This is a genomic window from Cardinium endosymbiont of Culicoides punctatus, from assembly GCF_004354815.1.
GTDB lineage: Bacteria > Bacteroidota > Bacteroidia > Cytophagales > Amoebophilaceae > Cardinium.
The window spans coordinates 57,672-115,342 of the sequence record NZ_QWJI01000001.1; the positions used below are offsets into that span (position 1 = coordinate 57,672).

The following is a 57,671-nucleotide window of genomic DNA, read 5'->3' on the forward strand; positions in this document are numbered from 1 at the left end:
GCTAGATTTTTATGTAATGACTCCCTAACTTCTTGATTAGGGAATGTTAATATATATTGATCTTTTTGGGAATTATAACTATCTATTGTTAAATAACCTGTTTGATACATAAGAGGGATTAGATCTATGTCTTCGTTGTCTTCTGTTGACATGAGCTCATTTGTAGTCGCTTTAAATATCAATTTATCCCACTCCACATTAGTAAATCTGTCAATATCTTTTTGTATTTGCTTTAATAGTAAAGTAGGATCTCCAGTTTTATACCAATAATTCCGAAATGCCCCTTCTTCTTTAAAAAAATATAATATAGAGGTCGGATTAAATAGCCGGATACCAGATTGAGAAAATTGGTATCCATCATAATAATCCTTTAAGTCATTTATAACGGTATCTATAGATTGCTCTTCTGTAGTTTCCTTATCTCTTACTTTGTTTTTTTCCTTAGCAATATACTCTAGCTCATATGCAAATAACCTTCTTACATCTTCTTCTGTATACCCAGCAACACTTGAAGCATCTCTGCTTAGAGATATATCTACAATATTATTTGGCCCTGATTCTAAATCAGATAAACTAAAATTGGTTACACCCGTGAGAAATATCAATTTGCAATCTTTTGCACAGCTTTTAACTATTTTATAAAAAGAAGCCAATATTTCTTTACGCGCATTATACGCTTTAGAATCAAATTTAAACTTAATCATAGGACTATCGTATTCGTCTATTAAGACAATTACTTTAGGTTCGTAGTCATGCTTTAGCGTTATGAGCTTGTTTAAAAGTTTTCTATATTTGGCTTGATATGACTTTCCTTCTATTACTATATTATAACGTGAAGCAATCTCATCCAGTACCTCCATGATATCTTGTTCTAGTCCGTCTGGTGTTTTATTATTTAGTTGAGAAAAATCCAATCTAATTACTGGGTATTTTTTCCAGTCGTATGTTTTTTTTTCTATAACATTAAGCCTTGGATTATAATACTTAAATTTGCCACTATGAATATAACATCCCTCAAATAACGTTTTACTTATTTCCCCTTCTGCTATTGTAGCAATGGTAGATATTAGTGCAGACTTGCCAAATCTACGAGGACGTATTAAAACTTTTGATTTGCCTGTTGTTGTCATTAAGAGCGATCCAATAAATTTTGTTTTATCGGCATAGAACCCAGAATCTAAAATATTCTGGATAGAAGCATCTCCAATAGGGATAAGATTGCTTCTACTCCTTACACAACGCTCCAATTCAATATCATCTACTGTCCTCTTCACGCCCTTTGCTTCCAAACTATTTTTAGTGTTACATGCAAAGACAGACAGTATAAGGCATGCCAATAAGCATGTATGAATGCCTTTATTTTTTTTATTACTAATCATTATTGCTCATGAAGACAGATCATACTATACATTTTGATTCACCACACAAATATACAAAAATGTTTCCCCAAATATATCCAAAACTAAAAGAGAGATAACTCAATATAGATTAATATGTTATATTTACATTTGTTATAAGCTTCTTTCTCTGAAGTTCTTGTACGCATTAGGTAGTCCATCTAGCATAGATATACAAAAATATTTCTCTAAAAAATGTACAGCCAGGTTAAAAGCTTATCAGAAGTTCCTAGATTAGTAGAGATTACTTCAGATCTGTCTATTCAACAGTTGAATGAATCTCATGCAGCGGAATTATTTTCTTTGACCGATAAAAATAGGGTCTATTTGAAAAAATGGTTGCCATGGTTAGATACCTGTACTCAGGAAAGCGATACCTTAAATTTTATTATGCGCACAAAAGATGCTGTTGTTGAAAACAGTGGACTTACATTTGGTATATTTTACAAGCGTAAAATAGCTGGAACAATAAGTTTGAACCAGATTGACTGGTCAGATCGTAAAACAGATATCGGTTATTGGATTGGAGAAACATTTCAAGGCTTAGGTTTAGCTACATTAGCTTGTGCCAAACTTGTCGATATTGGGTTTCAACAATGCAATCTAAAAAAAATCTCTATTAGCTGTGCATTAGAAAATTATAAAAGTCAGCGTATACCTATACGATTGGGATTTAAAGAAACTGAAAATGTATCCAAAAAAGAAAACTTGCATGGAACTTATGTAGATCATATTGTTTATACAATAGATAGAGATGAAATACATTATAGCCTTACATAGCTTATAGGACACATCGAACAGTATCTATATATCCGTTCATATGCCTAATTATGGTAGACTCGTTTTACTCGTTGACTTATTTGTGTAAGTAATTCATAAGAAATCGTCCCAATCCGCTTCGCTAGTTCATCTATGGAGTATTCTTTGCCAAAAATAATGACCTCATCTCCTCTTTGAGCTTTGATACCACTTACATCAATCATAGCCATATCCATACATACATTGCCCACAACAGGGCAATATTTTCCATGAACAACTACATGTCCTCTTTCACAACCAAATACCCTGCTAAATCCATCTGCATAGCCTATTGGTATGGTTGCAATGGTCATATCTTGTGTGGCTATAGTTTTTCGATTGTATCCTATGCTGTCCCCTTTTTTTAGGTATTTAATTTGAGATATTGTTGTTACAAGTTTACTCACTGGTGTTAGATCATGTTGTATTTCTTTGCTTATACCCACGCCATATAGACCGATACCTAACCGAACCATATCAAATTGAAACTGAGGAAACCGTAAAATACCATTTGTATTTAACAGATGCCTTAAAGGCTTGTTTCCCAATTTACTTTCTATAGCATTAGCCATACGTATAAATCTTTCTGCCTGTGAAAGTGTATAAGCATCATCAGCTTTAGACTCAGAGCCTACTAGATGACTAAAAATACTTGCTACATGTGGGTAAACGGTTCTTAAATGAGTGATGAATGGATCAATGAGTGCTTCTTCGATACCCAAACGGTGCATGCCTGTTTCTAGCTTAATATGAATAGGTATACTTGATTTTTCTGTTAAAAAACTACATAATTCTTGCAAAAGTTCAAGGCTATATATCACTGGTTCTAACTGGTAGGCTACCATTGCATTAAACCCATCACTAGTTGGGCTCATAACCATAATAGGTAAAGTAATGCCTTGTTGTCGCAAGCGAATGCCTTCATCCATATAGGCAACACCTAAATAATCTATACCATGGCGTTGCAGCGTTGAAACAAGCTCAAAATCATCACTACCACTACCATAGGCTGATGCTTTAACCATGGCCATGATTTTGGTCCGTTCATGCAATTTGGTTCTAAACCAAGTGAGATTGTCTCTAAGAGCCCCTAAATCTGTTTCTAGAATAGTACCATGCGTATTTTTTTCTATGGCCTGAACTACCCGTTCTAGTTGAAAAGTGCGTGCTCCTTTTACCAAGATAATTTCATCTTTAAAAGATGGCTTGTGTTGGAGAAATGCTTCTGTAGTATGAAAAAAAATACTTTGTTGTTCGCAAAAGAGTGATGCATGGTAACTAATAACAGGGCCAATACCAATCAACCGATTGACTTTATGCATTGCTAACAATGTAGCCAACTCCTGATAAAGTATTTTATCCACTGTTTGAGACTGCAAAATGTCAGATATAATAACAGTTTTATTTAGCTGATCTAGCTTTTGCTGTTGGTCCATGAAATCTAATGCAACGCTCGTACTGGTTAGATCATTGGTATATGAGTCATCTATAATTTTACATCCATGTATACCTGCTTTGAGTGTAGTACGCATTGCTATGGGTTTAAGTTGTAGTAGTATGGGTTGAATTTGCTCCTCCTTAAAACCATTGTCCAATAAGTAGGCCAAGCAATGTACGATGTTTTCTATAGAAGCTATATCTCTAAAATGGGTTAGAAATGTAGCTTTTTTTCGCAATGTGGAAATCTGTAATGATACTTTATTGCTATCTGGTAATTCGTAACGCATCAAAAAATAGTCCGTATCATAACTGTGGCGAGACCAGGTTCTTAATCTTTTAGACCTGCCATATAACCGTTGTAGTGTCTCATGGATAAGTTGATGATCTCTGCAATAGTAAATGGTATCACAATCCTTAAAGAGCTGTGCCTTTTCTTCTACTTTTTGCTGTTGATCTTGAAATCCTTTGCTATGTGCAGGGCCAATATTGGTAAATAATCCATGTGTTGGCTGGATGATTTTAGCCAACTTTTCCATTTCACCTACTTTGGAGATACCAGATTCAAATATTGCATACTCATGGGTTGTACGCAATAAGCTTACAGCAAGCGGCACGCCAACTTGTGAATTGTAACTATATGGTGAACCAAGCGTTTTGTATTTTGTAGACAAAAATTCATGCATCCATTCTTTAACAATAGTTTTGCCATTACTGCCTGTAATACCTAATACGCATAAAACATATTTAGATCGGTAAAATGCTACAAATTGTTGCAATGCTTCTAGTGTATTGGTGACCCATAGCATATTTACATCACTATAATGTTCTGTAATAGCAAGGTTATAGCTGTGGTCTACAACAAACTGACGTATTCCTTTTTTATAAGCTTCTTCTATATAGTCATGTCCATTATGATTTATTCCAACAATGGCGAAGAAAAGAGGATATGGTGTGGTTATCTTATTGCGGCTATCTATAATAAGTTCAGTTATAGGTAGGTTATCTATTTTTATGGCAGTTAATCCATTTGTAATAGATGCCAGGTCGTTAAAATAAGCTAGTGGCATAAAATTGTATTATTAAATCCCTATATATCTATTATTCAACACGAATGCCTATGCGTAGACGGGCGCTACGGGCACGTTTATTTTGGCTTAATTCTTTTTCGGATGGTATAAGGGGCTTCTTTTGCAGAGGTGAAAATGGACGTAATATGTTGCCATACCCATCTTGTTGGATTTGACCTAAAATATTTCCAGTGTTTAAAAAGTTTTTCACCAGTCGGTCTTCTAAAGAATGATAGGAAATAATGGCCATACGTCCACCAGGTTTTATAATTTGAGCACTCTGATTGAGCAGAGATTCTAGTTCTGCCAATTCATTATTCACCTCGATTCGAAATGCTTGAAAGATTTTTGATACATATTGGTTTTCTTTAGATTTTGGTGCAAATGGCACAACAAGATCTTTTAGTTGGCCAGTAGTTTCAATAGGCCTATGGGTACGTGCCTTTATAATTGCCTTGGCAACAGATAGTGCATTAGCAATTTCCCCATAATAATGCAGTACTTCAGCAAGCTGTGTTACATTATACCTATTAATAATGGTCTGTGCGGTACGAGGAGAATGTATATCCATTCTCATGTCTAATATGCCATCAAATCTTGTAGAAAAGCCACGTTCTGGAGTATCTATTTGGTGAGAAGAAACACCAAGGTCTGCCAAGAGGCCATTTACCTGGCCTGCCCCGTAGAAATAAAGAAACTCTTTTGCAAATCTAAATGGTGCCCTGGTAAACGTTAAATAATGACTCGGAAAAGAACAGGCTATTTCGGCTGTATCTGCGTCTCTATCAAAAGCAAATAAATGTCCTGTAGAAAGCATATCAACTATTTTTTTTGCATGCCCCCCACCTCCAAATGTAAGGTCTACATATTTACCTGTTGGTACAATACGAATTCCTTGAATGACTTCATCCAACATTACTGGTATATGGTAGCTTTTTGAAATAGTTGTAGGCATGGATAGTAGTCTATTAAGGTGACAAATTAGTATTTTTACTATTTTTTAAAAAAAATCTGACATGGGTACAATGCTATCAAAAATACAATTTTGACAGAAATTTATTACTTGTTTCGCTTATAATTATTTCAAATAAAAATAATTATAAATTATATTTTGCCCAACTTTGGGATTATACTATCCCAATTTTAATGGTAAACTTATATAGGCTGGACTTCGTTTTACCTATCTTTGACCATTGGGTTATGAAGAATAATTAGTATTTTAATTTATATTTTCGAAGGGTACTATTCTTTTAGAGAATGGGATAGTAAAATTTGTAATTTTTCCTCGATTCGTTTTCTTTCTATTACCTACATAAATAATGTACAGTTATGTTAATGCATGTTAATGATCAGTCGGACTCTGATAATAATAAATCATGTAAATCGGCCGTTCTTGTAGCTTTGGTTATCGATCGTCAGCCTTTGAAAAAAACGGAAGAATATCTAACTGAACTATCCTTTCTTGCATATACTTGGGGTATGAAGATTATGCATAAGTTTATACAAAGATTAGATCATCCATGTCGTGATACTTTTGTGGGAAAAGGGAAAATAACAGAAATAGCTGCATTTATCAAGGCAGAAAATATTTCTTTTGCTATTTTTGACGATGAACTTTCTCCGTCACAGGTTCGAAATTTAGAAAAAGCATTGTCGTGTCAGATATTAGATAGAAATCTGTTGATTCTAAATATTTTTGCAATGCGTGCAAGTACGCAACAAGCAAAAACACAGGTAGAACTAGCACAGTATCAATATATATTGCCAAGGCTTACTAGAATGTGGACCCATCTTTCAAGTCAAAAGGGGGGTAGTGCAGGTATGCGTGGACCCGGTGAAAAAGAATTAGAAACAGATAAAAGGATTATTCAAGATAAGATCACCACGTTGCGCAAGCGATTAGCAAAAATAGAAAATCAATCTATAACGAGAAGCAAGTCTCGGATTAACTTTGTGCGTGTTGCATTGGTAGGTTACACTAATGTAGGTAAGTCCACACTAATGAAACTGCTTACTAAATCAGATGTTTTAGCTGAAAACAAGCTCTTTGCTACAGTAGATGCTACTGTACGTAAGGTTGTCTTAAATGGGGCTCCTTTTTTACTTACAGATACTGTTGGTTTTATTCGTAAATTACCCCATACCTTAGTAGAGTGCTTTAAATATACACTTAGAGAAATAAAAGAAGCCGATTTGCTTTTGCACGTTATTGATGCCTCTCATACCAGCTTCCACGAACAAATAGGTATTGTAAATCAGACATTGATAGAGATAGGGGCAGAGCATATTCCAAGAATTTTGATTTTTAATAAAATGGACGCTATGGAACAAATAAGAGAAAAATCAGATGCTACAATCCAAGAATTAGAGACTCAGATGGATGGTGCTTTAAAGGAATTGGAAGGATATGCTAGTAAACATGCTACTGAATATCCGACAGTATGCATTTCTCTAAAAGAGGGGTTAAATATAGAAATCTTGAAAGAAGTAATTGTAAAAAATGTAGAAAATATTCGATCAAGTCGATATACAACGGTGGATTATTAAAAAGAGAGTCCACTGTTGACCAGGTTAGATGGATAAGCGCAAGCTTAAGCCAAATTTACCGAATGCTAGGACCAAAGGTAAAGTGAAATTCGATAGGGTTCACACGACTACTAATACCTTTTACAGCGTCAAGCCTATAGGCAATATCTAACCCTAACATGGGTATCATAGGAATAGGTAAAATAACGCGAACTCCACCTCCTACAGATTTCTTCATACTTAATGGATTATAGTTACTGTATGCTAACCAGCTGTCTCCCATCTCTATAAATCCAAGTAAATAAATGCATGTAGGGGTGCGTATAATAGGATAACGCAATTCTGAAACGAATTTGTTAAATAAAACACCCCCGTTGGTATTCTTTTTATAATGCCTTGGTGTAAGGCTATCATCTGGATAGCCACGTAAAGGAATAAAATTGCCCCCTAGTAAGGCACTGGTATCTGAAATGCTTGATGTGCCACCTAAACGGAATCGTTCAAAAATACCTATCTCTTTTTTAGAAAGACTAGTCAAAAAACCAGCATGTCCACGCAGATTTAATATAAAATCACCTGGTAATCTATAAAAAGAAGAAAAATCTACCATAAGTTTCGCAAATTCTTTAAAACAAGGAATAGTTGCTTTTTTTGTTTGGTTATAACCAAGTAAACTATAAGGGGGTGTTAATGTTAAAAAATTAGCTAGTGACCATCCTCTAGTAGGGAAATTTACGTCATTTACATTATTATGGACCAATGAAAAATCAAGACTAAAGTCATGTAATCTACCTGATCTTTTTTTATTATCTTCCAAAAGTTCGTAATGCTGATAGGCATGGTAATGATAATCTATGCCCATGTGACTTTCCCAATAGCCGTGCAATTTTTTTCCTAGAGAAATTTTTCCTCCTTTGGAACTGATAAAGCTCTTGCCATATCCTAGTTCTGCATATGGAAATAGCTTTGTATTTGTTAAAAGATCTAGTTGAGAAGGTATATAATCTTCCTTATTTTTGGTTCTATGGGAATCATTTACACTCAATGAAAACAAATATCTACTATCTCCTAACCATAGCCAAGGTTCTTGAAAAGAGAAACTTAAATTTCTATAATTTTTACCATTGAACGATATGGTAAGATGAAAATGTTGTGCAGCACCTAATGGAAGTTTTCCAGTAAAAAGGTTTCCTAAAGAAATATTGTTAGAGCCTAATACAAGTTCAAATACAATACCTTCACTATAATTCGCTTTTAGATTAACATCAAACTTAGGTTTTTCTACTACTGAGTAGGTAATATCTACAGTTTCTCGTACTTCATCGGGCTCTATTTCTGGAATTAATTTCTCAGGCTTAAAAAGATCTAGCATAACCAGATTTCTTAAGGACCCCATTATATATCTTCTGCTGAATTTTTCTCCTGGTAATGTCAATAATTCACGACGAATAACATAATCATGCGTAATGGTATTCCCAACAATATGTATTTGATTAATAGTAGCTTGTCTACCTTCATGGATCCTAATTTCTAAATCTACCTGATTGTCTTCTATTCCTACTTCAACAGCTTCTGCACGGAAAAATAAATATCCATTATCCGTATACAGATCATTAATGGTTTTATCTGTAACTCCAGGGTTTAATCTACTATTTATATATACGGGATCATATACTTTCCCATTTTGCAAATGGAGCAATTGATCTAGCTCTTGGTCACTATGCAGATAGTTTCCAACCCACTTAACACTACGAACAGTATATTGTTTACCCTCTTGTATTTTTATATGTATATTCAATTTATTAGGACTAATATGCGATAACTGCTCTTCTACAATGCGTACATCTCTAAAGCCTTTTGATTGATAAAAAAGAATGAGGTTCTCTTTCGCTTCTAAGTATTTTTCTTGTGTAAATACAGATGAAGAAAATGAAACATGGGTTGAAAAGTAACGCATTACCTCATCCATGGTTTTTGGTAGTTCTAATAGAATGCCTCTTTTACGAATAGGTGCTAATGTGATGATGTTCTTGAGCACATCTTTAACAAGCGTAAAACGGGGAGCTTCCTTGATCTTTTTCATGTTATATATCAGAAGACTCGTATCTATATGTTCATTGCCCTCAAAGATAATTTTGTTAATAGTGATTTTAGGTCCCTTATTGATATGTATTTTCAATGTAGCTTTGCCTTCTATTTCTTTTTTGGAAATCAAATCCATAGATACTTGTACATTGCCAAATCCTTCTTCTAAAAAGTTTTGTTTAATTTTAGTGGCTGTTTCATGGAGAAATAAAGGAGAAAGCGCAACCTCGTTATTTATAGTAATTTTCTCCAGGAGTGTTTTTTGTTCTTTTTTTTTCAATCCCTCTATAATATAATTACTTAGTACTGGATATTCTTCAACATGAATAATAAAAGTTGCCAATCCAGTTGTATCATCGATATCAGATAAATGAATTTCAACAGATTTAACTCCATTATGTTTGGCTATTTTACGAATAGCATTACTTATTTGTCCAGAAGATGGGTGGATGGTTATTCCCTCCTGTAGTCCAGAAAGGGAAATAAGTATATCCTTATCTATAAAAGTATTGCCTACCACTTGGACATTTCGTACTATATAGCTGGTTGCTCCAATAACTGGAGAAGAAAATCCTACCATATATAGGAACAATAACACTAAAAGTCTTTTAACTTTTCCGATGCTTTTATCTATCATTATAACAAAGAATAAATTTTTAATTCTAGTGGCATCTCACACAAAAAGATGGTTAGCCCTAACATAAATAACCCACGAAAAAAGATTATTTAAATAATCTAACTGACATTCTGACATTACACAATATAAATTAGATTTATTAGTAATGTATACATATTTATAAACTAATATTCGTTATATAATTAACATAGAGTCCCCATATAAGAAGAATCTATAATTTTCTTTTATAGCTTCAGCATAAGCTGCTAAAATTAATTCTTCTCCTCCAAAGGAAGCGACATTAATCAAAGATATAGAAGATGGAAGATGAAACGTCGTCAGCAATGCATTACAAATTTTAAAATGGCAAGATGGTAAAATAAACTTATTGGTCCAATTACTATTTGCATTTAATTGCCAGGATACAGCAACTGAAGACTCAATGGCCCTTAGAACCGAAGTTCCAACTGCACATATTTTTTTTTGGTTGACAATACTATTATTTACTGTGGTTGCTGTTCCTTCTGGAATGGTAAAATACTCAGAAGCTGCTCTAACCTTGGTTAAGTCTTCCATGTCAAGTATCTTTAATTCACCTAGTCCAATATGCAGAGTAACGGGCACTACAGCAATATTCTGTAGCTCTAAATATTTCAACAAGTAAGGGGTAAAATGCAATCCAGCAGCTGGCAATACAATACTTCCTACATTTTTAGCAAATATTGTCTGATAATGGGTTCGGTCTTCTAGTTCAGCAGGACGACCCATATGACTAGGAATAGGCATATAACCAATTTCATTTATAAGTTCATAGAGTTCCTCTGATGTCCCTTCAAATGATAATTTGAGTGTACGACCTCTAGAGGTCGTATTATCTATTATTTCAGCTACCAGTTCACCATTACCAAAATAGATCTTGTTACCCACACGAATTTTACGTGCTGGTTCTACAATAGTGTCCCATAAATCATCTTCTTGACTTAACCTTCTTAGCAATAACACTTCTACTTGAGCATTGGTTTTTTCTTTATAACCATAAAGCTTGCAAGGTAAAACCCTGGAATCATTAACGACAATACTATCCCCTTCATTAAAGTAGGAGGGAAGATCTTTAAAAGTTTTGTGTTCTATTTGTCCACTATTTTTGTGCACAACCATTAAACGGGCATTTTGTTTTTCAGCTATTGGATATTTTGCTATACTACCCTCTGGTAGGTCAAATTTAAAATTTGATAATTTCATAAATTATTTCTCTTTCAGTAAAAATATGCTTTTTATGGTTATTGTTTAGGTGCGCACTTATAAAGATACAAATAACAATAAACCTGTTTAAATTTTATGTAAAGTAACTTCACAATTTTATTGTTATCACGGAATCGTATCCACTATATCGGTCTAACTAGCAAGTACACTTATGGTATTCCATCTCTACATTACATTCATTATTCTATTTTTTTTCTTGGCTACATTTTAAAATTGTATTTAGTATTCATAATTAAAATAAAATAGAAATATCTATGCACAAAAAATTATTGTGGCAATGCACTGAACCACTCTTTGGATCATTCTTGTACATAATACCTGGCGCATCCCAATAATAACTTAAGCCCACACAGAGGCTGTTGGTTAAACTAAAATCATATTTTGCCCCGATCCCTAGGAGAATTAAAAGGCCGAATGGCCGAATGGTTACGAAAGGAACTTGTCCAGCTTTTAATGTAGATGTAGGTCTACTAGGAAGATGTATGGATGGAACTATGCCTACTTTAAAGTAGACACTAGTGTCAATCCTCACTTCGCTTGTATAAAATTTTAACTCAATAGGCAGCCAAATTGACTTTAATAAATATTGCTCATCTATATCAAGATCAGCGGTATCTGCAGTACGTACAAGGCTGATGTGGCCAAATGAGAAACTAAGACCTGTCGTAAGGTCGCAATGCTCTTGAAGGAAAAAGTTGTATGCCGCACCAAAGTGTATTCTTGGAGCACTTCCTTTACTCTGGATGACAGGTTCTCTTTGGGAATAAACTGTATTTATAGATATAGCGGGAGAGCAGTGGGCACTAAAACGACCCGATGATGCCATAGCTGCGGGACTCTTAGCAAGCAAATACAAGATTAAAAATAAGACTTTTTTCATAGAAAGCTAATTTAAAACTATTTTATGGTAAAAAATAAATTTGTTGTAATTTTTTGCATAAAAGTTGCTATAATAGACCTGTTACGTAAGTTGGCCTGGCAAAAATTCAGGTTTCTATATATTAGGACTTGAACACAAACGACCAAAAATAAAGACAAAATGGTATATTGTTTGTCATTTTATCATAAAAAATGGATTTTTGAGTAGATTTTAATTTACTTCAGTGGGCCGAGGATTTACGTAACAAGTCTACTCTAAAAGAAATGCCTGGCTTTGATCGAGAAAGTTTTTGAACAAATCATAGTAAAAATTTGTCTTTTATTGAAAATAAAATCATATTATGATATTTTAGGATTGATTATTTAAGTTGTTTTCGTTAACAATAGATATAATTTCTTCTTTAGAAAGCGTAGTAACATCTGAGATAGTATTTATATCCATGTTTAACTGTAGCATCTTTAAGGCAGTAGCATAACGCCCTTTCTCTATTCCAAGTTTTTCCCCTTTTTCTATTCCAAGCTTTTCTCCTTCTATCTTTCCTTTTTCTATTCCAAGTTTTTTCCCTTTCTCTAAACCAAGCTTCTCTCCCTCTTCAAAACCTTTTGCTTCTGCAGAGACTAGATAATCATGTTCTTTTATTACAGTATGCATATAAGCATTATATCCTTCCAGTTCTTCATCTGACATCTTTAATACATTAAGTCGTTCTGCTACTTTTTGCATGTAAGGAGATTTAAAGTCTTCTTTTACTTTAGAATGCTTCATTACATATAGCCACTCATCAAGTTCTTGTTTTATAACATCATCAAAAAGGGGTATAGATATCACAAAGTACTCAGGGAAAATATTATAGGCATCAAAGGTGCACATGCCTCTATCCATGAAATGCATGTCTATGGGATGATCCCTGTCTATTTTATGAAATAATACTTTACCATGATGAAGTGGTGCCTTGATTTCTTTGAATGAAAAATATAGTAGATTGATATGGAAAACCTTCTTTATTTCTAAGAATTTTTGATTTGCTCCAAGATGATCCACAATAAGTCTTGAAGTATTAAAACAAGCCTTATGCAGAAATGATTTGGTATAGGAGCGATCAATTTCTACAATATAATTGTTGCCTTGGTCATCTTCTACAATAACATCTGCAATACTTCGTTTTAAGAGTTTACTTTCTTTATTGTTTTCACTTTCAAGCAGGGACTTGATTTTAATGGGTTTATACCCTTGGGAACCAAGCAGAGCGGAAATAAAGCCCTCGACGATTTCATAGTCCCCTTTATCTTTAAGAAGGTATTTGATCGCATAATCAAAACTTATAATTTCTTTCATAGGGATTATCTATTATGTATATATGTATAGCTATACTAAGATTGCATGTTTTTTTATTACAAAACAAAATTAGTCTATTTTTAACTATTAATGACTTAATTATTAGAACTTTTCTACGTTCTATAAATATCTGGATGAACTAGGCTTTACAAAACTAATGGAAAAGATTTAGAATAAGAAGGTCAATCTTATTGTGCCAGCCGATGATTTTGGCTGTTGAGATGCAGATGTAAAATAGCCTATAAAAGGAGGGTAATCTGATTGTGCTTGTCTTTGCTATTTACATAAACACCATATTTAATAAATGATAGGTTTTTAGATATTTTATATTGTTTTACGAATAAAAAATACTTTTTTGTTGAAAAAATGTGTATATAGGAACTATTCCTAGTTGCTGCAAATAGGTTGCAAGCGATGTTAGGAGTATTTTCTAAATTTCTACGAGTTATGAAAGGTTTACAAAATTTCAATCCACTACAAGGCCAAGAAATGGAATGGGTAGTGGGAGGAGGAGCCAGCTGCAGTAGGGAAAAAACTGAGCTAGAAAAGTTCGACGCAAGAGAATTCGAGCGAAAAAGGGTATTCGGGCCTCCCCTAACGAAAGCAGGGCATGCTTTGGAGGCCGAAAGAGTAGCAGAGCGAGAAAGACTCAGGAACAGACTGGACGTAGAAGAGGGAAATAAATGGCTCAGGCAAGTGGCGCCTGAATGTCGGGTTTATTATACCGACTAATTATAAGCAATCTACTTTACCTACCTGTCCGAATTTTCGGACAGGTAGGTAAAATTAAACTATTGCAACCCAATACCCATTTTTATATGGAAACCCCTATTCTAGAAAATGAGCCTTCTAACCGGTTGTTTAAACTATTCGGTTTTTGGTTATTATGGATACTCATGTATATTATACTTAATATTATGATACAAGATACTAGTCTACATAGTACAACTACTGCAAAAACGTTGAGTCTTATCTTGGCAAGCATGATATTTATGGGTAGTGCATGGATGTACTTAAAACAAGTAGACCCAAAACTATTCCAAGGAATTCGTCAGGGTTATAGGCCTAGATGGACAACAACGCTGCTGGCCACCGGATTTGCTATATTGGAGTTTTTATTTTTGATATGCAGTATGTATTTGATCGAACTATACTTCCCTAATTTTGTAGCAAATTTTCGGTTAGAGGCAGCTGAACAAAAGGAATGGTTGATTTTTACCTATAAAGACCTATCTTTCCCCGCCTTTTTCTTATGCTCTATTATAGGTACTGCATTGGTACCAGCCATTAGTGAAGAACTTTTTTTTCGTGGTGCATTGCAATCCATTTTATTGAAGAAAATCAGACGGGTTTGGATTGCTATTGGAATTACTGCGTTGATGTTTTCTTTCATGCATGGGGTATTTTCAGGTATTGTATTGTTTCCTTTAGCGGTGTTGTATGGGACCCTTTATTATCGAACAAAAAATCTATTTATAACTATCGTTATGCACTTGGTTCATAATAGCATAGTGGGATGGGTAAGATATACTTCTCAAAACGATACGAATACACTTATAGATGATTGGCTTTCAGCACCTTCATGCTGCGTGGGTTTGGTTGTAAGTGTTGCTTTAGGCTATTTTTGTTTTAAAATGCTTATTAAGCAATCTGTTCATTATTCCACAACTTGACATTATATACTTAAACGGCTGCCTAAAAATAAATGATTGATTTATAAATGTTTTATATTGTTTCACGAATAAAAAATATTTTTTTAAACAAAAATTACTTTTTTGCTGAAAAAATGTGTATATAGTAACTATTCCTATTCCTAACTTTAGGTAAAGTGATTATTGTTTTATAGTTCGACTATTTATTTTGGCCTTTTTTATAAAACTGTTTATTAAATCTACAATCAATTAAACTGATATTCATTATGAAATCCACTTGTTTTATCTATCTATTATGCGCTTGTTTTGTGCATACAATGCATGCGTCTGAAAACCTCGACCAAGAAAAACACGAGGTAAAAGCTATGCGATGCGAAATAGCTAATTTGCATCTTGCTGTAAAAAACAATAACGTAGTTATGGTCAAGCAACTACTAAAAAGACCCATCATGAGGGATCAAATAAATAAAGTAGATAAAAAAGGGAGAACGCCCATTCATTTGGCTTCCCAGTATGGATATTCCAAGGTGCTCCCACTACTGTTAGCAGTAGACAATATGGTGGTTGACCAACAAGATGCAAATGGCAAAACGTCATTGCATTACGCTGCTGAATATGGGCATATGAAAGCGGTACTACTACTTATGGCAGCTGGAGCAAATGCATCTATGCAAGATAGTCATGGCTATTTACCCATTCATTACGCTGCACAAAGAGATTGTGTGGCTATTGTAAGTTATTTGCTAAAATGTATGGGGGGAGAAGTGCATTATATTCCTGAGCATGGTGGAACCATATTGCATTATGCCATGCAACCTTATTGGAGTTGTTATTCGGAAGGTAAAGTAGCCACTTACTTACTACAGTATGAGCACATACGCTCACTACTTAATATCCAGAATGCTGGAGGCTGTACACCATTGCATTATGCTATGTGGGGACCATCTCTTTTAAAAATTTTGCAACCTTACTCAACACTTATCAACGCAGATGTATCCTCCGATAATGGTAAAACTCCATTACTAGAGGCAATTTGCTATAGGAGATATAAATTCATCAAAACTTTATTAAAGCACTTTTCTGTTGATGTGAATAAGCCTGATGCAGATGGGAATACACCGTTGCATGGTATTGTTAATGTGTTAACAAGAGATGATTTAAAGCCGGATGATCTATCCAAACTAGAAATAATCGTAGAGCTTTTACTTCAGAAAAAAGGGATCAAAGTAAGCAGTAAAAACAAAGTAGGAAAAACACCTTTGGCATTGGCTAAAGAAGCAAAAAGTCCAAATATGAAAAAAATAATTACCTTGCTTCGTAAACATGGTGCCAAGTAAATTGGCCCACAAAAATAGTGTTAAATTGACGTTTCTACGCTCTTTCTTCAAGATTGCCTAGATTCCATATATTAGTAGATGGTTGTATCTATATCATATTTTCTTTATATCTTGCTCAAGATGTTTAAAATTGGATATATAGGAACGATTCCTTATTGTATATCTACAAAGAAATTATACATTTATGTCCCATTTTCCTTTTTACAAACAACCCGATGCAATGGACTGTGGTCCTACCTGTCTGCGGATGATTGCCAAACACTATGGCCGTACGGTGTCGCTGCAAAAATTGCGTATGCTCTCGGAAACTACCAGAGCAGGAAGTTCAATACTTTACCTAAGTAAGACAGCAGAACAACTAGGCTTTCGCACAGTAGGTATCAAAACAACTTTTCAAAAACTAGCAGCAGAAGCTCCCCTGCCTGCTATTGTATATTGGCAACAAAATCATTTTGTAATCGTCTATAAAATCAAAAAAGAAAAGGTATGGGTGGCAGATCCAGCTCATGGACTGATCACCTATTCTTTGCCAGAATTTTTAGCAGGTTGGATTGGCCCCAACGCTACACCAACCACCGAAGCCGGTATTGGCTTGCTTCTAGAACCCACTCCTAAGCTTATGGAAGAGGAGGAAGATGATCTACCACCTAAACGGGGATTGGGCTTTCTCTTTCAATATATTTTTCGCTATAAGCGGTTTATGGCACAACTCTTTATAGGATTGTTGGTTACCAGCTTACTGCAATTAATACATCCCTTTTTAGCCCAAAGTGTCATGGACATTGGGATTAAAAATGGCAATTTGCATTTTATTTATTTAATGCTGGTAGCACAAATCTTGCTCTTCCTGGGTCGTAGCAGTATCCAAATCATACGTAGTTGGTTGTTGCTCCACATCAGTACACGGGTCAATATTACCCTTATTTCCGATTTTTTCCTTAAACTGATGCGGTTGCCTATTTCTTTTTTTGACGTTAAGATGACAGGTGACCTTATGCAACGCATTAACGACCATGATCGCATTCGAAAATTATTAACTACAACTACGTTAAACACACTGTTTTCGTTTGTACAGCTCTTTATCTTTATACCACTGCTTATCTGGTACCACATACAGTTTTTCTTTATCTATTGTATAGGAGGATTCTTGCATATACTTTGGATTATGCTCTTCTTAAGTAAACGGAAAACATTAGACTACAAACAATTTGCGCAATCCAGTAAAGGAAATAGTAAGATTATGGAGCTGCTGCATGGTATGCAAGAAATCAAACTGCATAATGCCGAGACACAAAAACGATGGGAGTGGGAATATCTCCAAGCTGCGTTATTTAAACTCCATGTACGGCAGTTGTCGCTCGAGCAAATTGAATCAATAGGCGCTAATATTTTACACGAAATCCAAAATATCTTGGTTTCCATCTTATCAGCCACTTTGGTCATTCATGGTCAGATTACTATTGGCATGATGATGGCTATTTCCTACGTAATGGGTCAGCTGAATAGCCCTATTGAACAGCTCATCAACTTGATTTATACCATTCAAGATACCCTTATCGCATTGGAGCGTCTTTCGGAAATCCACCAAAAACCGGACGAACAAATGGAACCGTTGGGAGAAATGCTTCCTTTGCCACGTACCCATCCAGATCTTATATTAGAAAGTGTTTCATTTCGTTATACAGGAAAAACCACTCCCACATTACAAAATATCACTTTAACCATCCCTGCACAGAAGTTAACGGCTATTGTAGGTATGAGTGGTAGCGGTAAAACCACACTTATGAAGTTACTGCTTAAATTTTATGAAACCAGTGAAGGAAGCATTCGTGTAGGCAATATACCATTAAGTAGGATTGCACATGCTACTTGGCGCCATCATTGCGGAGTTGTTATGCAAGAAGGCTTTCTATTTAATGACACCATTGCACATAATATTGCCGTGGGGCAAGAGACCGTTGATATAGAAAAGCTGCTTTATGCAGCCGAAATAGCCAGCTTGACTTCATTTATAGAAAGTCTCCCCTTGGGATACAATACGCGTGTAGGTGTAGATGGTGTAAGCATTAGTACAGGCGAAAAGCAACGGATTTTAATTGCACGTGCTGTATATAAAAATCCCCAGTGCATTTTCTTTGACGAAGCTACTAGTTCCTTGGATGCCAACAATGAACACCATATTATGGATGGATTAGCGCAATTTTTTAAAAATAGGACTGCTGTAGTCATTGCCCATCGACTGAGCACTGTACGTAATGCCCATCAAATTATTGTTTTAGATCATGGTAAAGTAGTTGAACAGGGTACACACCAAGAACTTTTAGATGCACAAGGGGCTTACTATGCGTTGGTGAAAAACCAATTGAACTGCTAAATAAACATAAAACAGCATGAAGCCAAAAGAATTGGAATTACGCAGTACAATTGTCCAGGAAATCCTGGGTTACATTCCCCACTGGATGATTCGTTGGGGAATTACTTTGTTTGCCATACTTTTAGTTATGGGACTCTTTATTGCCTGGCTGATTAAATACCCAGATGTTTTAGCAGGAAAGGGACGCTTAACCAGTGCTGTGCCACCTATTGTCCTTCAGACTACACAACCAGGAACGATAAGCCGACTTTACGTATCAGACAATGTAATTGTAGATGCACATGCGCCTTTAGCAGAAATCCAGAGTGGGCTAAGTGGATCAGCGATTGCTTATTTAAAAAAATGGATTCCATTGGTAGAGCAAGAACTTGCCAAACATTGCTTCTCTATACAACAACATGATCCAATCCATACCTATACCGGCACATTGGGTCCTGCGCAAGAGGCTTATAATCATATTCAAACTGAAATACATCGGTACATCAGCACCTTTCAAAATGACCACCACCAAACACAATACCAATACATTACAGAAAAAATGGCCCATACCAAATCTCTACTCGCTATCACAAAAAAGCAACTAACATATACCCAGCGAATTGTAATGCAAGAAAAAGCAAAATTCCATGCTAAACAAAAACTCTATCAAAAAAAAATGCTCTCCCAAGTAGATTTTTTTGAACAGGAAGCTAGTTTGCTACGTAAATTAGAGCAAGTGGCTAACATAGAAAAAGATATTGTCGGTCACCAAATGACCTTGGGAGAACAGCAAAAAACACTGAAAGAGCTACAATTTACCCACCGACAAAATCGAACATTATTGGAATCAACCATTCGTGGTATTTTACAAAGTCTGCAAAAAGAGGTTGCACTTTGGAAACAAAATTACCAGTTAGTAGCACCTTTTGCAGGTAGGATTTGTCATTTAGACCGTTGGATAACGGACCAACAAGTTTCATCTGGGCAGGCGCTTTTTGCTGTAGTACCTACCGATGAACATTATATAGTAGAGTTGCATTTGCCTTCTACTGGTTATGGCAAAATAACTAAGGGTCAGTTAGCCCGCATTCAGCTGCCAGCATATCCTGAGCAAGAATATGGCTACCTTCAAGGCATTGTAGCATCCATCGCATTGGTGCCCCATGCCGATACCTATCGCGTTACATTGACTTTGCCCAAAGGTTTAACCACCAATTACAATAAAAAAATTGCATTTAAACCCAATATGGAATGTTCCGCTGAAATTATAACGGAAGATATGCGACTTTTAACGCGTATGTTCTATAAACTATTACGTTTGAAAAACGATTAACAATAGACTCAACCGAAAAAATCAGACAAAAAAAGAGGTATTTTGTTTCCTCATGGAGGAATAATTTTACAATTATTTTAAGTATAAATCTATCGCTGCTTGAACATTGGAATTAGTAGGTACTTTTTTTAATTGTATAAGTTTATTATGTTTACGTTTTTATATAAAAACAGAAAAAACATTTACAAAATTTTTAAAAAAACACGACAAAACCAGTCCATTATATACTATATACATATTTTTCACTTTTTTTGTAAAAAAGTTTTTTTTATAATTGTGTTGTATTGTGTATTCCAGTAATTTTTCATTTCTCTTGTAATCTATTCAAGCCAGAAATATAAAATTAACTTTTTCACCATTCGTATTACTTATAAAGTGATCGTAATGGTATGTTCTAGGTTGGTTCATACATATAATTGTTAATTAGTATTTTTAAATTTTTATAAAAATGGATATAAAGAATATAAATAAGTTTAAAGATTCAGCGCTATCTATAGAGGCTCAAGAACAGGTTAGAGGAGGAACATGTTGGGTTGCTATCGCAGTTGTAGGTACTTACATGCTCATTAAGAGTACTGAAAATGATGATCATGAGTGTGGTGAGGGATGTGACTGTGACGCAGATTGTGGTTGAAGTTGTTCATAAATGCAGATAAAGAAAAAAGTATTATCTGTTGATTTAATGAGGCTTTTGAAAAGCCTCATTTTAAGAACTCAATAGATAGTGCTTTTTTTCACATAAACAAAGGCACCTAGAAAGTGAATTACAAACATTCAAATGTACAAATATAATGACTTTTTTCAATGAAAATTCGAAATATCACGATATACGATATAGGTTATTAAAATTTTTAGGGATTTTTTTAACATCTTTAATTAGCTTATTTTTTCTAGTTAATACATTTCCAAACTTTTTTATAAAATTACTTAGGCTTCCTATTGGCACAATTGTATTATCTACTTTTTTTATCTTTTTACCTCCTTCTTTAATATATTTAAGCTATGTTGATAGACCTCTATGCTCCCATATTTTTTCAAACCGTTTTCGTCTATTCTTTTCTGTCTATCATATTTTAATTCTCTTAGGAATAGCCCTATGTATGCTTTTTATAGAAGCTTTGATTATGGAAAGTCAATTGGTCCTATGGCCACTATCACTTGAAACCATTAGATCATGGGCTATAGATATAGAAAAGACCTATTATTATTCATTATTTAAAGAGTTGCTTACTTTTTCTAACCCTATTGATTTTATTTGGAAAGGGTTATGCGTATTGTCATTATTTCCAGCCATAATAGAGGAGATTTTTTTTAGGGGTATATTACAAAATCTTCTTGTAAAGAAGATAAAAAAACCATTTATAGGTATAGTAATAACCTCGATGTTATTTTCTCTATTACACATGCGTCCTTACGGGAGTATTCTTTTATTTGGAATGGGATTACTATTGGGATACATATACTTTATATCTGGTCATATAATAGTACCTATATTCATCCACTTTATACATAATAGTATAATTTGCTATGCTGCTTTTTTTCAAGAGGGAAATTGTTTAGACATAAATCGTTTATTAGTAAAAAGTATATTTCCTTTTATTATTAACAGGACTTTCGCACTTTTAGTTAAAAACACTGTTTATAGACTAGTCTATAAAATAGAGAAATGTTAATATTATTGATTATCAATACTATAAAACATGTCCATGTCTAAAAATGCAAACACAATTATCTGTTTTGCGAAAGTCCTGATTAATATTATATCACCATATGAATGGGCATGCTTGTTTTTTATTGGCATAAGTTTACTCTATCTTCTGTTTAAGACATACAAAAAAAATTATGCATAGTAACCAACACATACGAAACTTTTCTATATCAACCATATACATATTATTAAGTATAATAGGGATGATAGGCTGCCAAACAACTTATCGACATCAAGGAATACAGTCTTCTATTTTTAAACAGACATTATCTGATGGTGGAATATTAGAAACTTCCTTACAAGGAAAGACATCACAAGGGTTGCAATGGAGATTGAATAATGTATCTAGTAGTGATCCTACTATGTATGAATTTATGACAAAATGTGTGCTTAAAAATAGCACATCTGATGCAGATGTAACTAATATAACCCATGAAAATCTACATAAAACTATTTCCCAACTTGGAGATTCCTATTTTCCAATGGAAAAACCACATGGATTATATAGATTAACCCTAATGCAAAATGAACAAGAATATCTCTCTGTGGGTCATGCAGAAAATAGTCTATTTGACACTTTAACTGGAGAAACTCATCTTGGATATTCGATAAATGATCAATTCCGTTGTAAGGGACTTGCTACAAGTATGGTAGATGCCATAGTTACTCGTTGGGCTCCAGAAGTTAAACGTATTGGAGAAGGAATAGGATTAAATCCAGAAAAAGACAACAAATTGATAAAACAATTTCGTTGTTTTGGAGATCGTTCTTTAACCAGGATAGTGACATCTTGCTTGCCAGATAATAAAGCCTCTATACGTGTACTAGAGAAAACAGGATTTATATCTGGAGATTTGACCTTTTATGAAGAAGATAATCCTGATTTTGATTTTACTACACATGATATGGATCTAGAGAACTGTAAAGTTCAGGAGATTATTCATAATGAAAAATTATTGGATGTAGTGAAGTTTCTAAAATCAAATCCTGATCATTCCTATAGATATATAGATAAACATGGTGTTCCTAGGACAATAAATTATAATAGCAAACTAGATGCTATTCATTATAAATTTAAATACGATATATAAACAGGACTTTCGCATTTTTAGTTAAACGTTGTGTATAAGCCAAGTGACAAAACTCTTGAATATTTATTTTTAATTGATTATCAAAATTATTAAACATAAACGTATCTTGAAGTACTAAGTATTACTGCCTATTGTGAGAAAGTCCTGATGAATATTATTTGTTGATTGTATAAATGAGGCACATTAGAAATCTGTAAATATCTTTGTACCTTTGTGAAGTAACTAAAAATTTATAACCTGATCTGTCTTCATGGGAGTATGATACACCTGTTACAGGTATCATTCATGTAGTCTTCTCTATTATTGCCTACATAGCTCATTAAGACATATCGAGAAATAAGAATTAATCTTTAAAAAAATGTTTTGTCAAAAAAACACAAGTATTGATACGGTATTACTGTATCTTATACTATCTTTATTTTCATGTAAGGCTAATAAATATGCTATGGATGTGGAAAAATTAGAAGACAATCTAGAAATAGGACATGATGCTAAAAGACAAAAATTAGCCTACACAGGCGTTTTACCTATTTGTCAATCTGATATTAGAGATGTAATTCATTCAGGATATTACGCAGATAAAACAGAATATGTTTGGCGTTTAATAAAAAGAAATGGTCCTGTGTTCTTGGTACGTCCACGTAGATTTGGTAAAACTTTACTGATAGACACGATAGATAAAATTGCACAAGGAGAGGAATATAGATATTTGTTTTCAGATTGTTTTATAGAGACCGGTGCAATCAAATTAAATCCAGATGATCCAAATGAAATACCTCAAAAATATGTTCCGCTAGGTGGAAAATGGCCAAAATATCCAGTCATTAGGTTGGATTTTTCAGAACTAGATAACAAGACACCAGAGAAATTAGAAAAATCGCTTATAGATAGGCTAGACGATGTTGCTGCACATTATAATAAAAAAATAGAGGGAGATTCATTCCAAACCAAATATATAAGACTTATTAATGCTCTGGTAGAGCTAAAGCATGACTACGAACCTAAAGTCATTGTCTTAATAGATGAATATGATAGTTCCATAGCAAAGCTTAAGTCTCATCTTGATAAGCTGTATCAAGAATATAAAATTAAAGAAGATAGTAAATCAAAGCCTCAAGTTATTACTGATGCAGAGACTTTATACAAAAAAAACAAAGATATTCTTGAAGATTTTTTATCTGTAGTAAAAAGCTGTTCCGGTTCTTGTCAATTAATACTTTTAACAGGGGTATATAAATTTAGTCTTAGTGAATTAGGTTCCGGTGCTAATATATTTCATCCAGGAAATGTATCTCTTCATACACAATATGCAGGTGTTGTTGGGTATACAAAAAAACATATTGAAGCAGTCTTTACAAGATATCCATTTATAAAAAATAGGATTGAAAATTGTTACAAAAAGACTAATGCTTCATCTAATAATGGTTACGTTATGGATCGTATGCAAGCATATTACAATGGTTATAAGTTCCATCCTTATGGTGAACCCATGTATAACCCTTCTTCTGTACTCTCTTGTTTTGAGTTTGGAGAGATAAAAGGTTATTGGAAAGACACTGCAGATACTACGATATTAACAGATCAAATAGAAGCTAATATAGAAAGATTTTCAGTAAAAAACATTAAAGAAAGTTTATTACAAACAGAGAGTGATCTGCTTTCTACCAAAGATCTTAAAAAACTAGATATTATTCCATTAATGTATCAAACGGGCTATTTGACAATAAAGTCGTATGATGTTGAAAATCAAAAATATACTTTAGACTTTCCTAATCAAGAAGTAAAGCAAGCTTTATATGAGCATTTTGAAAAATACCTTACTAATCAAGAAAGAACATATGGCATAGCAGAAAGTTTGAATGTGCAATCAGCTTTTAAAGAAGAAGATTGGAAACGACTTTTTTCTATATTTAGAAGTAATTGTTACGCTCAAGCCAGTTATGAACTAACAGAAAAATCTGAAAAGAGTTTTCATGCATTACTCTATAGTTTTTTAAATGGCGTGTTTTTAGGTGATGAAAATGTAGAAATTTCAGCAGAAATGGGATCAAACATAGGTCAAACGGATATTGTCATAAAGGATAAATCCAATCATACCATTTATATACTTGAGTTAAAATTAAATAAAGATGCTTGTATGGGATTAAAACAAATACTAAATAGAGATTATTATGGTCAGTATATTAATACATATAAAAAGATCGTATGTATAAGCTTAAATATTAGATTTAATGACAACAATAAAAACGATCCAGATCCTAGCCATCGCAATATCGATGAATGTTCTGTGCTAATCCAACGTAGAGATCTTAACAACAATTGGGAAAATAAAACATAAAAAAGCCTATAGACGAGAACATCTTATCTTAGATAAAGAGACTTGTGAACATGATCTTGAAGATTTATCTTGGGTGTTTATAGAGATACCTAAATTTGACAAAAGAATTGACAATCTGCAGAATAATGAAGAGAGGTGGTGTGCATTTTTAAGAGGTGATGTTCAGACAGAAGAAGATTCTGAAAAAGTAAGTGGTCATGATATATATATAGAAAAAGCAATAGATCAATTAAAGAGCTGTAATTATACTGAAGAACAGATGGATGAATATCGACGTGATCTTATCCAGATTGCAAATCAAAATGTTACTGAAATTCAAAAACAGGAACTTTGGAAAAAAGAAGGAAAAGAGGAAGCAAAAAAAGAGTTTGATCAGAAAAATAAGGAAAGAAAGAGACGAAAGATTAGTAACAGAATTGCAGATGGTTTAGATCCTGATAATATAAAAAAAATATTTTGTGATGATAGTGACTATGATGAAACTGAAATTGACAATATGATAAATGAAGCAAGTGAGGATAATAGAACTAAAAAACCTCTTATAGAACAACCAGAAGAATAAATGTTTAGACATAGCGTGGCAGCATATGTACTTATGTGTTAAGATGGATATAAATATTTTTATTTAACAATCAATGATATATTCAAAATATAAAAAAGGCACCTGGGTAGTTGCTTTTTATCTAATATTGTCTTCTTTTGGAACAACTCGGCCTAATACTAAATTTACTATTTTAACTACTACAGGGATTCTAGCAGATGCAATTAAAAATATTGTAAAAGAAGATGCAAATGTAGTTAGTCTTATGGGGCCTGGCATAGATCCCCATATCTATCAAACCACTCAAAATGATGTTCAAAAGCTTATGAATGCGGATATCATCGTTTATAATGGACTCTACCTAGAAGGAAAGATGAGTGATTTGCTAGAAAAATTGTCTCAGACAAAAAAAGTATATGCCGCTAGTGATGCATTAGACAAAAAACAGTTAATATATGAAGATGTTTCTCTTATAGATATAGACCCTCACATTTGGTTTGACGTAAACCTCTGGAAGCAAGTAGTTGGCTTTATAAGTCAGAAACTACAAGAAGAAAAACCGGAATCAGCTGCCTATTATAAAGACAATACGGTTGCATATTTAGATAAATTGGAGCTCCTGAATCAGGAAATTACAAGTAAAATTCAGTCTATTCCAGAAAAACAACGTGTATTAATTACGGCACATGATGCATTTGGCTACTTTGGGAGAGCATATAACATTGAAGTGGTTGGATTACAAGGCATTTCTACTGCATCCGAATGTGGATTAAAAGATATCCAACGCGTTATACAACTTATTATAGAAAGAAATATCAAAGCAGTTTTTTTTGAAACTTCTGTTTCAGATAAATCCATGCGTGCTGTATTGGAAGGTTGTGCCGGTTATAAAAGAGAAGTAGCAATAGGAGGATATCTTTATTCGGATGCACTAGGAGCACCTAATACCCCAGAAGGAACTTATTGTGGCATGATTAGAGCCAATATGATAACTATTGTTAATGCACTAAAATAACGTTCGTTCAGGATTTATTTGGTTGATAGCCATATCCCGAACTTACTTTGCATAGCATCAGATCGGATTACTCCTTTTTCGTCTTGACATATTAAACTACCACCATTTTTTTTAATATTTCTACTATACTTAGAACAGCCTCTCCTATATCCCCCGCACCAATAGACACTATAATACATTGGTTATTAGTGAAAAATAATTCTGAATTAGAAAGTAATTCGTGTATAGTTACTAACGCTTTCTTATTACATGTAAGCTTATCCAGAATAAGTTTTGATGTTACATGAGGAATTGGGGCTTCCCTTGCTGGATAAATAGGCAACAAAAAAACCTCATCTGCAATACTTAAACTGGCAGCAAATTCTTTATAAAAACGCTGTGTACGTGAAAAGAGATGTGGCTGAAAAATAGCAGTAATAAGCCTATTGGGATAGATTTTTTTTATAGAAGTTAGCAATGCAGCAACTTCTACAGGGTGATGGGCATAATCATCTATAAGTATATATTTTTTACTCTTAAAAAGATAAGCAAACCGCCTTTTTATGCCTGGAAAGGATGCTATAGATGATTGAATCTGGGTAGGAGAAATCCCTACTTTAAGACAAATAGTAATTGCAGCTAATGCATTTTCTATATTATATAAGCCAGGTATAGGTAATGTGATATTGGAAATTTTTTCGTCATAACCTATATAATCGAATGTACTTTGATGCGTTTCAAGATATAGGTTCCTTGCTGAAATATCCCCTTTACTTAATCCATAAGTAAGATATGGAATATTACAAGCATGGGAAATTTGTAATTTTATTGCAGCATCATGTTGAATAACCAAAGTTTGTTTTATTTGTTGTATAAATTGTACAAAACTTTCCTGCATAAGTTGCAGATTGTGATAAGTTTCTGGGTGATCTGGATCTACAGATGTAATAACGCTATGCGTTGGTGAAAGATGTAGAAACGATCTATTAAACTCATCCGCTTCTGCTACAATCAACTTAACTTGATCCAATGGGCAATTGTGTATTAAATTTGTTTCGTATAGGTCAACAATACCACCTACAAAAGCAAGCATGGGCCATTGACTACTATGTAATATGTGGGCAACCATGGCTGTGGTAGTTGTTTTGCCATGTGTACCAGCTACTGCTATACTTGAAAATAGTTTAGAAATTTCTCCTAATATTTCTGCACGTGATTGTATCTTATAACCACCAACTTTAAAATAATTTAATATCGGACTATTAGAAGGGATAGCTGGTGTATAAATAACTAATGTTTTCGTATTATTTTTACAAATAATTTTTGGAATATTTTCCGTCGAATCTTCACAAGATACTGGTATCCCCTCTTTTCTAAGTTGCATGATTAAAGAAGAGTCTGTCCTATCATACCCAAAAACTTTGTAATGTTGTGCATGCAGTAATCGTGCTAAAGCACTCATACCAATACCTCCAATACCTAAAAAGTATATAAAGTCATAATGAAAATTTTGTAGCATAGTTAATAGATCTGTTGCGAAAGTCCCCTGAATTAGCTTCTTAAGTAAGAAATTAAAAATAAGGGAAAATAAATTATTGTAAACTATAGCCCCCTATGGCACTAACATATAAAAAATTATCGAAAAATTCCGTTTCTTTAGGTCATTTTCAAATGACAAATGTCATAATTTTAGGTTGTTTTTAAGGAGCCAAAGACCTTTCTGTCTATACATTACTTTTTACAACTTTTACATAAATAGTTTTGTTTTTTGACTTTATTAAAACCATTTTTTACTAGATTTATATTAGCTAAGCATGTATACTTAAATTTTTGGATGATAATGTCCACATGTACAGGTAACTAGCATGTTGCACAAAAGAGTAATTTTACTATAGTATAAGTATATAAGTATAAATGAATATATGGCAATAGAAAAGGGACGAATTCTTGCCATAGATTATGGTCTCAAGCGTGTTGGGATTGCTGTAACAGATCCTATGCAGATTATTGCAACGCCTTTAATTACTATACACAGCAATCGACTATTCATTTTTTTGCAAGAGTATATACAGAAAGAAAGGGTTGTTGCTTTTGTTATTGGTATGCCCATGAAGTTAAATGGGAGTTCATCTGAAATGAGTAGTGTAGTTGAAGATATAAGCAAAGAAATAAGCAAAAAATTCTTTAACCAAAATCTTTATTATCAAGATGAACGATTTAGTTCTAAACTGGCAGCACAAGGACTATATCAAGCTGGTTTCAGTAAAAAAGATAGAAAAGATAAGATGAATATAGATAAAACTAGTGCAACTATTATATTACAATCTTTCTTGTATAGTAAAAACTACAGTGGTGGTTAAACCAATATTGAGCTATTCCCCCGCCAATCAAAAAACGAACCAATGCTTTTAGGTACGCGTGAAGCAAGTGATTTAGTGTTTCAGGCTACCACTCACTATACCTTACACAGAATCAATCCAAACTATTCTTTTTCTACCACCAATTGAACCATCCTTTATTTTCAGGAGCTGATAATGTTTCTTCCACGGATAGTGGATTGTGTTCACTGAATACAATGTTCCCATCAGCATACTGAATCCAGTAAATAATTGACAATTGATTTTGATTTTTTTGCATCCATGTAGTTTTAGGATACAGATCTTTAATATATGTGCTTATAGAATCAGATGCTGATTTTTTAAATACCAAATATTCCTCTTCATGTATTGAGTCATTATTATTTTTAAGGAATTTAGAAATTAGTTGTTTATTCCTATCAATGTTTGATAATGGTTCATTTTGAGCCATTATAAACCCTTCACAATTTACTCCACTACTATTAAATACTGAAACTTCTGGACAGGTGAAAATTAGTTTTTGCAGCGTACCATCTTGATTTTTTTCTATATAAAGCTGTCCTGGTGTCTTTATGCCTATTTTTATATCTATTGGCTTCTGTACAGATGTTGGTACGGTCTTTTCTTCTAATATGGGTATTGGTTTTTCAACTTTCACTTCTTCTATTTTGATATTTGCTTCTTGTCTTTCTGTATAAAAAATAAGTCTTTTGTCTTTTTTGGAAAAAAGACAAATAAAACATTCATAATCAAAATTTTTACGAAAAAAGTTACTACAAACTGGTGTTAATTGCTTACAACCATTGGCTACAAGACATAACGAAGCATCATCGGACATATTGGAACATGTGTGAACAAGGCCCTTATATAGATTTTCAATTTTATTTGTTCTCCAAATAGATCCTTTTTGTAAAAAAAGCAAACATACTTCTACATCAGTAGGCAAACTGGTTGTTTCGTTGTTTACGAAACATTGAATTTTAAAGTCAGAAAGATTTACTACTGGAGGAGACGCTGATACTAATTTGAGATAGATAATCAAATCCGATAGTGCTAAATGATATGTTTCTCCCGTAAATGTTATTTCAGGAGGAGGGCACGCTGTATGAGCAGTATTCGTGTTAGCATCAGTATACACGTATTCCATTTGGCTAATATAGTAGTAGCAATCATACATGAGGTAACAAAATATTTTAAACTTGCCTTTTTTTATTGGTAATTGTTCACTGAGTAAGTGACCTTCTATAATATGATCAACTGCTCTTAAATTGCCTGGAACAATTATGCAATCACTAAATAGTGTGGGTGTTGTAGGCCACGCTTCTCCAGAAGCTAGAACTTTATGCACCATATCATAGGGAGAAGCGTTGCTTTTTTCGTTGACTAAAATGAACCCCATTTTGGCATGCTTTGGAAAAGAATTGGGAGTTATGCTACCTTTTAATAACCAGTCCGTACCACAGCTAACTTGTTGCGTACCATAAGACAGTGCTTCTAATTTATACGCTGTATAGTCAGGAAAAGTATTGCTCTGAATATCAAATTTGACAGGAGTAACTGAGTGACAAAGATAAGTAGCATCATCCTGGGCATATGCCATATATATATCGTAACTATTGGCGCATAACTTCTTATATGCTGTTTCATCTAAATCAATAATAATTTTTTCATTTTCAATACTATTTTCCTTGTTCCAGACTACAAAATCTCCATTTTCTTGCCATACTATATGCCCAATTTGATTTTTGCATTCCATAGATTGCGTTAATATTGAGGTTGAATTTTTAGAAGGATTACAAAGACCTACAATGGCTACGTACCCATGTGTTTGATATGGTTTATTAGAAATATGTCCTTGACATTGTAGTAAAAAAGACTTTTTCTTCCCTTCCATATAACCAATACTTCCTAGTAGACTACAGTCAGATATAGATACCGTTGGTGTAAAATTTTTACATGTAATAGATTCAATAGGCATTCTTGAACACCCAGGAAATAAATAAAAAATAAGATAAAAAAATATTATTTTAATTTTTTTATGACTTATAATGAATACATTCATAGATATTATAGAAATAGTATAGTTTAAAATGACAATATTATCGTTGCTTTTGCTTAGTGTATTGCTTCATACATATTATAAACAATATCGTATTTAAATAAAAGTAAAACAAAATCTTCGTGTTATAGTTTTTGAAAATCAAATAGCATCATATTCTATGCTTTTTAAAATATGTATTTATACAATTACATTTTTATTGAATTTTTCTTGCAAAATTATAAACTATTTACTTTATTCTTACATAATACCTAAAGATAGGTTTTTTACAAAAAAACAAGTACATTTTTTGTAAAAATTATATATTGTATCATAAATACATACAATTAATAGATATGGAGTAAATTTTCGTTAGCAATTTTTGTCTGACTTTGTCTACTTCGAAGTATATGTTTTTTAAAGAAAAAAAAGACTATTATGAATACAGATTTAATGATTGTTAGTATATTCCTGATAGTAACACTTGTAATTGGGTTTTATTGTGGTAGGGGCGTAACAACATTTCGAGATTATGCTATAGGAAGAAAAAAAATGTCTTCTTTTGTGCTTACTGTATCCCTGATCGCTACTACTTATGGAGGAATCATTTTAAATTATAGACTAGATGCCCTTTATCGTGAAGGCTTTTACGCATTTATCAGATATTTAGCCAGTGCAATAAATTTCTATTTAGCTACTAGATTTGTAATCGTTCGAATGAAAGAATTTACGGGCCATTTCTCTGTAGCTGAATCCATGGGAAGTATATATGGCTTAACAGTTAGAATGTTTTCAGCCATTTTTGGAATTATGCTTACAACAGCATTGATAGCATCTCAGTTTAAAGTAGGACTTCGGATATCAACTATTTTATATCCTGAAATAGAAAAATTTCCGATATATTCAGCTATGTTTTTAGCAGGACTGGTCATCTTGTATTCTACGTTCGGAGGTGCTAGAGCAGTAGCTTTCACAGATGTTTATCAATTTTTCTTCTTTGGTATTTGTTGCCCAATATTGATTTGTGCATTTTTATACTATGCAAAAAATCCCTTAGAAAATTGGCGTAGTATTCAGGAAATACCAGAATTTAATATAAAAAAAATGCTCGTGTGGGATGAAGCTTTAAAATGCTCCCTAACTTTTCTTCTTTGGCGCTCTATATTTCCACTTGACCCTGCTCGTATTCAGCGTTTTTACATGTCTTCTTCTGTTTATCAAGCAAGAAAAGTTTATAGAAATGGTGCTATCGTTAGAGCTGTGTTGGTATTTGTCTTTTTTAGTGTTGCTTTGGCTTTACACCTAGGAGGGCATAAAGTAAGCACAAATCAGAATGTTCTAGATTATATAATTGAACTATCTTACTTTCCTGGAATGCGGGGTGTATTGATAACAGCTATTATTGCTTTACTTATGTCTACAGCTGACTCTAATTTACACGCTGCTTCTATTTTATTTGCAAATGATGTATTACCTGTGTTAACGGGTAAAATTAGAGATGCAAATTATACACCCTCATTAAGAACGGTTCGTATTGCTTCTGTATTTATAGGATTTATCAGTCTGTTTGTAGTACTACAGACTACCAATATTTCTCAGTTGATGAACAAAACGGTTCACCTTTATGGCCCTGCTGTTACCGTACCACTCATTATGTCTTGTTTTGGTTTTAGACCCCGTTCAGCAGCTGTTTTATTAACCATGTTGACGAGTTCAGCTATAACGCTCTACCGTATTAGTTATAAAGCTCAAGATATATCACAACGTAATGTTTTTGAGTCACTTATTTTGAGTATGATTATCTTGTTTATATATCACTATTTTTTACCTAAACTACCTAATACTGGTTGGGTGGGTATTAAAGACCGTAGTGCTGTTGAATTACAAAACCAAGAAACTAAATACTGGTGGACAAAACAGATGTACAACTTTAAAACGTTATTCACTAGGCAATATCGTGAAAGCCTTTTTCCTAAAAAGGAAAGATCTTTTATACTATGGGGAATGTACTTTATATTGAATACATTGTTAGCGCTCTGTTTCATACAAAAAGATTATTTTAATGGTTATATCTATTGGTACATAGCTGTAATGGCTATTGGAACCATTTTAATAGCCTATCCCTCTTTTGATATATACAATCGCAAGCCTAGCTATATCTACTTTGTATGGCCTGTACTGTTAGTTATATTACTTTTTGTTTCTAGTATACAATTCGCAAAATTAGGGAACTTTGTTCCTATGGCATGTGCATTGCTTATTTGCCATCTAGCAGCGAGCATGGTATTCTTTTCTCTAAAAGTGAGTATAGCTACACTTGTCTTATCCATAGTACTTCATAAGTTTATACCACCTGTGCTACCTTGGGAGAGTCTATGGAACACTTTAAAATGGGAAATTAATTTAGAATTTATAATTGCTGGCGTACTCAGTGGAATAAGTATAACTGGATTTGGCGTATATAAATACATCCGCGAAAGAATGGATGTCAAACTGAGAATTATAGAATTAGCACGATCCTACGAACGTAGAATATCTTTAGAAGCCATTTATAATCAAGTAAACTGGCATAGGTTAGATCCTACCCATGGCAGTGACATATTACGAGAAATAGGCAAAATGCTCGAAGAGCCTTATCAGTATTTGTATGCCAATAATCAAGAAAAGCTGGGAGAAAGTGTAAACCTATTTATGAGAAAACTAAGCGAGTTCAGTAACCTACTGCTCCAGAGAGCAAAAGAAGAACGTAGCTTAAAATTGAGAAAAAAAGCAATACAAGCTATAGCTATAAAACCAATTATATTTAAGGCACATAATGATACTTGTAATCTAGATGAATCTATGCAGTTATTGTTACGTAACAAAACAAAAACTACAATATTAAATGTAGATCCTGATCTTTTTGAACGGTTATTAACTATAAATTTTTTAGGGATCAGCACAAGTGAACAGGCAATAGAGCATGTAGTTATTCTAACTATTGCAGATACTTCTTTGCGTTATAATTATGTAGAAACCAATGATTCATCAGAAAATGATACACTTACCTTAACTGCACTAGCTTTTTGTATCAGTACAGATTCTAATCTACCAAATATATCTCCCTTATATGATATTACCAATGAAGTAACATCTGTTTTTTTACCTAAAACAGAAGCGCAACTTTACCAGGCAGAAAGTAGACAAATTGTGCAGGCTCATGGTGGTTATGTAGAGATAATAGAAACCAAAAATGATCTAACTTGCCTTTATATATTACCCGTATCGGGCGAACAGGTAATGCATTTTAAAACTTACGATCCAGCTACTTTAGCTAGTGAAATAGCAGAAACTCCAGAAAGTTTAATACAGGAGAAGGAATTAATAACGTTACTTACTGCAGAAACCACATTATCCAAAGAAACAGTAGAAAAAACAATTGCTTTTATTAAAAATGCGCATGGGCTAATAAAACGAAAATCTGGAGAACCCTACTACACACATCTTATGGCAGTAGCTAAAATTCTTTTAGACGTTACTAAAGACCCAGAAACCATTTTAGCCGGTTTGTTGCATGATATTGTAGAAGACACTCCTGTAACGCTTAGTCAAATACAAATAATGTATGGCAATCAAATAGCCTATATTGTAGATATGGTAACCCATTATAAAACGAATGGGTATCGTTGGAAGTTAGATGATAAAGAGAATAAAAACATACTCTACGAGTGCAAAGACATACGTGTTATTTATGCTAAACTAGCTGATAGACTCCATAATTTGAGAACAATACATTTTAAAAAACCAGAAGATCAAAAGCGGATAGCGAAAGAAACTATAACTTTCTATATTCCATGGGGTAAAAGTAATAATGTTTCTGTTTGGTTGTCTGAAATGCAGCATATTTGTGAGAAAATTTTGAACATTAAAAAATAATAAACTACTAATTCAATAATATTGCATTCGGAATTCCTTGCTGGAAATGTCCTTTTTATATATTTTAATGTGTTAAGTTCATTGTTTAGTTATCCCGGTACATAATATTGTGCACTACAAACACTAATAACACACGACCTTATTTTTAATAGTATTATGTTTTTAAAATTAACCAATCCACTAGCTATTTTAGATATAGAAGCAACGGGTACAAATATAATCCATGATCGTATCATAGAAATCGCAATAATTAAGCTAATGCCCAATGGAGAACGTTTAACGTTTGAGAAAAAAATTAATCCGGAAAGAGAGATTCCTATAGAGGCTAGTATGGTCCATGGTATTTATGCTCAAGATCTGGAAGATAAACCAATCTTTAAACAAATAGCTAAGGAATTGCTTTCCTTTTTACAGGGGGCTGATTTAGCTGGTTTTAACCTACTTCGTTTTGATGTGCCTATATTGGTAGAAAGTTTTTTGCGTGCAGAGCTAGATTTTAAAATAGGACATAGGAAAATTGTAGATGTTCAAAGGATTTTCCATTTAATGGAAAAAAGAACGCTCAAGGCAGCCTATCTGTTTTATTGTCAAAAAGAATTAGAAAATGCACATAGTGCTATGGGAGATACACAAGCTACTTTAGAAGTCCTTATAGAACAGATAAAAAAATATGAGACCCAATCTGTCATAGATCCATTAGGGAATTCTTTGGGTGTGATTAAAAATGACATTAAAACATTACACCATATTACAACCCCCAACATACTAGATTTTTCAGGGAAAATAATTTATAATGAGCAACAATTGCCAATTTTTAACTTTGGAAAACATAAGGGAAAATTAGTAGCAGATGTTCTAAAAATGGAGCCTGCCTATTACCACTGGATGATTCAAGGAGACTTCTCATTAGATACCAAACGCAAACTAACACAAATAAAAATGAATCATATACTGGACTGATTTTTTAGAAAAACAGAAACCATTTTTTTTGCGAAATGTTAGATTTTTTACAGAAATTGTGCATTCCTATCGGTTTTTTTTACAATTCCGGCATTACTATTACGTATAAAGTCTATAATAACATTTTTTTCTTGTGAATTTTCAATTTGCTTATCTATCATTTCTAGCGCTGATGCCAAAGGCATTTTACTTTGATAGATATAACGATAACTGTCACGTATGGCATCACACTGTTCTTGATTAAAACCGTGACGTTGTAATCCGATAAAATTAATACCACAATATCGCAATGGTTCATGTGCTACCTTAGTAAAAGGAGGAATATCCTTACGAACGATGCTTTTAGAGCCAACCATGCTATAAGCTCCTACATGAATGAACTGATGAATGGCAGCCATCCCACCTATTACAGCATGGTGTTGAAGTACTACATGGCCAGCAAGTTGTGTTGCATTGGCGACAACTACATGATCCTCAATAATACAATCATGGGCAACATGTACATAAGCCATCAATAATACATGAGAACCTATAGTCGTATTACCCACAGTTCCTCTATTTAGTGTAACAAACTCACGTATAACCGTATTATCACCTATTTCTACGTAGGTTTGTTGGCATGCTTTCTTCTTATCTTGTGTAGCAGCTCCAATAACAGCATTGGGAAAAATCTGGCAATTTTTACCAATACGACTACCTGACATAATGGTTACATGGGAGCCTATCCACGTATTATCATCTATGATAACGTCTGGTTGGATGGTTACAAAACTTTCTACTGTAACATTCTTTCCAAGTATAGCATCAGCATGAATATCGGATAATCTATATTCCATTTTGTTTAACAATTTGGGCTAACAAGACTGCTTCACAGGCTAGATTTTCTCCTACAAACACACGTCCCTTTACCTGGGCGATACCAATGGACTGCTTGTCCGTAATACTAAATTTTATATCTGTGAGTAGCTGACAATGTAAAATGAGACTATCTCCCGGTACAACCATACGACGAAATTTACAGCTATCTATTGAAAGAAAATAAGTCAAGTAGTTTTCTGGATCTGCAACTTTATGCAATACCAATATACCTCCAACTTGAGCTAAGGCTTCTACCTGTAATACGCCAGGCATAATAGGTGTACCAGGAAAATGTCCTTGAAAAAAAGGTTCATTGATGGTTACATTTTTTAAACCAATAATACTACGATCATCCAAATGCATCACCTTATCTACCAATTGAAATGGGTAACGATGAGGTAGCATTTTAGTGATCTGCTGTATATCAAATAGGGGAGCAGCAGATAGGTCACAAATGGGAGCCCCTTTGGCTTCTTGTCGTATAAGGAATTTTCTTAAAGCAGCCGCAAAACGTGTATTTGGACCATGGCCAGGTTTATGAGCAAAAATTTGTCCCTGTAATGGCCTGCCTAGCAAACTTACATCTCCAATAAGGTCTAGCAACTTATGGCGAGCGGGTTCATTTACATAACGTAATTTAGGAGATATGGGATTACTCGGTTCCACTAGTGTACAAATCTTTTTACCAGATAAGCTTTCTACTTTTTGCAAAAGTTCTTTGTTACAGGAAAGATCAGAAAATATGACAACATGATTGGGATTTGCGCCCTGTACCAATCCATTCTGATACATTGCTTCTATTTCATCTAAGTAGCAGAAGGTACGTGCAGGGGCTATTTCTTGTTTAAAATTGCCTAAGTTATCTAGGGTAGCATATTGATTTTCTAATGGCCATCTCTCGTACGCAAGGGTACAATGTAAACGATAATTTGTAGCAGGATAGACTTCAAAACGACTGCCCGTTTCATGGTCATCATAAACAAATTTTTCCTTGAGCTGAAAGAACTTTCGTGGTGCCTCTTGTTCCAGCAATCCACCTTGCAATAAGAGATCAAAAAAAGCCAATGCACTGCCATCTAAATCAGGGACTTCTGGTCCATCTAACTGAATGCAAATGTTATCAATTTGCCATGCAACGATGGCAGCCAGTAGATGCTCTACCGTGGCAACTTTTACTCCTTCTTTTGCCAGTACGGTTCCCCTTTCTGTAGCTATTACATTACCTACTAATGCTTCTATAATAGGCGTATTAGGGAGGTCCATACGCTGAAATTGTATGCCAGAATCCACAGGCATAGGCAAAAGCGTACCATGAACATGGATGCCTGTATGTATACCAATACCTTTAAAGCTGATGGTATCTCGAATGGTGTGTTGTTGTTTATGTTGCATGGTATATTCAAGTTATTTGCTGCTGATATAAATTTATTCTGTAATTTTTAGCTTGAATAGTTCTAAATTAGGGTTAATAGGTTACGTATCTATTTTGTTGATGCAATATATCAAATAATTAGGTGAAAGGGGAATATGAATTTCTTGTTATACTGGACTGATTTTTTCAGTCCAGTGTATATTAAAACATATCGAGCGGTAAAAATAGAAATGTTTTAAGAGGCTTTTGAAAAGTCCCAATAAAATTTTTGTGCGAAATGTTGGGTTAATTGTTTTATTATGTGGATAAAAATAATCTATCTTATTGGAATTTGTGCAATGAATTTTTCATCTATATTATATGATTTTACATTTGCAATCACAGCTTTTCATCTTACAGACGAGGCTAAGAATGGTGCTATAGTCTATTCAGTTGGTTATTTAGCAGAAATTTTGGTAAGTATGGGATTTGGAGGGTTTTTAGATGCTTATTCTAAACGCACCTTATTTACTATTGCTATGATCAGTAAAGTATTTTTATTTATTTTTGTTTTCATATTTTTTAATAAAATACGTGTTAGTTTAGCAGCAATCAGTATTGCAGCATTTTTAGTAGATCTTATCAGTCATGTAACTCATCTGACCAATTTGGTTTCTATCGCTACGTGCTACCATGGAGAGGAACGTATTAAGTTTAATGGACTAGTCCTTACGATCTCTGGTATAATGAGGATAAGTGGTCCTATATTAGCTAGTATGTTTCTTAGTTATTTTTCTCAACCTTCTTACATGCTACTGATTGCTACATTATTTCAATTCATAGCCATGTGTGCTTATTATTACATCATGCCACTCATGGAAAGAGAAAAAACAATCCCATTCTCCACACAAAGTGTGAGCCATGCATTACGAGGAACAGTAATTGCTTTGCAATTAATTTTTGCAGATTTAAAATGGATAAAACTATTACTTATACACGTTTCTACAGCGACTATTTTGGCTATTGCTACGCTTCTTTTATTTCCATTATTTTCAAAAATATATCACATTTCAGATGTAGAAATAGGTGTACTTAGAAGTATTGGAGCTATTGGAAGTGTGGCAGTAGGGGTGGTACTTGGTAGTGTTTTTACTACAAAAAAATTGAGTACTGGAATTTCAATCACTGTTTTTATAGCAGGGTTATCTCTGTCCCTATTTAGTTTTTATAGTGGATTTTATAGTGCAATGTGTCTTGTTTTTTTATTTCAATCTAGCTGCACGCTTTTTTTCCGTACAGCAAGTCTTTATTTTCAAACATTTATTCCCAATGAAGTTATGGGAAGTTGGTGGGCAGCTATTGATGCAATAGAGCGTTTATTTTCTTTAGGAGGCATTCTTGCAGGAGGATATATTTTTGATATATCTGGCGGTGAATTGTTATACAATATTCTGGGGGCTTGCCTTATTGTAATTTCTATACTATGGTTTTTACGAAATCGTAGTTTGGCTTAACTGATTTTTTAAAAGAAATTTTGGTGATGGTTAAGTGTCAAGAACACAAAGGATAACTTCCGACGTGATGCTGTATAAGGCATGATGGTAGTCCTACCGGAATCGGCTGGTAGAAGCCAGTTTTCAAACGACCCTAAGCCCCCCTGGATGACTCGATATTGTTAACACCAATTAATTGACATACACTTACCGTAACACATTTTTATGCATTTTTAACGAATATATTTTGAAAAAAATTAAAAATGTTGCTTATATGGCAAAAATTACGTAGTATTGAAATGCACATTAAATCCCATTGCAACATTGTTTGAAAAATTAGAAAAAGAAGCTATTTCTGACAAAGAAAAATACTTACTATAAAATCTAATAACCATATGATCAACTCTAAACACCTTAAATTATTATCATTCCTACTACTACTCTTCCTATGTCAGTCATGCGGGCAACACAGATTAAATATGGGGACTCGTGACAAGAGACCTGCTGATAATAAATTTTATTTAAAAAAAAAACGAAAATAGACGAAAGTGAAAATACAGATATAAATAATAATTATGAAGAAGAGATACATGACAGTAAGCTTATTGCATTTACAAAATGGACCCCTGCAATGTTTTATGAAAAGTTTAAAATCGAATTTGATGAAAGTAGTTTAGGTTATCTAGACTTAAAAAAAATAATCAGCAACAATAAAAATGGTATCAATCAAGATACATATAATAAAATTATATCTCAAGTTAAAGATTTATTAGAGGGTTATGGTGGCTATAACTTGAATAAAAAGGAAATTACTCCATCCCTATATGTTAATGACATATTACTAGCTATAACCTTAGAGATTAGTAGAGATTTAAAGTCACAAATTCATGATAAATCATTAATTATCGATGCTGAACATTCTTGTAATGGTGATTCTGCAATAGGTGAAATAGACTACGTTGTAATTCTAAAAGATAATGGACCTCAGGGGGGGGGAAATCATACTGTTTGTTACAGAAGTTAAGACATCTGATACCTTTAATAAAGGGTTATTACAACACTGTATGGAGCTAACAGCTTATGAAAAAAATGGGGCTAAACATCCTATATATGGTGTTTTAACATGCGCGAATCAATGGATTTTTACCAAATACGAACGAAAAAATCTTGACGAATATTTTATAACTGATTGGGAAATATCTAGTACCATACCTATGGAAATACCTCGTTACATATCAGATTTTGAAGAAAATAATAAAAAGAGTATTAAAAGAGTGTATGAGTATTTAAAATGTATGATTTACCAATCTATAATAGATTTAGATCTGAATTTTAATCCTAAATCTATAACAGCAAAAGACAACTATGCTACTGAATCATAATACTGTCTAGGCCAAAGTCTTCGCTCCACAAGCAGGGCTCAGACGGGAGCCAAAAAAAAGAAAATAAGGAAAAATACTTGCTATAATGCTAGTCCCATACGTAAACCAACATCCATATGATGTTAACCATGTTAAATAAATACTAATTTCAAGAACCGATTTCCTGCTATTTTAACTACTACCAACTTTAGATTAAAACTAAAAAAGAATTTGTAAATTTATATCAATTTTAAGTCAGCGGATTTCATACTAAGGCGGTTTCAATTTTTTAACCGAAGTTGGCCGTCTGTTTTTTTGTTAGCACTAGGGAACAAACCCTATGATTAGTTTTTTATATTAAGTATAATCTTACCTTATTTTGCAGATTAACGATTTTATAGCATTATATAAAGAAAATAAAATAGTAAAAGAGCTCAGTGATCACCTAAGCCAGGAAAAGCAAAATATAACCCTACACCTCCAGGGTATTGTAGGCAGTTTAGATGCAATACTTATTACTGCAGTGCAACAGCGATGTCCCCGGTTACAATTGGTAGTTCTTACAACAAAAGAAGAAGCATGGGATCTTTATGGTGATTTTCGAAACTTGCTTGCGCCCGACATGGTACTGCTTTTACCCTGTTTAGAAGAAGATGATCGTGCACAAGCAGAAGGCAAGCAAATTCTTCAAAATAAACGTATAGAAGTAATACATGCTATAGCAACAAAGCCTATTGCAGTAGTCATAACGTATATGGCGGCCCTTGCCGAGAAAATCTTAGATCAATCTCAAATAGCAGATAGGAGTTGCAACCTGCAGGTGGGTCAAACAATATCTTTGAAAACATTAGAATCAACACTTAGAAAACAGTTATTTACCAAAGTTGATTTTGTTTATAAACAAGGTCAATTTGCCGTACGTGGAGGGATTGTTGATGTATATACCGCTAATGAATCAGTACCTTATCGTATAGAGTTATGGGGCAATGCCATTTCTAGCATACGTACCTTTGATCCAGATGATCAAAGATCTTTTAAAGCAGTAACCAAAGCGACTATTTTATCCAACCAACAAGAAGATCCATTAGAAAAGACTTTGCGTTACACTTCTTTTGCAAGCTGCCTGCCAACAGATACCTGTATTTGGATTAAAAATAAGACAACAACTTTGGAAATTTTTGATAAAATAGACTCAGGTATTCATAACAATGATATTCATGCTACCATCCATAGCAGTCACATACCAAGAGAAACCAAAGAAAGCTTTATGGCATCTATTGATGCCTTTCATCAGATCACATTTGGGACACAGCAGTGCATGGCTACAGATAAAGACCTTATAATACATTACCCATCTGATCCTCAGCCATATTTTAAAAAAAAATCCAATTTACTTATTGATGATCTCTGTAAAAGAAACCAAGATGCATATAATGTCTTGATTACTGCTGTATCTGCAGGGCAATTTGCACGACTGGATACCATTTTACAAGAAAAAGAACCTAAACCTTATTTTACCCCTTTATTGCTTGGCCTTCGAGAAGGTTATATAGACCATACCGCTCAAATAGTGTGCTATACAGACCATCAAATCTTTAACCGATACTATCAATACCAGCCACCAAAGCACTATTCTTCAACAAAAACAGTGCTGATTCAGCAAGCTACAAATCTACAAGTTGGGGACTATGTAGTACATAGTGATTATGGCATTGGTCTATTTTCTGGATTACATACCTTACATATTAATGGATATAAACAAGAAGCTGTTCGTCTTATTTATAAAAATAATGATATGGTTTATGTAAATGTAAGTGAATTATATAAGATCAGTAAATACACTAGCAAGCATGGAACGCCCCCCAATATGCATAAATTGGGGACTACAGTTTGGCAAAGCAAAAAAAGTACTGTAAAAAAACAGATTAAAGACATTGCTAAAGAGCTCATAACCCTTTATGCAGAACGTAAAAATGCCACAGGATTTTCCTTTGGAAAAGACACTTATATGGATGCAGAATTGGCTTCTTCCTTCTGCTATGAGGACACCCCTGACCAAGCATTGGCCATTGCTGCTGTTAAAGAAGATATGGAACGGCCCATTCCCATGGATAGGCTTATTTGTGGCGATGTGGGTTTTGGTAAAACAGAAATAGCGATTCGTGCTGCCTTTAAAGCAGCAGAAAATGGGAAACAGGTGGCAGTGCTCGTACCTACTACTATTCTAGCCCTGCAACATTACAATTCGTTTATGAGTAGATTAGCCGATCTGCCTGTAAATGTAAGCTATATCAATAGATTTAAAACTACACAAGAGATCAGTCAAGTATTGACAGACACGAATGATGGAAAGATAGATATTCTTATCGGTACCCATAAGTTGCTTACGGATGGTGTGAAATTTAAAGATTTAGGGTTACTCATTATAGATGAAGAACAAAAATTTGGCGTAACAGCTAAAGAAAAGTTAAGGCAACTCCGTGCCCATGTAGATACATTAACCTTAACAGCCACACCTATTCCAAGGACACTCCATTTTTCATTAATGGGTGCACGAGATTTAAGTATTTTACATACACCACCTGCTAATAGACGACCTGTACAAACAAAGGCATGTCCATTTAGTTCCAAAGTTATTCAAGAAGCCATACAAGATGAAATAGCTAGAGGGGGACAAGTTTTTTTTGTACATAATAAAGTAAATGATATAAATACGATTGCAAATAAAATATCAAGTTTAGTACCAACTGTGCGCATTTGTATCGCACATGGTCAAATGGCTGGTACCATGTTGGAAGAGAAAATACTTCAATTTATAGCTGGCAATTATGATGTACTAGTTGCAACAAGTATCATAGAATCTGGCATGGATATTCCAAACGCCAACACCATTATTATTAATGACAGCCACCTATTAGGCCTTTCTGATTTACACCAAATGCGGGGAAGGGTAGGCCGTTCCAATGTACAAGCTTTTTGTTATCTCTTAACGCCACCAAACGTTCATCTTACACCAGAGGCTAAACTAAGATTAAGTGCACTGGAGGAATTTTCTGAATTAGGTGATGGCTTTAAAGTTGCCATGAGGGATTTAGATATACGTGGTGCTGGTGATCTCCTTGGAGCTGCTCAAAGTGGGTTTATTGCAGATATTGGGTTTGAAACCTATTGTAAAATTCTAGAAGAAGCTGTAGAAGAGGTCAAAAATGCTGAATTTAAAACATTATTTAGTAAAGATATTGAAAAAAGGTTTAACGAGTGCTCAATTGAGACAGATTGTGAGTCACTTTTACCCCCAGAATATGTACAAAACACAACACATCGTATGTTGTTTTATAAAAGGCTAAATGAAATTAAAAATATTGACCAACTTATTCTTTTTAAAGAAGAACTAATAGATAGGTTTGGTCCATTGCCTACTCCAACAGAAACTTTATTAGAAACTGTACAACTCCGCTGGGAGGCAGAACGTATTGGTTTTCAAAAAGTAATATTTAAAGATTCCGTTTTGCGTTGTTACCTAGGAGATGATTTTCACAAGAGAAATACCGACATGTGGGAAAATATTGTTAGATATATGCAAACTTACCCAGCCCATTGTCAACTCAAAGAAATAAAAAAAAATATACTCGTTGTTATTACTGGAAAAATAGATACTATTAGTGCTGCTAAAAACCTATTTTCCCAAATAGGTACTGTATAGTTTTATGTAAAAAACCAGTAATTTATATCAGTATATTTATCCGATATTCCGCACTACAATTAGATTTTCTATAAATGGCTGCATACGTGAGGCTAATGGACTAATGATCCAAATAGAAAAGATACCCAAACTAACCAAAACTATCCAATACAATCCTTTAGCATGTACTTGTTCTACCGTACGTGTTAATCCACCACCGCCATAAGCAGTGGCCACTATGGTGGCTACCAATGTAGCTGTAGAAAATTCTTTATGGCCTATGGCATATTCTTTAATATCTTTTACTCTATTGCTAAAATAAATACCTACTGCTAGCGTAAGCAACAGAAAGGTCACCACCATAAGGAGGGGAAGATTGTTCAATACCATAAAAAAAGTTGGTTTTCTCTATTAAAAAGGCTGGAATAGGCAAACATGAGCTACCTAGGCAATGCCTTTTAAAAAATAATATTATGAATAAGATAGTTTCTACTATATACTACAGTTGTACATGACTTTATTTTGTCACGCACACGGGACACAAAAGTTTATTTTGTATCCCTACCTATATATATTGATTATGAAAAACAATTTCATGCTTATGCCTAAAGCAGCATTTAATAAGAAGGAGTACAAAATACTTAGTGTCACTAATACGATGCATATTAGGCAAATTTTTTTATAAAAACAATTTTTTTGATTTTTTGTAATTCCCCAGGAACCTTACATTCCACATAAAACGACATTGTTTTTATGTCTGATTTATAATGAAATATAAAATATAAGGTAAAAATTTTGGCAGCACATTTTCTTGTATGTTCAAGTTTATAAAATATTTATGTCTAACAATCAATTGTTTTTAAAATACATTTAAAAAGGTACCTGGGTAGTTACAATTAATTGCATCACAACTCTATGATGCTATAAATCAATGACATTATAAATATGCATCAGGCGTTGCTTCTAATTTTTTTCTTCGTTTGTGATGCTGTTTTTTGCTTTTCTAATGTTTCTACGTTTATTGCTTCTTCTACAAATTTTTCATCTTTAAATACAAATTTCTTTTTAGGATCCTTGGTAAGATTGTTATTGCTGTCTTGTCGTTTTACTTCAATCATACATTCATTGATATTGCGATGATTGATGTCCTCTCTATTAAAAATACAATTCAAGCCTATATGTACGATCTTCTTTTTTCTAAAATATTTACCAGAATAGTTTTTTTGTTCTATCTGTTCGATGGCTACTTCAGCACTCTGATTCTTTTTCAATTCTATAATATAAACCACATTATTCTTTATGTCATCCATAGTTATATCTGATCGCCCACTACCGGAATGTTCTTCTACACGAATTCTAGGGCCACCTACTGTATGATGACAAACACCATTGAGAAAAGCATGCAGAATATTTTGAAAATCTTTTTCATCATCTTTGAGTGCTTCATAGCTTGTATTCGCAAAACAAGCATCCCTAAATAGCTGCAATAAACGAGTCCAATCCTCTTGCTGTAGAGCTGCAAGTACATGCTCTTTATGATGTACACCTATCTCTTTTTGTTCATCTAAAAACACTTCCTGTATATTTTGTGTAAGTGCCACCCTTACTTCTTCGTTAGGAATTTTTAGTGCATATTGTCCATTAGCAGGATTATAGGTATCTATGGATAAATAACCTGTTTGATACATTAAAGCTTCTAAGCTTAACGGTTTTTTGCTTTGTGTAAACATGATATCATCCTGAGTAACGTAAAATCTTAACTTTTCCCAGTCCAAATCAAATCTATCAATTTCATCTCTCATCTGATTGAGTAAAATACTAGGATCGCCTGTCCTATACCAGTAACCTTGCAAACTGCCTTCTTGAAAAAAAGATAGGACAGAATTAGGGTTATACATAAATGGTCCATCATAGGAAAATCTATACCCATTGTAATAGGACTTTATAGCCTCCATAATACCTTCTTTAGTATATGTTTTTCCTGTACGTTTTTTCATCTCTCGTATGACATAACTAAACCTGTTTTTAAACAGATTTTTAATATCTTCTTCTTTATAGCCAGCTACATCTGAAAATACTTGTTTTAAAGAAACATCATTACCCTGAAATATATTGGCACCAGAACCTAAGTTCACCAAACTAAACTTAGTTACGCCAGTTAGGAATATTAACTGGCAGTCACCAGCACAGCTTTTAACTACAGTGAAAAAATCTTTAAGTACTTTCATACAATCATTATGTTGCTGGGAACGCCAATCTAAATTGACTACAGGACGATCATATTCATCTATTAGAAGAACTATTTTAGGCTCATAACCTTCTTTTAATGTTGTAAGTGTATTTATAAGTCTTCTAAACCTTGTTTGTAATGATTTTCCTGTTATTTTTATTTTATATTGCAAGCCAATGTCGTCTAATAATTCTATAAGATCTCCTTCTAGTTTTTTAGATGAGGTATTATTTAATCCTGAAAAATCCAATCTAATCACTGGATATTTCTTCCAGTCATATTTTATTTTTTTTCCATTTTCATCTTTAAATACTCCATTATAGATAAAGTAATTTTTAAACAATTCCTTATTTATTGCTCCTTCAGCAATGGTAGCAATGGTACTTATCAATAATGATTTTCCGAATCTACGTGGCCGTACCATAAATGTAGGCTTCCCTTCCATTAAAAGTTTGCCAGCAAATTTGGTTTTATCTGCATAATAACCAGACCCTATAACATTTTTGATATCGGCGTCTCCAATAGGAAGACGATCTAAATCCATTTCTGCTACTTGCTCTATTATTTGTTCCAAATCTTCTCCTGTTCTTTTATTTTCTTGTTCCATACCATACTTATGTTTCTTACATGAAAATAAAGATAGCATAAGACATAATACCATCGTATAAATGGTTCTATCTTTTTTAACAATCATCTTTACTTAAAAATTATTTAATCCCTCGATATGTCTTGATGAGCTATGTAGGCAGTAATAGAGAAGAAGACTACATGAACGATGCTACCAACAAGACATCATTATTACCTATAAAGATAGATCACATTATACATTTTTACTTAGTCTACAAGAATACAAAAATATTACCATAGTACCCGAACTTTATTTCGAAACCAATTTTGGTACCCATCTGTTGGCAAGAATTGCATAAAAATAGAGTTAGATTGAATCTACTTCAACAACAGCTTAATATATATGAACAAATACACAGATAAAATACTTTAATGGCGTTATACAACTAAAGGTATAAGTTAGTTGTATAATCTGTTCGTTCCGAGAGCTATTCCTACTCCCCTTCCTGAGTCCTAAATGCAATAAACATAATGAGGTTCCATTTTAACGTTTTTACTCCAAAAACTAATAATAGGGACTTACGCAACAGGTCTAGTTAAATAGATACATATTTTTCGTAATATTCATCTATAATCAATTCTCCATAGCTACTTGCTACAGCAAGCCTATCGCAACGTTCATTTTCTTTGTGTCCATTATGGCCTTTAATCCAATAAAAATGGACATTATGTTTTTGATATACTACCCAAAAACGTTTCCAAAGATCTGAGTTTTTTTTATTTTCAAAGTTTATTTTTATCCATCTTTTAAGCCACCCTTTTTCAACAGCATCTACTACATATTTTGAGTCACTGTAAACCGCAACCTCTTGTCTTTCCTCTTTTATGGCTTCTAAGCCTACAATAACACTCAATAGCTCCATTCGATTGTTGGTGGTCTTTCTATAGCCTTGACAAAATTCTTTGGTATAACTTTTCTTTTTTAGAATTACCCCATAACCCCCTGGACCTGGATTACCCCTAGAAGACCCATCTGTATAAATGTAAATCATAGAGAAAAATATAGCATAAAATAGATTAATAATGAGACAATAATCTTATTAAGAGGGAAATAAATTCCGATAAAGGAAATAATCTATACTAAAACTTAAGGTCGATACCTGTTACATCCCATTTTTCTACAACACCAACTTCTTTTTCATAAAATATTACAGGATTGGGTTCAATATGCTTACGAATATTACCAGGGAACCATTCTTCCTCTCCTTCATTTAATACACGCACACGAACACTATAGGTACCAGGAGGAATCATTGTAAAACAATAATCTTTTGCATCACGTATCGTGTCAACTATTTCATCCTTACTATCTAGTAATTCAATAATAAAATACTCCACAGTGGTTTCTATTTTCCCGGAAATAGTTCCTGTCTCTTCTTCATTTCTAAATGGATAGGTTATAGAAATTTTTTTGTTTGGGTCTTGATCAAATGCTAGGAAAGCTTCTGATTCTATATGTAACGTTATTGTTTTTTTTGTTATACTATGTTCTTTTTTCCCTTGTTCTTCAGAAAGACATGCTGCTACTTCCTCTTGCGTAAAAACCTTTTTTATAGTCAACTTGGTTTTATCTGAATTCCACTCTAGTTCTTCCATTCCTAGAGGAATTTTTTTATCCTTTGTCTGCTCAAAATAGATCAAATTTTGATTGATCTCTCGAATGGGCTTATTAAATGTAATAGTTTCTGTGAAATTAGGTAATATAGAAGCAACTGGTCGTGGCAATAGCGTATGGCTTAATTTTACTGGTTTAATATCCTGTTTTCCTTCTTTAAAGTTAATGTGCAAATGTTGTTCTATTACTGTATGATAGAGATCTTCGGCAATGAGCTTGACTTCAAATTGCTCTCCCTCTAATAATCCAAATGTATTGTATATACAAATGGTTCTAGAGGATTTATCAGAAACTATGCTATATATCTGTGGTTTCCCTTTAGTACCTATGGTTTGTAATGGTATAAGTTGGTATTTTACAATTGGTTTATTAAAGACAATTTCAAAGAAACCTCTTTGAGGAGCGCTGCGTAATAGCTTAAAGTCACGTACATCGGTTGCTACCAAAGGTATTAAAATATCTGTTCGAGAGTCATTTAAGTCAATAGGATTTTTAAAAAAACCATATTGGTCTTTTTCATAATCAATCTCATATTTGCTATTTTTTCCAGTAGTAGCACGAACATAATATGTGCCCAAACGTATATGATCTATAGTAAAATAGCCATCTTTATTGGCTGTTGTACAATAATCAGGAACACCTTTTTCTTGCCATTCTTTAGGATCACGTTCACTACTGTATAAATAAATACCAACATCTCCCACGGGCCTATTGGTCAATAACTCTTTTATTTCTCCTTTAGCCGTAATGGGGTCGATAAAGGAACCTGTACTGAAAGTCAATACAGCATCTGTTGGTTTAGTGCCCTCGTGCGTATCCTTTACCGCATTGTTAAAATACATGGAATAAGTTGTATCTTCTTTCAATGGGACATTTAGTTTTATTTTTAACGTTTTTCCACTTACACTATAACTATAAGGCTGCTTGCTATTTTTAGATGTATCTAACTTCGGCATGATTAATAAGTTGGCGTGAATGCCTTCTACTTTAATGTTTTTATTGAAGGTAATGCGGATTTTTTTATCTTTAAAATGTAAAGATCCATTTTCCGGAAAAGTACGAACCATCTTAAGAGGAGTCTCATCAGGAGGCCCACCTTCTGGCTCTTTCACGGTAACACAAGAGACAACAAGCAAAGGGAATATACATATACGCCTTATAATAGCGAGAAAAACCTTAGAATGAAAAGTTTTAGACATGAAATTAATTGTAACACAAGCGTAGACACTATTCCTTTTAGTGGAGAATGGGGGATTCGAACCCCCGACCTTCTCGATGCCATCGAGACGCTCTAGCCAACTGAGCTAACCCCCCGAACTACAACTATACTATTATTTTTGATAAAAATCAAATGTTTAATCTAAACTGAAACTAGTTTATATTTTCTATATACCATATATTTACCATGCTATGGTAAAGAAAACAGAGTTTTTGAATAAATTTTAATCTGATTTAGGTCGCTCGGGACTTATGTAACAGATCTATTTATTTTGATTTTTTGTAGATACTTGGCTAAATTCGTTCTAGGCTCTTTTTGTTAAAGCTTAAAAGGTAGAACATAAATGAAAATGAAACCAACTATATTTTGTGCTTAATGGGATATCTGTATTCAGCTACTAAACCAGGCAATACACATGCCACTAGCATAACTGAGTGAGTTATTTTGTATCACATTAATTTTTTGTAAATAAAAACTATACTTAAGTGGTATCAATAAAAAATTTAAATACAACCATGAGCCGATTAGGGGCAATTAAACCTGAGCAGGAAGGTACTTGTTCATATACCTCTAAAGTGGACTTATCACCGTTTTATCTAGGATGGTATGAGACGATGTTGCTTATTCGAAGATTTGAAGATAAGGCAGCCCAGCTCTATGGACAACAAAAAATTAAAGGCTTTTGTCATCTCTATAACGGGCAAGAAGCATGTGTGGCAGGTGCTGTAACTGCTTTACGTAAAGAGGATAAATACATTACTGCTTATCGTGATCATGCCCATCCTATTGCTCTAGGCACTGACCCTAAATACATTATGGCAGAACTATATGGTAAATCTACTGGTATTTCTAAAGGATATGGTGGCTCCATGCACTTATTTGACAAAGAACACCACTTCTTTGGGGGTCATGCCATTGTAGGAGGACAGATTCCTTTAGGTGTAGGTATTGCATTTGCTGAAAAATACAATAAAACAGATAATCTATGCATTGCATTTATGGGAGATGGAGCAGTACGTCAAGGAGCTGTCCATGAAGCATTTAATTTAGCCATGCTCTATAGTTTACCCATAATTTTTGTGATAGAGAACAATGGGTATTCCATGGGTACTTCGTTAGAACGTAGTTCTAATGTAACAGCACTTTATCAAATAGGTGCTGGTTATAACATGGATGCTAAACAAGTAGATGGGCTATGTGTGGAAGATGTACATGGTGCCGTTCAAGACGCTGCAGAAAAAGCAAGAAAGGGCATACCAAACCTATTAGAGTTTGTAACTTACCGTTACAGAGGGCATTCTATGTCTGACCCTGCCAATTATCGTACCAAAGAAGAAGTAGAATCTTATAAAGATCAAGATCCTATTCTCAAGATTCAAAGACTAATACTTGAAAAAAAAGTTGGAAATGAATCCGATTTAAGCAGTATCAATGATAGGGTTAAAGCAAAAATAGCAGAAGCAATAAATTTTGCAGAAACATCTCCGTTTCCAGATCCAGCAACTGTTTATCATTATATTTACAAACAAGACAATTATCCATTTCTTCAGAATTAAACTTTATGAAAATAATAGACATAAACAGTATACCTAGAAAACAAAACACTACACAGAAAATAGCCCATAGTGAACGTGAAAAAATAGCATTTTCTATAAAGCGTAGAAAACGAAGGATTTATATAATTAGCTTGCTTGTTATAGTGCTTTCTAGCAGTTTATCCGGATGGCACTTTTATCAAGAGAAAAAGGATATAAAAGCGCAAAATGATAGCTTCCAAGCTGTCTATTATTTTGAAGCGGAAGATTTTAATAAAGCGCTGGAGGGAGATGGGATGCACAAAGGCCTTTTAGAAGTAGTTAAATCATATCCTTATACCAAAACAGCAAATTTATTAAACCTTTATATAGGCGTTGCTTATATGCATCAAAAAGCATACGATAAAGCGCTTCAATTTTTAAATAGATCTCATTTTAAAGATCTTATTTTACAAGCACGTGCCTGGTGTGTAATGGGCGATGTGTATAGTGAACAAGGCAATCACAAACAAGCAGCAACTTACTATATGAAGGCAGCACATTACAAAACAAATAGTGTCTATTCTCCTGGATACCTGGTTAAAGCTGCTATTGCCTTTGAATCCGTAAATCAGTATAAAGATGCTTACCACTGCTACCAAGAGATTGTAGAAAAATTTCCAGAATCCCATTATGGGAATGATATAGCGCTGAAAGAAGCAAGCAGGTTGTCCGCATTATTATAGAGGGAGTATAGCATACAGTTTTAATACATCCTAAATGTGTAAACGTTGGGTCATCCAATCTCCCAAGAAACAGGAGACAGTAGAGGCGCTCACCAAGGTACTGGGTACGCCTTTTTCTTTGTCTGCTATTTTAGTTCAAAGAGGAGTAAATACGTTTGAGCAAGCTAAAAATTTTTTCCGTCCCTCTTTAGCAGCATTGCATAATCCCTTTTTGATGAAGGATATGGATAAGGCTATAGCACGTCTCATTCAAGCACTGGATAATAGAGAAAAAATATTAGTCTATGGTGACTATGATGTAGATGGCACTACAGCAGTGGCATTGGTTTATTCTTTTCTCAAAGAATTACCCAATGTGCATGTAGGCTATTATGTCCCAGACCGGATGGTAGAAGGGTATGGCGTGTCTATGCAAGCCATAGAAAAAGCATATCAAGATGGCATTCATCTGATACTTACGCTAGACTGTGGCATCAAAGCACATACGTCTATTGCTAGAGCTGTAGAACTAGGCATAGATGTAATTGTCTGTGACCACCATGAAGCAGGAGACACCCTTCCTCCAGCATCTGCTATTTTAGATCCAAAGCAGCCCGATTGCCCCTATCCCTTTAAGGAGCTCTCGGGTTGTGGTATAGGTTTTAAATTACTACAAGCCTTTTGCATAAGCAAAAGGTTAAAAGAAGCAACAATCTATCCTTACTTAGATCTTGTAGCAGTAAGTACTGCTTGTGACATAGTGCCATTAGTAGATGAAAACAGAATTTTAACTTACTATGGTATGAAGCAGTTAGAACGTTCTCCACGCCCAGGCCTACAAGCACTTATGCAGTTGGGGATGTTAACGAATCCTATTACAATTTCTGATATTGTTTTTAAAATAGGCCCACGTATTAATGCTGCTGGACGCATGAGTCATGCTTCTTTAGCTGTTCAGTTATTGATAGAAAAAGAGCCATCTCAGGCCAAAAACTTGGCCAATGCTATCGACGAGCAAAACTTGCTAAGAAAAGAGATCGACTGTACCATTACACAAGAAGCGTTATCTATCATTCAAAATACGATAAAACCTAAACAAAAAAAGAGTAATGTGCTCTTTAATCCAAATTGGCATAAAGGGATTATTGGTATTGTCGCTTCTCGCTGCATTGAGGAATACTATAGACCTACTATTATTTTAACACTTTCAGATGGGAAAGCTACAGGTTCAGCTCGGTCTGTTCCTGGATATAATATTTACGAAGCCATTGCTGCATGTAGCGAACTTTTATACCAGTATGGTGGACATGCTTTTGCGGCAGGATTGACCATGTCTACAGATAGTATACTTAAATTTCAAGAAAAATTTGAAAAAGTAGTAGCAGAAACAATAGATGAACAGCTCTTAATACCTCAACAGACCATTCATGCTATTATTCGATTTCAAGATATCACACACAAATTTGTAAATATTTTAATGCAAATGGCACCTTTTGGCGCAGGAAATCCAACGCCTGTATTTGTTAGCACAAAAGTTTATGCCCATACATACACCCTTCTTAAGGGAGCACACCTTAAATTAGAAGTATATCAAGAAGGGAGCAAACAGCGCTATGAAGCCATTGGTTTCAATTTTGCATCCTACGAATCTATTGTATCCAGTGGGCGACCATTTTCTATAGCCTACACCATAGGCTATAATTATTACCATGGAAATAAATCTATACAACTGTTTTTAAAAGATATAAAAGAAGAGGATACAGATGTAAATAATTGCACGACATCTCCTAGAAAAATGCAAAAACTGGAAGAAGAAATGCTTGATTTAAAATAATAGTATGGTATTACCTAAAGAAAGCACTATACAACATATATTAGGAACGTCCGTTGGATCTTTTAACAAAACTGCTTTATCTACACAACAAATGCGCACATATAATCTACCCATGAAAGGTACAATCTATTTTGATTATATTATGAATGGGAAAAAAAGTTTGAAGGTAGGGTAAATGCGCATACATGTGCAAAAATGGTGGTAGGTAATCACTTAAAATTGTTTGATAGACATGCACAATGGGGTATTCTATGTGAAGTAACCAGCAAAGATATCTATGCTTCTTTTGAGGAGATGCTACAAAATAAAGGAGTCTTGCCTTTACTCCCACAGTTGGCATCTTTAGCAACTCATGTTTCCAATGAAGAACTCTTTAAACGCGCAGCAAATATATACCATTCGTTCCCTGGTGCCCATAGGGTTCGCCAGTTTGGTGCAGTGGCGATTGGCGTAAAGTATCTTCAAAAGATTTAATTCATCAAAAAGACTACGAATATGTGGACTAATATGAAAGTTAATATGCCATTATCTATAACCTATAGTTAGAAACTATGCGAAAATATTTATTAAGTTACCTATTTTAATAAATTCAATCAGGCAGTTGGAGACTAAACCATTACCAGCTATTTAATTTTTGCTCGACAAAGTGGACAAGTTGCTGTACTAGGTTTAATCCACTGATCTATACAATCTAAGTGAAATTTATGCTTGCATTTTAATGCTATTGCATGGTTATACTCACTAGTATCCACTAATTCGGTATGACAAATAGAACATTTTCCATCCGCTTTAGTAACATCAATAGGATCAAAAATATATTTGAACGCTTTTGTTTTATCCTGATTTTTCCTTGCCTTCTCTAAAAGCTCTTTGATTCTTTTGTGTTTTTGAGAACCCAATTTTGACAAAAATGCACCCCATTTTGTTGGTATAATACCTTCTGGATTGGCTCCATAATTTAATAGTAACTCCACAATTTCTACATGGCCATCATGCACCGCTTCTGCAAGTGGGGTACGTCCGTAACGGTTTTTTTGTTCTAGATCTATAGTTGGATGCTCTAATAATATTTCTACCATGTCTGTAAGACCCCGATTAATGGCGTTGTTAAATGCAGTATTTCCATAATCACTTTTTTTATTGACATCAATTCTCTTGTCTCTTAATAGTAAACGTACTGCCTCTAGGTTATTACTGTCATGCCTAAGTTTGTAGCCATTTATACTCGCTTGTAATGGTAATAGCCCTGTTCTCGCAGGTTGATTTACATCTATATCTTTATGTGCTAAAAGGATCTTAAGAATAGGTATATCACCATTGTACATAGCTACATGGAGCGCACTGACCGGACCCTCTTCATAATCATCTGGTGTATCATCCAGGTTGTTCACATCTGTTCCATGTTCGAGCAATAGCTTTACCACATCCTCATCGTGTGCCCGAGTTGCTGTGGTTAGAGGAGTATCTATACATAGAGGACGAATAGTCATCAAAAGTTTACGTGGTACGTTAGGATTCGCACCTTGCTTCAATAAAAATTGAATAATTTCTAGATATTTATCTTTGTCCTTTCCTTTAGCCATATGTCTATAGTAAATAGCAAGATATAAAATAGATTCTTGCACATAATCTACCAGATCATCTGCATCTTGCCATAACCTTGTTTCTGTATTTGCAATGCTTTTTTTATCATCTTTATCTTTATACCTATCAAAAATTTCTTCTAGTTGCCGTATATCTCCCTTTTGAATGGCTTCAATACCTTTTTTAGGAAGAGATACAGTCCATTTTTTTTCTTCTTGGTTATCAGTGTGTGTACTTGTAACATTTCTATTGCGTGCAATGCTTGTACACGTATTTATGCCAGTAATCATCCATACCATGGCTGAAAAGGTGATTGTTTTACAAATATGTTTCATAAATAAAATGTGTTAAATATTCTGAATATAGACCATTCCGTAAGTACTAGGCCCACTTCAGTGGGCCTAAAATTCACTCAAAAGCCATCCATTATGTACAAAAAACTATGTTTTTATTCTAGGTACTTACGAAACAGGTATTTAAGATGATTCGCTATAGTTAATAACTAATCTGAATTGGACAAAATCTGAGCGGTTGTCCATGAAGACATTACTATGGAAAACGAAGTGATCAAAAAGTGTGCACCAACCATACCTATTCGGTATGGTTGCTTGTTATCAGATTTAGTATAAGCATAGCAATATTTTCCTAATCGTACTGCAAAAGCCGAAATTTGATCGGTAGTTGCACACCAAGTAGAAACTATTTTAGGATGATAGTTAGGTGTATCAGGAGAAACACTGGTAATAATAATGGCAGCAGTTCCATTTAAAAAAGCGGTCCATATACTGCTAGTCCTACACTTATGACGTAATATATGTACTCCAACTGTCATTAAGCTGATGCCTGCATTAGACCAGGTAGTTAATAAATCTGCACGCTGAAAACCCTGTTGTAACTCAAGATACAACGCAACAGACATTAAAATAAGGTAAGTACCAGACTTTACCAAACTTAAGTGTGTTCCATGGTCTCTTCTAAAACTATAATACTCATGAGATTTTGATTTTCTCATATTACCAAAACAATACTTCAACCCAGCACCCAAGATATTTATAGTAACACCTTTCGCAAATGCTATACTAGCGATAGGTAATTTCTGTTCTGCTGAGTTTTCTATAGGTGTTCTTATAGGATCATCATCTTTAGCAGTAATGGATTTAAGCTTCTGATAATCAATAGCACCATTCACTATCGCCAGCTCTATTTCACCCATTCCTGGAAAAGAAATCTCAACATTATTAGAATTTAGGTTTTCCAATGAACTGTCATTACCTATAGTTACCTCTATAGGAAAAAATACTTGATTTAGATCAATGTCCGTGGGAACTATATTATTAGATAGTGCTACTGTGTCATTGGATAGCGGCAATGCCTGGCTTATAGGAGTTGCAAGTGTAGCTCCTGCTACAAGCGCTTTCTTTAATCCAATATTTTGAGTAACGCGCTTCTGACTACAAGCGCCTAAAGCGTAAAATAACGTAATCCATAAGATGGATGTATACACATAATGTGTGAGTTTTCTTATATATTTCATTATCATTAAAAACTTACATA

41 protein-coding genes and 1 tRNA gene (1 of these 42 only partly in view) are annotated in these 57,671 nt (G+C 33.9%); 24 read left to right on the top strand and 18 right to left on the bottom strand.

What is annotated here, in order from left to right; all coding sequences use genetic code 11:
• On the bottom strand, window positions 1–1,379 hold the 5' portion of the coding sequence (locus tag CCPUN_RS00220; RefSeq protein WP_133281580.1) for an AAA family ATPase. The gene continues 619 nt to the left of window position 1, outside the view; the window shows 1,379 of its 1,998 coding nt (coding positions 1–1,379); the start codon lies at window positions 1,377–1,379; its stop codon lies beyond the left edge, outside the window.
• 213 nt (window positions 1,380–1,592) lie between these two features.
• Between CCPUN_RS00220 and CCPUN_RS00225 the strand changes: the two genes are divergently transcribed.
• The gene (locus CCPUN_RS00225) at window positions 1,593–2,177 is read left to right on the top strand and encodes a GNAT family N-acetyltransferase (protein WP_133281581.1); all 585 of its coding nucleotides are present in this window, start codon (window positions 1,593–1,595) and stop codon (window positions 2,175–2,177) included.
• Between the two features lie 44 nt (window positions 2,178–2,221).
• Here the strand turns inward: CCPUN_RS00225 and CCPUN_RS00230 are convergent, their stop codons facing one another.
• Complete coding sequence (locus tag CCPUN_RS00230) at window positions 2,222–4,702, bottom strand: bifunctional UDP-N-acetylmuramoyl-tripeptide:D-alanyl-D-alanine ligase/alanine racemase (RefSeq protein ID WP_133281582.1); 2,481 nt, start codon at window positions 4,700–4,702, stop codon at window positions 2,222–2,224.
• Between the two features lie 31 nt (window positions 4,703–4,733).
• On the bottom strand, window positions 4,734–5,657 hold the full coding sequence (gene rsmH / locus CCPUN_RS00235; RefSeq protein ID WP_133281583.1) for a 16S rRNA (cytosine(1402)-N(4))-methyltransferase RsmH: 924 nt from the start codon (window positions 5,655–5,657) through the stop codon (window positions 4,734–4,736).
• Window positions 5,658–6,031: 374 nt separating this feature from the next.
• On the opposite strand from rsmH, the gene hflX reads away from it, so the two are divergent.
• On the top strand, window positions 6,032–7,249 hold the full coding sequence (gene hflX / locus CCPUN_RS00240; RefSeq protein ID WP_240034330.1) for a GTPase HflX: 1,218 nt from the start codon (window positions 6,032–6,034) through the stop codon (window positions 7,247–7,249).
• Between the two features lie 55 nt (window positions 7,250–7,304).
• Here the strand turns inward: hflX and CCPUN_RS00245 are convergent, their stop codons facing one another.
• The 4 genes from CCPUN_RS00245 to CCPUN_RS00260 all read right to left on the bottom strand — a co-directional run bounded on the left by CCPUN_RS00245 (window position 7,305) and on the right by CCPUN_RS00260 (window position 13,407).
• Window positions 7,305–9,950 (bottom strand): BamA/OMP85 family outer membrane protein, encoded by a 2,646-nt coding sequence (locus CCPUN_RS00245; RefSeq protein ID WP_133281584.1) that lies wholly within the window; start codon window positions 9,948–9,950, stop codon window positions 7,305–7,307.
• A 174-nt stretch (window positions 9,951–10,124) separates the two neighbouring features.
• Window positions 10,125–11,171, bottom strand: a complete 1,047-nt coding sequence (gene queA, locus CCPUN_RS00250; protein ID WP_133281585.1) for a tRNA preQ1(34) S-adenosylmethionine ribosyltransferase-isomerase QueA — start codon at window positions 11,169–11,171, stop codon at window positions 10,125–10,127.
• A 253-nt stretch (window positions 11,172–11,424) separates the two neighbouring features.
• Complete coding sequence (locus CCPUN_RS00255) at window positions 11,425–12,018, bottom strand: outer membrane beta-barrel protein (RefSeq protein WP_165941865.1); 594 nt, start codon at window positions 12,016–12,018, stop codon at window positions 11,425–11,427.
• 402 nt (window positions 12,019–12,420) lie between these two features.
• The gene (locus CCPUN_RS00260) at window positions 12,421–13,407 is read right to left on the bottom strand and encodes a PD-(D/E)XK nuclease family transposase (RefSeq protein WP_133281587.1); all 987 of its coding nucleotides are present in this window, start codon (window positions 13,405–13,407) and stop codon (window positions 12,421–12,423) included.
• 917 nt (window positions 13,408–14,324) lie between these two features.
• On the opposite strand from CCPUN_RS00260, the gene CCPUN_RS00265 reads away from it, so the two are divergent.
• From CCPUN_RS00265 to CCPUN_RS00310, 10 genes are all read left to right on the top strand, one after another.
• Window positions 14,325–15,080, top strand: a complete 756-nt coding sequence (locus CCPUN_RS00265; RefSeq protein ID WP_165941866.1) for a CPBP family intramembrane glutamic endopeptidase — start codon at window positions 14,325–14,327, stop codon at window positions 15,078–15,080.
• A 245-nt stretch (window positions 15,081–15,325) separates the two neighbouring features.
• Complete coding sequence (locus tag CCPUN_RS00270) at window positions 15,326–16,396, top strand: ankyrin repeat domain-containing protein (protein ID WP_133281589.1); 1,071 nt, start codon at window positions 15,326–15,328, stop codon at window positions 16,394–16,396.
• 184 nt (window positions 16,397–16,580) lie between these two features.
• Window positions 16,581–18,770 (top strand): peptidase domain-containing ABC transporter, encoded by a 2,190-nt coding sequence (locus tag CCPUN_RS00275; RefSeq protein WP_133281590.1) that lies wholly within the window; start codon window positions 16,581–16,583, stop codon window positions 18,768–18,770.
• Between the two features lie 16 nt (window positions 18,771–18,786).
• On the top strand, window positions 18,787–20,082 hold the full coding sequence (locus CCPUN_RS00280) for an HlyD family secretion protein (RefSeq protein WP_133281591.1): 1,296 nt from the start codon (window positions 18,787–18,789) through the stop codon (window positions 20,080–20,082).
• A 448-nt stretch (window positions 20,083–20,530) separates the two neighbouring features.
• Complete coding sequence (locus CCPUN_RS00285) at window positions 20,531–20,716, top strand: hypothetical protein (protein WP_133281592.1); 186 nt, start codon at window positions 20,531–20,533, stop codon at window positions 20,714–20,716.
• A 466-nt stretch (window positions 20,717–21,182) separates the two neighbouring features.
• A complete protein-coding gene (locus tag CCPUN_RS04655) occupies window positions 21,183–21,755 on the top strand; it encodes a CPBP family intramembrane glutamic endopeptidase (protein WP_165941867.1) in 573 nt (190 codons plus the stop codon).
• A gap of 238 nt (window positions 21,756–21,993) precedes the next feature.
• A complete protein-coding gene (locus CCPUN_RS00295) occupies window positions 21,994–22,881 on the top strand; it encodes a GNAT family N-acetyltransferase (RefSeq protein ID WP_165941868.1) in 888 nt (295 codons plus the stop codon).
• Between the two features lie 358 nt (window positions 22,882–23,239).
• Window positions 23,240–25,219 (top strand): AAA family ATPase, encoded by a 1,980-nt coding sequence (locus CCPUN_RS00300; protein WP_133281595.1) that lies wholly within the window; start codon window positions 23,240–23,242, stop codon window positions 25,217–25,219.
• Window positions 25,220–25,244: 25 nt separating this feature from the next.
• Window positions 25,245–25,781 carry an Rpn family recombination-promoting nuclease/putative transposase gene (locus tag CCPUN_RS00305; RefSeq protein ID WP_240034331.1) on the top strand — a complete coding sequence of 179 codons (537 nt, stop codon included), beginning with the start codon at window positions 25,245–25,247 and terminating at the stop codon, window positions 25,779–25,781.
• Window positions 25,782–25,854: 73 nt separating this feature from the next.
• Entirely contained in the window at window positions 25,855–26,775 is a 921-nt protein-coding gene (locus tag CCPUN_RS00310; RefSeq protein WP_133281597.1) for a metal ABC transporter solute-binding protein, Zn/Mn family, read from the top strand.
• Between the two features lie 91 nt (window positions 26,776–26,866).
• Here CCPUN_RS00310 and murC read toward each other — a convergent pair whose 3' ends face one another.
• Window positions 26,867–28,273: a UDP-N-acetylmuramate--L-alanine ligase gene (murC, locus tag CCPUN_RS00315; RefSeq protein ID WP_133281598.1), complete on the bottom strand. Its 1,407-nt coding sequence runs from the start codon at window positions 28,271–28,273 to the stop codon at window positions 26,867–26,869.
• Between the two features lie 403 nt (window positions 28,274–28,676).
• Between murC and ruvX the strand changes: the two genes are divergently transcribed.
• Window positions 28,677–29,114 (top strand): Holliday junction resolvase RuvX, encoded by a 438-nt coding sequence (gene ruvX / locus CCPUN_RS00320; protein ID WP_133281599.1) that lies wholly within the window; start codon window positions 28,677–28,679, stop codon window positions 29,112–29,114.
• A 133-nt stretch (window positions 29,115–29,247) separates the two neighbouring features.
• Here the strand turns inward: ruvX and CCPUN_RS00325 are convergent, their stop codons facing one another.
• Window positions 29,248–31,089 carry a hypothetical protein gene (locus tag CCPUN_RS00325; RefSeq protein ID WP_133281600.1) on the bottom strand — a complete coding sequence of 614 codons (1,842 nt, stop codon included), beginning with the start codon at window positions 31,087–31,089 and terminating at the stop codon, window positions 29,248–29,250.
• Between the two features lie 498 nt (window positions 31,090–31,587).
• Between CCPUN_RS00325 and CCPUN_RS00330 the strand changes: the two genes are divergently transcribed.
• Window positions 31,588–35,064 carry a sodium:solute symporter family protein gene (locus CCPUN_RS00330; RefSeq protein ID WP_133281601.1) on the top strand — a complete coding sequence of 1,159 codons (3,477 nt, stop codon included), beginning with the start codon at window positions 31,588–31,590 and terminating at the stop codon, window positions 35,062–35,064.
• Window positions 35,065–35,220: 156 nt separating this feature from the next.
• On the top strand, window positions 35,221–36,024 hold the full coding sequence (locus tag CCPUN_RS00335) for a 3'-5' exonuclease (RefSeq protein WP_133281602.1): 804 nt from the start codon (window positions 35,221–35,223) through the stop codon (window positions 36,022–36,024).
• Window positions 36,025–36,071: 47 nt separating this feature from the next.
• Here the strand turns inward: CCPUN_RS00335 and lpxA are convergent, their stop codons facing one another.
• Both lpxA and CCPUN_RS00345 read right to left on the bottom strand, forming a co-directional pair.
• Window positions 36,072–36,860 (bottom strand): acyl-ACP--UDP-N-acetylglucosamine O-acyltransferase, encoded by a 789-nt coding sequence (gene lpxA, locus CCPUN_RS00340; RefSeq protein ID WP_133281603.1) that lies wholly within the window; start codon window positions 36,858–36,860, stop codon window positions 36,072–36,074.
• A complete protein-coding gene (locus tag CCPUN_RS00345; RefSeq protein ID WP_133281604.1) occupies window positions 36,850–38,274 on the bottom strand; it encodes a bifunctional UDP-3-O-[3-hydroxymyristoyl] N-acetylglucosamine deacetylase/3-hydroxyacyl-ACP dehydratase in 1,425 nt (474 codons plus the stop codon). The genes lpxA and CCPUN_RS00345 overlap by 11 nt, the downstream gene beginning before the upstream one ends.
• A 279-nt stretch (window positions 38,275–38,553) precedes the next feature.
• Between CCPUN_RS00345 and CCPUN_RS00350 the strand changes: the two genes are divergently transcribed.
• The 4 genes from CCPUN_RS00350 to mfd all read left to right on the top strand — a co-directional run bounded on the left by CCPUN_RS00350 (window position 38,554) and on the right by mfd (window position 44,790).
• Window positions 38,554–39,747 (top strand): MFS transporter, encoded by a 1,194-nt coding sequence (locus tag CCPUN_RS00350; RefSeq protein ID WP_133281605.1) that lies wholly within the window; start codon window positions 38,554–38,556, stop codon window positions 39,745–39,747.
• Window positions 39,748–40,357: 610 nt separating this feature from the next.
• Complete coding sequence (locus tag CCPUN_RS00355; RefSeq protein WP_133281606.1) at window positions 40,358–40,750, top strand: hypothetical protein; 393 nt, start codon at window positions 40,358–40,360, stop codon at window positions 40,748–40,750.
• On the top strand, window positions 40,704–41,108 hold the full coding sequence (locus tag CCPUN_RS00360; RefSeq protein ID WP_133281607.1) for a hypothetical protein: 405 nt from the start codon (window positions 40,704–40,706) through the stop codon (window positions 41,106–41,108). Before CCPUN_RS00355 ends, CCPUN_RS00360 begins: the two co-directional genes overlap by 47 nt.
• A gap of 358 nt (window positions 41,109–41,466) precedes the next feature.
• Window positions 41,467–44,790 carry a transcription-repair coupling factor gene (gene mfd, locus CCPUN_RS00365; RefSeq protein WP_133281608.1) on the top strand — a complete coding sequence of 1,108 codons (3,324 nt, stop codon included), beginning with the start codon at window positions 41,467–41,469 and terminating at the stop codon, window positions 44,788–44,790.
• 36 nt (window positions 44,791–44,826) lie between these two features.
• Here the strand turns inward: mfd and CCPUN_RS00370 are convergent, their stop codons facing one another.
• From CCPUN_RS00370 to CCPUN_RS00390, 5 genes are all read right to left on the bottom strand, one after another.
• Complete coding sequence (locus CCPUN_RS00370) at window positions 44,827–45,159, bottom strand: hypothetical protein (RefSeq protein WP_133281609.1); 333 nt, start codon at window positions 45,157–45,159, stop codon at window positions 44,827–44,829.
• A 560-nt stretch (window positions 45,160–45,719) separates the two neighbouring features.
• Window positions 45,720–47,693 (bottom strand): AAA family ATPase, encoded by a 1,974-nt coding sequence (locus CCPUN_RS00375; protein ID WP_133281610.1) that lies wholly within the window; start codon window positions 47,691–47,693, stop codon window positions 45,720–45,722.
• A gap of 469 nt (window positions 47,694–48,162) precedes the next feature.
• Window positions 48,163–48,618: a ribonuclease HI gene (gene rnhA / locus CCPUN_RS00380; protein WP_133281611.1), complete on the bottom strand. Its 456-nt coding sequence runs from the start codon at window positions 48,616–48,618 to the stop codon at window positions 48,163–48,165.
• A gap of 88 nt (window positions 48,619–48,706) precedes the next feature.
• Entirely contained in the window at window positions 48,707–50,440 is a 1,734-nt protein-coding gene (locus tag CCPUN_RS00385; RefSeq protein WP_133281612.1) for an Ig-like domain-containing domain, read from the bottom strand.
• A 41-nt stretch (window positions 50,441–50,481) separates the two neighbouring features.
• Window positions 50,482–50,555 (bottom strand) — tRNA-Ala (locus tag CCPUN_RS00390).
• A gap of 420 nt (window positions 50,556–50,975) precedes the next feature.
• On the opposite strand from CCPUN_RS00390, the gene pdhA reads away from it, so the two are divergent.
• From pdhA to CCPUN_RS00410, 5 genes are read left to right on the top strand one after another with little or no spacing between them, the layout of a single operon-like run.
• Window positions 50,976–52,016: a pyruvate dehydrogenase (acetyl-transferring) E1 component subunit alpha gene (gene pdhA / locus CCPUN_RS00395; protein ID WP_133281613.1), complete on the top strand. Its 1,041-nt coding sequence runs from the start codon at window positions 50,976–50,978 to the stop codon at window positions 52,014–52,016.
• A 5-nt stretch (window positions 52,017–52,021) separates the two neighbouring features.
• On the top strand, window positions 52,022–52,720 hold the full coding sequence (locus CCPUN_RS00400) for a tetratricopeptide repeat protein (protein ID WP_133281614.1): 699 nt from the start codon (window positions 52,022–52,024) through the stop codon (window positions 52,718–52,720).
• 34 nt (window positions 52,721–52,754) lie between these two features.
• On the top strand, window positions 52,755–54,533 hold the full coding sequence (gene recJ, locus CCPUN_RS00405) for a single-stranded-DNA-specific exonuclease RecJ (protein ID WP_133281615.1): 1,779 nt from the start codon (window positions 52,755–52,757) through the stop codon (window positions 54,531–54,533).
• A gap of 4 nt (window positions 54,534–54,537) precedes the next feature.
• Window positions 54,538–54,708, top strand: coding sequence for a hypothetical protein (locus CCPUN_RS04660; protein WP_165941870.1), 171 nt, complete (start codon window positions 54,538–54,540; stop codon window positions 54,706–54,708).
• A gap of 20 nt (window positions 54,709–54,728) precedes the next feature.
• Window positions 54,729–55,007, top strand: coding sequence for an ASCH domain-containing protein (locus tag CCPUN_RS00410; protein WP_133281616.1), 279 nt, complete (start codon window positions 54,729–54,731; stop codon window positions 55,005–55,007).
• Window positions 55,008–55,156: 149 nt separating this feature from the next.
• On the opposite strand, the gene CCPUN_RS00415 is transcribed toward CCPUN_RS00410, so the two are convergent.
• Window positions 55,157–56,452: an ankyrin repeat domain-containing protein gene (locus tag CCPUN_RS00415; protein ID WP_133281617.1), complete on the bottom strand. Its 1,296-nt coding sequence runs from the start codon at window positions 56,450–56,452 to the stop codon at window positions 55,157–55,159.
• A 167-nt stretch (window positions 56,453–56,619) separates the two neighbouring features.
• The gene (locus CCPUN_RS00420; protein ID WP_133281618.1) at window positions 56,620–57,621 is read right to left on the bottom strand and encodes a hypothetical protein; all 1,002 of its coding nucleotides are present in this window, start codon (window positions 57,619–57,621) and stop codon (window positions 56,620–56,622) included.
• Window positions 57,622–57,671: the final 50 nt, after the last annotated feature.

Bases quoted from the DNA above. Each gene is read 5' to 3' on its own strand.
- CCPUN_RS00330 (WP_133281601.1), top strand. From the start codon at position 31,588: ATGAATACAGATTTAATGATTGTTAGTATATTCCTGATAGTAACACTT.
- CCPUN_RS00270 (WP_133281589.1), top strand. From the start codon at position 15,326: ATGAAATCCACTTGTTTTATCTATCTATTATGCGCTTGTTTTGTGCAT.
- lpxA (WP_133281603.1), bottom strand. From the start codon at position 36,860: ATGGAATATAGATTATCCGATATTCATGCTGATGCTATACTTGGAAAG.
- CCPUN_RS00285 (WP_133281592.1), top strand. From the start codon at position 20,531: ATGGATATAAAGAATATAAATAAGTTTAAAGATTCAGCGCTATCTATA.
- CCPUN_RS00410 (WP_133281616.1), top strand. From the start codon at position 54,729: ATGGTGGTAGGTAATCACTTAAAATTGTTTGATAGACATGCACAATGG.
- CCPUN_RS00370 (WP_133281609.1), bottom strand. From the start codon at position 45,159: ATGGTATTGAACAATCTTCCCCTCCTTATGGTGGTGACCTTTCTGTTG.
- CCPUN_RS00260 (WP_133281587.1), bottom strand. From the start codon at position 13,407: ATGAAAGAAATTATAAGTTTTGATTATGCGATCAAATACCTTCTTAAA.
- CCPUN_RS00385 (WP_133281612.1), bottom strand. From the start codon at position 50,440: ATGTCTAAAACTTTTCATTCTAAGGTTTTTCTCGCTATTATAAGGCGT.
- CCPUN_RS00265 (WP_165941866.1), top strand. From the start codon at position 14,325: ATGATACAAGATACTAGTCTACATAGTACAACTACTGCAAAAACGTTG.
- CCPUN_RS00335 (WP_133281602.1), top strand. From the start codon at position 35,221: ATGTTTTTAAAATTAACCAATCCACTAGCTATTTTAGATATAGAAGCA.
- CCPUN_RS00275 (WP_133281590.1), top strand. From the start codon at position 16,581: ATGTCCCATTTTCCTTTTTACAAACAACCCGATGCAATGGACTGTGGT.
- rnhA (WP_133281611.1), bottom strand. From the start codon at position 48,618: ATGATTTACATTTATACAGATGGGTCTTCTAGGGGTAATCCAGGTCCA.
- CCPUN_RS00280 (WP_133281591.1), top strand. From the start codon at position 18,787: ATGAAGCCAAAAGAATTGGAATTACGCAGTACAATTGTCCAGGAAATC.
- CCPUN_RS00415 (WP_133281617.1), bottom strand. From the start codon at position 56,452: ATGAAACATATTTGTAAAACAATCACCTTTTCAGCCATGGTATGGATG.
- CCPUN_RS00360 (WP_133281607.1), top strand. From the start codon at position 40,704: ATGGACCTCAGGGGGGGGGAAATCATACTGTTTGTTACAGAAGTTAAG.
- CCPUN_RS00350 (WP_133281605.1), top strand. From the start codon at position 38,554: ATGTGGATAAAAATAATCTATCTTATTGGAATTTGTGCAATGAATTTT.
- pdhA (WP_133281613.1), top strand. From the start codon at position 50,976: ATGAGCCGATTAGGGGCAATTAAACCTGAGCAGGAAGGTACTTGTTCA.
- murC (WP_133281598.1), bottom strand. From the start codon at position 28,273: ATGCTACAAAATTTTCATTATGACTTTATATACTTTTTAGGTATTGGA.
- CCPUN_RS00295 (WP_165941868.1), top strand. From the start codon at position 21,994: ATGATAGGCTGCCAAACAACTTATCGACATCAAGGAATACAGTCTTCT.
- CCPUN_RS00230 (WP_133281582.1), bottom strand. From the start codon at position 4,702: ATGCCACTAGCTTATTTTAACGACCTGGCATCTATTACAAATGGATTA.
- recJ (WP_133281615.1), top strand. From the start codon at position 52,755: ATGTGTAAACGTTGGGTCATCCAATCTCCCAAGAAACAGGAGACAGTA.
- CCPUN_RS04660 (WP_165941870.1), top strand. From the start codon at position 54,538: ATGGTATTACCTAAAGAAAGCACTATACAACATATATTAGGAACGTCC.
- CCPUN_RS00245 (WP_133281584.1), bottom strand. From the start codon at position 9,950: ATGATAGATAAAAGCATCGGAAAAGTTAAAAGACTTTTAGTGTTATTG.
- hflX (WP_240034330.1), top strand. From the start codon at position 6,032: ATGTTAATGCATGTTAATGATCAGTCGGACTCTGATAATAATAAATCA.
- queA (WP_133281585.1), bottom strand. From the start codon at position 11,171: ATGAAATTATCAAATTTTAAATTTGACCTACCAGAGGGTAGTATAGCA.
- CCPUN_RS00300 (WP_133281595.1), top strand. From the start codon at position 23,240: ATGTTTTGTCAAAAAAACACAAGTATTGATACGGTATTACTGTATCTT.
- CCPUN_RS00375 (WP_133281610.1), bottom strand. From the start codon at position 47,693: ATGATTGTTAAAAAAGATAGAACCATTTATACGATGGTATTATGTCTT.
- CCPUN_RS04655 (WP_165941867.1), top strand. From the start codon at position 21,183: ATGCTTTTTATAGAAGCTTTGATTATGGAAAGTCAATTGGTCCTATGG.
- CCPUN_RS00325 (WP_133281600.1), bottom strand. From the start codon at position 31,089: ATGCCTATTGAATCTATTACATGTAAAAATTTTACACCAACGGTATCT.
- CCPUN_RS00255 (WP_165941865.1), bottom strand. From the start codon at position 12,018: ATGGCATCATCGGGTCGTTTTAGTGCCCACTGCTCTCCCGCTATATCT.
- rsmH (WP_133281583.1), bottom strand. From the start codon at position 5,657: ATGCCTACAACTATTTCAAAAAGCTACCATATACCAGTAATGTTGGAT.
- CCPUN_RS00225 (WP_133281581.1), top strand. From the start codon at position 1,593: ATGTACAGCCAGGTTAAAAGCTTATCAGAAGTTCCTAGATTAGTAGAG.
- CCPUN_RS00310 (WP_133281597.1), top strand. From the start codon at position 25,855: ATGATATATTCAAAATATAAAAAAGGCACCTGGGTAGTTGCTTTTTAT.
- CCPUN_RS00355 (WP_133281606.1), top strand. From the start codon at position 40,358: ATGTTTTATGAAAAGTTTAAAATCGAATTTGATGAAAGTAGTTTAGGT.
- CCPUN_RS00345 (WP_133281604.1), bottom strand. From the start codon at position 38,274: ATGCAACATAAACAACAACACACCATTCGAGATACCATCAGCTTTAAA.
- ruvX (WP_133281599.1), top strand. From the start codon at position 28,677: ATGGCAATAGAAAAGGGACGAATTCTTGCCATAGATTATGGTCTCAAG.
- CCPUN_RS00400 (WP_133281614.1), top strand. From the start codon at position 52,022: ATGAAAATAATAGACATAAACAGTATACCTAGAAAACAAAACACTACA.